This is a genomic window from Pseudomonas sp. BN607 (assembly GCF_029871175.1).
Taxonomy (GTDB): domain Bacteria; phylum Pseudomonadota; class Gammaproteobacteria; order Pseudomonadales; family Pseudomonadaceae; genus Aquipseudomonas.
This window is the reverse complement of sequence record NZ_SSOE01000057.1, coordinates 1-57,671: the sequence shown is the minus strand read 5'-3', so window position 1 is coordinate 57,671 and position 57,671 is coordinate 1. Positions and strand designations below refer to the sequence as shown.

Here is a 57,671-nt window from a genome sequence, read left to right as displayed (position 1 = left end):
TGTTCTCGCCGGCGCCTTCGGCCGCGATCAGCATGCAGGCCAGGCCGTGGTGGGTGGCGGCGACCAGGCGTGCTTCGGCGTGGTCAGCGGCCTTGATGACGGTGAAGCCGTCCTGGGTCAGCTCATCGGCAATTCCGCGCACCCGTTCGCCGGCAACGCTGTCGGCCTTGATGGCGCGGTGGACGATGAGGATCGGGAACTTGAGGTCCTTGTACATCAGGTGGCTACCTCCGAAGGACATGGGGTCCATTTCAGGGTAGTTGACGTGCCTGTCTTGAGGGTTGGGGTGGGGCGTAAATCATGCGCCGCGCGGGCGGCGCTCGACCTCAACACCACCGCACAACCCACGGCAAGCCAAGCGTCTCAACCCGCCGGCGTCTCGGTCAGGGCCTGCCACATCGAAGGCCCACCCGCCGACTTGGCGATGGCCGCCAGCCGCTCGGCATGCGCCTCCAGCTCTTCAGCACTGGCCATGATCACCCGCCCAGGCGCACGCCCGACAATCCGGCGGATCTCGCTACCGCCAGCGCCCTGCCCATCATCATCGGCGTCTGCCCCATGGCCAGCCAGCGACAGGCTGGTCTGGCCACCGGTCATCGCCAGGTAGACGTCTGCCAGCAGCTCCGAGTCGAGCAGCGCGCCGTGCAGCTCACGGCCCGAGTTGTCGATGTCGTAACGTTTGCACAGCGCATCCAGGCTGTTGCGTTGCCCCGGGTGACGCGAGCGTGCCAGCAGCAAGGTATCGAGGATGGTGCAATATTGCGCAGCGTCCGCACGATCCTGCTGGCCGAGCAAGGCGAATTCGTTGTTGATGAAACCAACGTCGAACGCCGCGTTGTGGATGACCAGCGTGGCACCTTGAATGAACGCGAAGAATTCCTCGGCAACATCCGCAAAACGTGGCTTGCCGACCAGGAACGCATCGGTGATACCGTGGACGTTGATGGCGCCCTCGTCACTCTCGCGGTCCGGCTGCAGGTAGACGTGGAAGTGCCGCCCGGTCAGGCGCCGGCCGATGACCTCGACGCAGCCGATCTCGATGATCCGGTGGCCTTCGCCAACCGGCATACCCGTGGTTTCGGTATCGAGAATGACGAACCGTTTATCTTGCTGCTGCTCCACGCGGGGCGCTCCAACTTGCATCAGTTACAAAGGCGGCGATTGTAACCCAGCTCAACGCTGGGCGCGCACCTCATCAACCCCCCGGTTGGCCAGCTGGTCGGCGCGTTCGTTGCCGGGGTGGCCGATATGGCCGCGCACCCACTTCCAGGTCACCTTGTGGCGGTTGACCTGCTCATCCAGCAGCTGCCACAGGTCGGCGTTCTTCACCGGCTCCTTGGCGGCGGTCTTCCAGCCGCGCTTCTTCCAGTTGACCATCCATTCGTTGATGCCCTTCATCACGTACTGCGAGTCGGTGGTCAGGACCACCTCGCATTCACGCTTGAGCGACATCAGGCCCTGGATCGCGGCCATCAGCTCCATGCGATTGTTGGTGGTCTCACGTTCGCCGCCCCACAGTTCCTTCTCGACGCCCTTGTAGATCATCAGCACGCCCCAGCCACCCGGGCCAGGGTTGCCCTTGCAGGCACCATCAGTAAACATCTCGACGCTATCGCTCATGTACCACTCTTGAATTCAGTGCTTGTCAGTTTCGGGGTTGGCTGCGGTGCGGTTGACCTTCGCCAGTGGCAGCGGCAGCAGCTTGCCCATTGGCTCGCGGCGTTCCGGCCGCAGAGGCCGCAGGCCTACCACCATCTTGCGCGCCACCAGCAGGTATACCCCGCCACCAGAGCCCTGCCAGCCGCCGGCCAGTCGTTCCCAGCCCTCCAGGCGTTGCTGCCAGGCAGGTGAGGCAAGCGGCGGACGATAGCACCCGAAGCGGCGTTTCTCCAGCGCGAAACCCAGCAGGTTGAGCCAGTCGCCCACCCGCGAAGGCGAGATGCAACGCGCTTTGCGCAGGGCGCCATGGCTGAAGAAATGGCGCATGCCCCAGCTGCTCCACGGGTTGATGCCGACGATCAGCAGATGCCCGCCCGGGCGCACTGCACTGGCCGCCTCGCGCAGCAGACCATGCGGTGAAAGGCAGAAGTCCAGGCCGTGCTGCAGTACCACCACGTCGGCGGCATGCTCGCTCAGCGGCCACGCCTGCTCTTCGCAGACGATCTCCACCCCCGGCAATGGCGCGCCAAGGCGCACGTTGCGCTGCACCTGCGGGGCGCTGGGCGGTGCCTCGGCGCATGGCCCATAATGCACAAGGTAACCCCCGAAGAAGCGCCCTAGCTCTTCTTCCAGCAGTTTGTCCTCCTCCTTGAGCATCAGTTGCCCGAGTGGGCCGTTGAACCACTCACGGGCCAGGCTGATCAGCTCGACCCAGTCCGGGTCGGCCTGGGCAAACGCTTGGTCGGTCATTGCGCTCTCCTTCGAAGGTTCTCCCACCGCGCCATCGCGGCTAAGATGCCCTCATGTGCCACGCTAGGCGAATCGGATCCGCACCATGATACAGATCGATGCTCTCCCCGCTTTCTCCGACAACTACATCTGGTTGTTACAGGATACTGCCAAACGCCGTTGCGCGGTGGTTGACCCGGGTGATGCCGGCCCGGTGGAACGCTGGCTGGCGGCAAACCCCGGATGGACGCTGAGCGACATCCTGGTCACCCACCACCACAACGATCATGTCGGCGGCGTTGAACGGCTCAAGCAACTGAGCGGCGCGCGGGTCTGCGGCCCGGCCAACGAGCGCATCCCCGGCCGCGACCTGGCATTGAACGACGGCGACCTGCTGGAAGTGCTGGGCGTGGGCTTCCAGGTGCTCGCAGTGCCCGGTCACACGCTGGGGCATATCGCCTTCTTCAGCGACCAGCCAGCAACGCCCATCCTGTTCAGTGGCGACACCCTGTTCGCCGCCGGCTGCGGGCGCATGTTCGAGGGTACACCCGAACAGATGCAGCCTGCCCTCGCCCGCCTGGCGGCGCTGCCAGAGCGAACCGAGGTGTACTGCGCCCACGAATACACCCTCAGCAACCTGCGCTTCGCCAAGGCAGTGGAGCCCAGCAATCCGCATGTTCAGCAACGGTTCGAAGACGTTAGCCGGTTGCGCGCGGAAAATCGCATCAGCTTGCCATCGACGATTGGCCTGGAACGCCTGACCAACCCCTTTTTGCGTACCTCTGAAACATTAGTTAAACAAAAAGCAGACGAATGGAAGGGACATTCGAACACCTCGCATGTCGCTGTTTTTGCTGCCTTGAGGTCTTGGAAGGACACCTTCTGATAACCGCAAGATATATCGCAAGTGATGGTCAAAGGTTGACCAGGCCCGGAGCGGTTTCTAGAATCGCCGAACTTTTTCGCCCGGATACCTGTATCAGCCGATGTCTTCCCGTAGCCGCAGAACCTCTCATTCCGTCGCCCTGACGCGTCTGGCCCAAATCAGTGCGCTGGCTCTGGCCGCCACCTTGGTGGGCTGCCAGAGCACCCGTCAGCTCGACGAATCCGATAGCGTTCGCGCGCACAACTACCAGGCGCGGATCAAGCACAAGCCTTCGCCGCTACTGGTCAAGCCGGCCGAGCAGGCGCCGCAGGATGTATGGGAGCGCATGCGCCAGGGCTTCGCCCTGCAGGACAGCATCGACGTCAACCCGCGCATCGAGCAGCAGCGCCTGTGGTTCGCCAGCAATCCAACCTTCATCGAAAGCGCTGGCGAGCGTGGCAGCCTGTACTTGCACTATATCGTCGAACGTCTTGAAGAACGTGGCATGCCGCTGGAGCTGGCCTTGTTGCCGGCCATCGAAAGCGCCTACAACCCGATGGCGTACTCGCGTGCAAGCGCCGCCGGCATGTGGCAGTTCATGCCCGCCACCGGTCGTCACTTCAACCTGCGCCAGACCAACTTCTATGACGGCCGCCGCGACGTCACCGCATCGACCAACGCGGCGCTGGACTACCTGACCCGCCTGCACGACATGTTCAACGGTGACTGGCTGCTTGCCCTGGCGGCCTACAATGCCGGCGAAGGTACCGTCAGCCGGGCCATCGAGCGCAACGAAAAGCTCGGCCTGCCGACCGACTACTGGAACCTGCCCCTGCCACAGGAAACCCGCGACTACGTACCCAAGTTGCTGGCGCTGTCGCAGGTGGTGTCCACGCCAGAAGCCTATGGCGTCAATCTCACCCCGATCGCCAACGAACCGTACTTCGAGGCGGTGGCGATCAATGAACGCCTGGACCTGACCCGCGTTGCAGCCTTTGCCAACATCGACGAGGACGAGCTGATCCAGCTTAACCCGGCGTTCAAGAAGCGTATGACCGTCGACGGCCCTAAACAACTGCTGGTACCGACCGCCAAGGCACAGCTGCTCAGTGCCAGCCTGTCCAACCTCAACCCAGAGCAGCTGGTCAGCCTGCAGCCGCCCAAGGCCGCGTTCGCCCGCGCCGTGGCCGAAGCCAAGGCACCGGTGGCCACACGCAGCTACCGGGTCAAGCGGGGCGACAACCTGGGCGCCATCGCCAAGGCCAATCGGGTGTCGGTCAAGGACATCAAGCGCTGGAACCGCCTGTCCGGCAACAGCCTGCGCGCCGGCCAGGTCCTGGCCCTGCGCGGCGGCAACGCCTCGAGTGCCGCCGGCAACCGGGTTGCCGCTTCCGGGAAGCGCTCCACGCAGTACAAGGTCCGCAAGGGCGACTCCCTGTATCTGGTAGCCAAGCGCTTCAATGTGGAAATGAAGCACCTCAAGCGCTGGAACCCACGCAGCGGCCATGCCCTCAAGCCAGGCCAGACCCTGACCGTCTACCTCGGGCATTGAGTCGTTACAAGGGCTGCTTTGCAGCCCATTCGCGGGCACGCCCGCTCCCACAGGTGTTTCACAGCCCTCAAAGCCAGTGCCGTACCTGTGAGAGCGGGCGGGCCCGCGAATGGGCCTGAAAACCCAGCCACTGGAAAACCCCAGCCCCTCTCTTTTTCCAACCCCACCAAGCTGTTACTGTACTCGATCAAAGCCCAACGCCTCTGGATCGGATGCCGACTTGATACGTCCCCTCCTGCTGTCACTCAGCCTGGCCTTGAGCTTCCCCGCAGCCGCGATGGTGAGCGAAAGCCACGGATACGCGCAGTTCGGCACGCTCAAGTACCCAGCCACCTTCACCCACTTCGACTGGGTCAACCCGCAAGCGCCCAAGGGCGGTACTTTGCGGGCCATGGCTTTTGGCACCTTCGACACCCTCAACCCCTACACCTTCAAGGGGTCGAGCCCGATCACCACGCCCAATTTCCAGCAGTACGGCATCAGCGAGCTGAACGAGCCGCTGATGGTCGGCACCGGGCAGTACGACCCGTCCGGTGACGAACCCACCTCCAGCTATGGCCTGATTGCCCGTTCGGTGGAGTACAGCGAGGACCGCAGCTGGGTGGTATTCAACCTGCGTCCGGAAGCCCGCTGGCATGATGGGCAGCCGATCACCTCGGCAGACGTGGCCTTTTCCTACCGCACGCTGCTCAAGGACGGCCACCCGATCTACCGCACCAACCTGCAGGAAGTACAACGGGTCGACATCCTCGGCCCGCTGCGAATCCGCTTCGTGTTCAAGCGCGCCGGCAACCCGCTGCTGATCCTGCGCCTGGGCGAAATGCCGGTGCTGCCCAAGCATTACTGGCAAAAGCGTGACTTCAAGGCCACCACCTTCGAGCCACCACTGGGCAGCGGCCCCTACCGCATCACCGAGGTACAGCCCGGGCGCCGGCTGGTGTTCGAGCGGGTGAAGAACTACTGGGGCAAGGACCTGGCGGTAAACCGTGGCAAGTACAACTTCAAACGCGTGGAGTACGAGTTTTACCGTGACGCCACGGTGGCCTTCGAGGCGTTCAAGGCGGGCGAGTTCGACATTTATATCGAGCACCAGGCAAAGAACTGGGCCAACGGCTACAACTTCCCGGCCGTGCGCCGTGGCGAGGTGATCAAGGCACAGATCCCGCATAGCATCCCCACCCAAACCCAGGGCCTGTTCATGAACAGCCGCCGGGCCACCTTCAGTGACCCGCGGGTGCGCCAGGCGCTTGGGCTGATGCTCGACTTCGAATGGACCAACCGCGCACTGTTCAGCAGTGCCTACCGGCGCTCGACCAGCTACTACCCCAACAGCGAGTTCGCCGCCAGCGGGCTGCCCACCGGCAAGGAATGGCTGTTGCTGGCGCCATTCCGTGACCAGTTGCCGGCCAAGCTGTTCAGCGAACCGTACAAGGTCAGCCACACCGACGGCCGTGGCATCAGCCGCCAGACCCTGCGCCAGGCCCTGGGCCTGCTCGCTGACGCCGGCTGGAAGCTGAACGGCCAGCGCCTGGTCGACAGCAAGGGCCAGCAGCTGCGCATGGAGCTGCTACTGGTAAACCCCAACCTTGAACGCATCCTGCAACCTTATGTCGAAAACCTGTCCAGCATCGGCATCGATGCGCGCTTGCGCACCGTAGACCGTGCCCAGTACAAACAACGCCTGGACCAGTTCGATTTCGACATGATTCTGATGACCCTGAACCAGACCCTCAGTCCCGGCCTTGAACAGTGGCTGTACTTCCACTCCAGCCAGGCCGCGACCAAGGGCAGCAAGAACTATGCGGGGGTCAAGGACCCGGTCGTCGACCACCTGCTCGACACCCTGCTGGCCGCACGTACCCGCGATGACCAGGTCGCTGCCGCCCGTGCCCTGGACCGCGTGCTCTCATGGCAGTACTACATGATCCCCAACTGGTACCTCGACAACCACCGCCTGGCTTACCGCAACCGGTTCGCCTTCGTCACCACGCCGCCCTATACCCTGGGGCTGAACAGCTGGTGGATCAAGACTTCGGAGAAAGCCCAATGACGCCAACGCACCGTCTGCGCCGGCTGGCAGGCAGCCTGTTGCTCGCCTGCCTGAGCCTTCCCGCCCTGGCCGCACCGCAACACGCCCTCACCCTGTACGACGAGCCGCCCAAGTACCCCGCTGACTTCAAGCACTTCGACTACGTCAACCCCGACGCCCCCAAGGGCGGCACCTTTCGCCAGTCCAGCTTCGGTGGCTTCGACAGCCTGAACCCGTTCATCAACAAGGGCGTCGCGGCCGAAAACATCAGCATCATCTACGACACGCTGATGCGCCAGAGCCAGGATGAGCCGTTCACCGAGTACGGCCTGGTGGCCGGCAAGATCGAAAAAGCCCCTGATAACAGCTGGGTGCGCTTCTACCTGCGCCCGCAGGCGCGCTTCCATGACGGCCATCCGATGCGTGCCGACGACGTGGTATTTACCTTCAACGCCCTGATCAAGGACGGCGCGCCCCTGTACCGCCAGTACTACGCCGACGTCGCCGAAGTGGTCGCCGAAGACCCGCTCAAGGTGCTGTTCAAGTTCAAGCACAAGAACAACCGCGAGCTGCCACTGATTCTCGGCCAGCTGCCGGTACTGCCCAAGCACTGGTACGAAAACCGCGAGTTCAACCGCGGCAACCTGGAAATCCCGTTGGGCAGCGGCCCGTACAAGGTCGCCGAGGTCAAGGCCGGGCGCTCGGTGCGCTACGAACGGGTCAAGGATTACTGGGCCAAGGACCTGCCGATCAACCGCGGTTTCTACAACTTCGACGCCATGACGTTCGACGCCTACCGCGACACCACCGTCGCCCTGGAGGCGCTCAAGGCCGGGGCATTCGACTATGGCCTGGAAGTCAGTGCAAAGAACTGGGCCACCGCCTACAACGTCCCCGCCGTGCGCGACGGCCGGCTGATCAAGGAGGAGCTGCCTAACGGCAACCCCACCGGCATGCAGGGCTTCATTTTCAACATCCGTCGCCCGGTGTTCCAGGATGTGCGTGTGCGCCAGGCCCTGAGCCTGCTGCTGGACTACGAGTGGACCAACAAGCAGCTGTTCAACGGCGCCTACACCCGCACCGGCAGCTACTTCGAGAACTCGGAAATGGCCGCCCACGGCCTGCCCGGCGCCAACGAGCTGAAAATACTGGAACCACTGCGCGGCAAAGTGCCCGACCAGGTGTTCACCGCAGCCTTCCGCAACCCGGTGAGCGATGGCAGCGGCATGATCCGCGAGCAGCAGCGCCAGGCCTACAAGCTGTTGCAGGAAGCCGGCTGGAAAATCGTCGACGACAAGATGGTCGACGCCCAAGGCAAGCCGGCAAGCATCGAGTTCCTGCTGGCGCAGACCGAGTTCGAACGCATTCTGCTGCCGTTCAAGCGCAACCTTGCCGACCTGGGTATCGAGCTGAACATTCGCCGTGTCGATGTTTCGCAGTACATAAACCGCCTGCGCTCGCGTGACTACGACATGATCGTTGGCGGCTACCCGCAATCCAATTCGCCTGGCAACGAGCAGCGCGAGTTCTGGTCCAGCGCCGCCGCCGACAACCCCGGCAGCCGCAACTTCATCGGCCTGCGCGACCCGGCCATCGACCAACTGGTGGACCAGCTGATCAACGCCGACTCGCGGCAGAGCCTGATCGACCACTGCCGCGCCCTCGACCGCGTACTGCTGTGGGGCTATTACGTGATCCCCAACTGGCACATCAAGACCTGGCGCGTGGCCTACTGGAACCACATCGGCCACCCGAAAGTGTCGCCCAAGTACGACATCGGCATCGACACCTGGTGGATCAAGCCCGGGGTGACCCCGGCGGTCAGCGAAGCCTCTGCGGACGAGGCCAACTGACATGCTTGCCTACATCCTGCGCCGCCTGCTGCTGATCATCCCGACCCTGTTCGGCATCCTGATCATCAACTTCATCATCGTCCAGGCTGCCCCCGGTGGCCCGGTCGAGCAGATGATCGCCAAGCTCGAAGGCTTCGAAGGCGCCACCAGCCGCATTGCCGGTGGCGGTGCCGAAGTGTCCGTGGCCGGCTCCAACTACCGCGGTGCCCAGGGCCTGGACCCGGCGCTGATCGCCGAGATCGAGCGCATGTACGGCTTCGACAAGTCGCCGCCCGAACGCCTGTGGATCATGATCAAGAACTACGCCCAGCTGGACTTCGGCGACAGCTTCTTCCGTGACGCCAAGGTCATCGACCTGATCATCGAGAAGATGCCGGTGTCGATCTCGCTGGGGCTGTGGAGCACGTTGATCATGTACCTGGTGTCGATCCCGCTGGGCATCGCCAAGGCGGTGCGCCACGGCAGCCACTTTGATGTCTGGACCAGTTCGGCGATCATCGTCGGCTACGCCATTCCGGCGTTCCTGTTCGCCATCCTGCTGATCGTGCTGTTCGCCGGCGGCAGCTATTTCGACTGGTTCCCGCTGCGCGGGCTCACGTCCAACAACTTCGACGAGCTGAGCACCACCGGCAAAGTGCTGGACTACTTCTGGCACCTGGTGCTGCCGATCACCGCGCTGGTCATCGGCAACTTCGCCACCATGACCCTCCTGACCAAGAACAGCTTCCTCGACGAGATCAACAAGCAGTATGTGGTCACCGCCAAGGCCAAGGGCCTGAGCCGGCCACGGGTGCTGTATGGCCACGTGTTCCGCAACGCCATGCTGCTGGTGATCGCCGGTTTCCCCTCTGCGTTCATCGGTATCTTCTTCACTGGCTCATTGCTGATCGAGGTGATCTTCAGCCTCGACGGCCTGGGCCTGATGAGTTTCGAGGCGGCCATCAACCGCGACTACCCGGTGGTCTTCGGCACCCTGTTCATCTTCACCCTGCTGGGGCTGGTGGTGAAACTGATCGGCGACCTGACCTACACCCTGGTCGATCCGCGCATCGACTTCGCCAGCCGGGAGCACTGACATGGCCTTGTCCCCCCTCAATCGCCGACGCTTCGAGCGTTTCAAGGCCAACCGCCGTGGCTGGTGGTCGCTGTGGCTGTTCCTGATCCTGTTCGGCCTGAGCCTGGGCGCCGAACTGATCGCCAACGACAAACCCATCGCCGTGCGCTATGACGGCGAGTGGTACTTCCCGGCGTTCAAGCGCTACCCGGAAACCACCTTCGGCGGTGAGTTCCCGCTGGAGGCCAATTACAAGAGCCCGTACATCCGCGAACTGCTGGCCAGCAAAGACAGCTTCGTGCTGTGGGCGCCGATCCCGTTCAGCTACCAGAGCATCAACTACGACTTGCGCGTCCCTGCCCCGGCTCCGCCTTCGGCAGACAACTGGCTGGGCACCGATGATCAGGGCCGCGACGTGCTGGCGCGGGTGATCTACGGTTTCCGCATTTCGGTACTGTTCGCCCTGACCCTGACCGTGGCCAGTTCGATCGTCGGCGTTATCGCCGGCGCATTGCAGGGCTTCTATGGCGGTTGGGTCGACCTGGCCGGGCAACGCTTCCTGGAAATCTGGTCGGGCCTGCCAGTGCTGTACCTGCTGATCATCCTTGCCAGCTTCGTGCAGCCAAACTTCTGGTGGCTGCTGGGCATCATGCTGCTGTTCTCGTGGATGAGCCTGGTGGACGTGGTACGCGCCGAGTTCCTGCGCGGGCGCAACCTGGAATATGTGCGCGCCGCACGCGCCCTGGGCATGCGCAACGGCGCGATCATGTACCGGCACATCCTGCCCAACGCCATGATCTCGACCATGACGTTCATGCCATTCATTCTCACCGGCGCCATCGGTACCCTCACCGCCCTGGACTTCCTCGGCTTCGGCCTGCCCGCCGGTTCGCCCTCGCTGGGCGAACTGGTGGCCCAGGGCAAGTCCAACCTGCAGGCGCCGTGGCTGGGCATCAGCGCGTTTGCCGTGCTGGCATTGATGCTTAGCCTGCTGGTGTTCATCGGCGAGTCCGCCCGCGATGCCTTCGACCCGAGGAAGTGACATGAGTGAACAGAACCTGATCGAAGTGCGCGACCTGGCGGTGGAGTTTGTTACCGGCGACCAGGTCAACCGGGTGGTGGACGGCATCAGCTTCGATATCCGCAAGGGCGAGACACTGGCCCTGGTGGGCGAGAGTGGTTCCGGCAAGTCGGTGACCGCGCATTCGATCCTGCGCCTGCTGCCCTACCCCTTGGCCCGCCACCCCAGCGGCAGCATCCGCCACGAAGGCAAAGACCTGCTGCAACAGAACGAAAAGACCCTGCAACGCATTCGCGGCAACCGCATTGCGATGATCTTCCAGGAGCCGATGACCTCGCTGAACCCGCTGCATTGCATCGAGAAACAGATCAACGAAATCCTCCTGCTGCATAAAGGCCTGACCGGCAAGGAAGCCACTGCGCGCACCCTGGAGCTGCTGGACATGGTCGGCATCCCCGAGCCACGCAAGCGCCTCAAGGCCCTGCCCCACGAACTGTCCGGCGGCCAGCGCCAGCGGGTGATGATCGCCATGGCACTGGCCAACGAGCCGGAGCTGCTGATTGCCGACGAACCCACCACGGCGCTGGACGTGACCGTGCAGTTGAAGATTCTCGACCTGCTCAAGGAACTGCAGGCGCGTCTGGGCATGGCCCTGCTGCTGATCAGCCATGACCTGAACCTGGTACGGCGCATCGCCCATCGCGTGTGCGTGATGCAGCGCGGGCAAATTGTCGAGCAGGCTGATTGCGCGACGTTGTTCAGTGCCCCTCAGCACCACTACACGCAGATGCTGATCAACGCCGAGCCCAGCGGGCTGCCAGCGCACAACCCGGTCGGCGCACCGTTGCTGGAGGTGAACGATCTCAAGGTGTGGTTCCCGATCAAGAAGGGCCTGCTGCGGCGTACGGTCGACCATGTAAAGGCGGTGGACGGGATCAACTTCAGCTTGCCGCAGGGGCAGACACTGGGAATCGTTGGCGAGTCCGGGTCAGGCAAGTCGACATTGGGGCTGGCAATCTTGCGCCTGATCTCCAGCCAGGGAGGCATTCGCTTCCATGGGCATAACCTCGACGGGCTGAACCAGAAGGCCGTGCGACCCTTGCGGCGCGAAATGCAGGTGGTTTTCCAGGACCCGTTTGGCAGCCTGAGCCCACGCATGTGCGTAGCGGATATCGTCGGCGAAGGGCTGCGCATTCACGGTATTGGCAATGCGCAGGAACAGGAAGCGGCGATCATCGCGGCGCTGGAGGAAGTGGGGCTGGACCCGCGCACGCGGCATCGCTACCCGCATGAGTTTTCGGGTGGCCAGCGCCAGCGCATAGCGATTGCCCGGGCGCTGGTGCTGAAGCCGGCGCTGATTCTGCTGGATGAGCCCACCTCGGCGCTGGACCGTACCGTGCAGCGGCAAGTGGTGGAGCTGCTGCGTAATCTGCAACAGAAGTACAACCTGACCTACCTGTTCATCAGCCATGACCTGGCAGTGGTCAAGGCGTTGAGCCACCAATTGATGGTGATCAAGCATGGCCATGTGGTGGAGCAAGGGGACGCGCAGGCGATTTTCCATGCGCCGCAGCATCCCTATACGCGGCAGTTGCTGGAGGCGGCGTTTTTGGAGGTTGAGGGTTTGTAGAGGAAGGGTGTGTGTTCGCCTTGATTCTTGCAGCGTGTTTGAGATCGAGCGCCGCCCGCGCGGCGCATCGCGAGCTGCGCTCGCTCCTACAGTTGTTTCGGGCCAGTATCGCCTGTGCCTGCGCGCGCGACCGCCCTGTTTGTCCCCCACGATAGCGAGGTGGGCGCCAAGGGGACGCGCGCACATGCCCCAGGATTAATTGGCCCGAAACAACTGTAGGAGCGAGCGCAGCTCGCGATGCGCCGCGCGGGCGGCGCTCGATCTACGCAACACCGCAAAACCCAAGGCAGGCGCCCTGCTGCCCTGACGCAATCGGGCGCAGAACACCTGGAGAGTGTGTACGCCCGGGGTTATCAGAAATCGATGGTCCCGGAGAACTTCACCAGCCGCGGGTCACCCTGGGTCAGGTAACCGCCGTTAGCCGAGGCCCAGTAGTTCTTGTCGGTCAAGTTCTCCACATTCACCCGCAAGGTCAGGTCTTTCTCCGCTACCTTCAACTTGTAACGGGCACCGGCATCGAAACGGTTCCAGGTCGGCAGGCTGACATTGTTCGCCGCATCGACGAATTGGCCACCGGTGCGCAGCATCCTCGCATTCAGCGCCAGCCCCGGCACGCCGGGCACGTCCCAGTCGACGCTGGCATTGAGCTGGAATGTCGGCACGCCGATGGCATGGTTGCCATCGTTGCTGCCGTTGGCGGTATTTTTCTGCTCCGAGGTCATGCGCGTGCCGCCGGCCATCAGGCGCAAGCCCTGGACCGGCTCGCCGAACAGACTCAACTCCAGCCCTTTGTTGACCTGCTCGCCGTCGCGAACGAAGACGTTGTTCAAGGTGTAGCCGTCCGAAGGCTTCTCGATACGGAACACGGCCAGGTTCGCACCAAAGGTCTGTCGGTCGAACTTGATACCAGCCTCAAGCTGCTTGGTGCGGCCTGGCGGGAACATCTCGCTGGCGTTCGACACATTGGCTGGCGCCGTCGGCCCCTGCGCCAGGCCTTCGATGCGGTTGGCATACAAGGAAATGCTGTCGGTAGCCTTGAAAACGATGCCATAGACCGGTGTGGTGATCGACTCCTCGTACGGGTCGCCTTTGCGGCTGCCGTCATTCGCCAGGTTGGGCTGCCCTTGGGAGACAGTGCCATCGTAGGTGTAGCTTTCCACCCGCAGTTGCTGCCGTCGCAAGCCGTAAGTCAGCAGCAGGCGGTCATCGAAGACGCCAATGGTGTCGGAAATGGCGATGCTCCGCGCGCGCGTCTTGCCGGTGACACCAGGGTCACCCATTTCGCCACCCGTGCTGGTGACCGTGCCCGGCTTGGCCTGCTGCACGGTGTCGTAAATGTTGGTGCTGATTGGCGAATAGAAGATGTAGGCGTTTTCCGCCTGGGTCCACATGGTATTGGCCCCCACGGCGATCTGGTGGCTGATCGGCCCGGTCTGCAGCCGCCCATTCAGGCCGGTACTGAAGCTGGTGTTGTCTTCGCCGTGCACGATGTCCGATGCAGTCATCGTCGCTGCGCCGCTGTTGCCGACCAGTACCGGCGTGCCGTAGGTACCCTGCTCGCGTGTGTGACGGGCGCCACCGGCGAGGTAGGCGGTCCAGTTGTCGCTCAGGTCCCATTCGCCACGAACCATGCCGAAGGTATCTTCCGACTCACTGTAGCTCCAGCTCTGGCCATAGTTGTGACTGGCATCCGGCGCAGTCGGGGCCTTGGTCACGGTGCTGCCCAGGCGCACCGAATTGCGCAGGTGGTTGATGCGCTGTTTCTGGTAGCCGATATCAGTCGACACGCGGAAGTTGTCGCCGCGGTAGTCCAGGCCAGCGGTGAACAGCTTGGTGCGCTGGTCCTGGTCGTCGACGGCGGTTTCACCTTCGCGCTGGCTGAGGTTCAGGCGCGCGCCAAAGCGGTTGTCCTCACCGAAGCGCTGGCCGATATCCAGGTGCTCGCCAATGCGGCCATCAGAGCTGATGTCCTGGGTGTAGCGGCGGGTCGGCTCATCGCCGGCGCGCTTGGGCTGCAGGTTGACGTTGCCGCCCAGGCCGGTGCCGGTCGGGCTTACGCCATTGAGGAAGGCATTGGGCCCCTTGAACACTTCGACCCGCTCGACGCCGTCGGTGGACATGATCTGCCGCGGCAAGATGCCGTACAGGCCATTGAAGGAAATATCGTCGCCAGCCAACGGCAAACCACGGATCACGAACACCTTGGATTGGTTGCCGAAGCCGAATGATTCACGTACCGAAGGATCGTTGGCCAAGACGTCACCGATATCCTCCGCCTGCTGGTCCTCGATCACCTTGGCGGTATAACTGGTCATGGTAAACGGCACATCCATGTAGTCCTGGTTACCCAGCACGCCCATCCGCCCGCCGCGGGCGACCTGGCCTCCGGCAAACTCGTCCGGTAACGCGTCGGGCCGCGCTTTCAAGGCATCGGCGCTGACATCGGTCGCCTCCAGCTGGATCGGCTCGGCAGCCTGCGCCATCAGGGTTACGGAACAGCAGATCGCCAGTAATGCGGGGCGTGAGGGAATACGGGAAGGCATTGGTAAATTCCTGACAGCGCTGAGGAAGTGAAACAGAATGCAAATGGTAATGCTTACCAAACACAAACATCAACCCAGGCACGTGGCAAATGGCCGCCATTTATCAGGATTTCTGATCACGATCGTCTTTCATCATCAGCCAGATCGGGCATACAGTCGCTGCTGTCACTCCTGCTCCAACGGTAGAGCCCATGCCCAGTCAACAACAAAAAAACGTCTCCCCTGCCCTCGAGCAGCTGATCCAGCGCGCCAGCCTGCCAGGCCCCACGCTCAGCGAAGCCCAGGCGCATGCCTTGCTGCAGATGCACTACGGCGTTGCCGGTGGGTTGTCGGCATTGGGCAGTCAGCAGGACCTGAACTTCCGGGTCGACACGGCTGAAGGGCAGTACGTGCTCAAGGCCTGCCATGGCAGCTACGCCAAGCTGGAGCTGGAGGCGCAGCATGCCGCCCTCGCCTTCCTGCGTGAGCACGGCCTGTCGGTGCCCGCAGTACGTGCGGCACACAGCGGCGAAAACTTGCTGGCCGTGGAGGTTGATGGCCAACCGCTGCGGGTACGCCTGCTCGACTACATCGAAGGTCAACCGTTGACGCGTCTCAAGCACATGCCGGCGCAGTTGATGGCCGAAATGGGCAGGCTGTGCGCGCGGCTCGACAGCGCCCTGGCCGATTTCGACCACCCCGGCCTTGCGCGCACCCTGCAGTGGGACCCGCAACACGCCCAGGCGTTGATCCAGCATCTGCTGCCCGTACTGCACAACACCGAGCAACGCGCCCGCATCGAACACGCCACCCGCCTCGCCAACGAACACCTCGCACCGCTGGTTGATCGGCTGCCAAGCCAGGCCGTGCACCTGGACATTACCGACGACAACACCGTCTGGGCCCGTGATGGCGAGCGCCAGTGGCAGTTGCAAGGGGTGATCGACTTCGGCGACCTGCTGCGCACCTGGCGCATCGCCGACCTGTCGGTGACCTGCGCGGCGCTGCTGCACCACGCCGAAGGCGACCCGCTGCGGATCCTGCCGGCGATCAGCGCCTACCAGGCGCTCAACCCGCTGACCGAGGCCGAGCTGCGTGCCTTGTGGCCTCTGGTACTGAACCGCGCGGCAGTGCTGGTGCTAAGCAGCGCGCAGCAACTGGCCGTGGACCCAGGAAACCAGTACACCCGCGACAACGTCGCCCATGAGTGGGAAATCTTCGACACCGCCACCGCCGTGCCTTTCGCGCTGATGCAAACGGCCATCCTGCAAGCTGCCGGCCTGCAGCCCGCCACCCCAGACCTGACCGGCTGCGCGCCGCTGCTGCCCGAACTTGCAGGGCAACCAGTGACGCGCGTGGACCTCGGCGTGCTCAGCGAGCATTGTGAAGCGGGCAACTGGGAACAACCCGGCTTCGACCAACGCCTGTTAACCCGGCACCCTGCCCCGGCCTGCAGCCTGCACGGGCAGTATCGCCTGTCGCGAACCCATATCGACCGCCCCGACGAGCCCGCCACCTGCGCCCTCGGCGTCGAGCTGCATGTGCCCAACGGTAGCCCGGTGCAAGCCCCGGCAGCCGGCACCTGGCAGCGCCACGGTGACGGCCGGGGCTGGCTGCGCACCGCGCACTGGGCCTTGTGGTTGCAGGGGCTGGAAGACGCACCGGCACACGGCCAGGCCGTGGAAAAAGGCCAGGCCCTGGGCAACAGCTGCGGTTTCCTCAGCGTGCAGCTGTGCCTGGACACCACCCTCCAGCCGCCATCCTTCGCCACCCCGTCTCAGGCTGCCGCCTGGCTGGCCCTGTGCCCCTCACCGGCCGCCCTGCTGGGCTTCGATTGCGATGCCGATCCCCTGCCGGATCCGCAGGCCCTGCTGGCACGCCGCGATGCCAGCTTCGCCCGCTCGCAGAAGCACTACTACGCGCAGCCACCCCACATCGAACGCGGCTGGCGAAACTACCTCATCGACATGCAGGGCCGCTCCTACCTCGACATGCTGAACAACGTCGCGGTGCTGGGCCATGGCCACCCGCGCATGGTCGCCGAGTCGGCGCGCCAGTGGTCGCTGTTGAACACCAACTCGCGCTTCCACTACGCAGCCATCACCGAGTTCTCCGAACGCCTGCTGGACTTGGCCCCCGAAGGTTTTGACCGGGTATTCATGGTCAACAGCGGCACCGAAGCCAACGACCTGGCGATTCGCCTGGCCTGGGCCTACAGCGGCGGGCGCGATCTGCTGAGTGTGCTGGAGGCCTACCACGGCTGGTCGGTGGCGACCGACGCCATCTCCACGTCGATCGCCGACAACCCGCAAGCGTTGGAAACCCGCCCGGACTGGGTACACCCGGTCGAGGCGCCGAACACCTTCCGCGGCCGCTATCGCGGGGCCGACAGCGCTGCAGGCTACCTGCGCGATGTCGACGCCAAGCTGGCCGACCTCGATACCCGTGGCCGCCAGTTGGCGGGCATCATCTGCGAGCCGGTGTACGGCAATGCCGGCGGCATCTCCTTGCCAGCGGGCTACCTGCGGGAAGCCTATGCCAAGGTTCGCGCGCGGGGTGGCGTGTGCATCGCCGACGAAGTACAGGTCGGTTATGGTCGCCTGGGCGAATACTTCTGGGGGTTCGAAGAGCAAGGCGTGGTGCCCGACATCATCACCATGGCCAAGGGCATGGGCAACGGCCAGCCGCTGGGCGTGGTCATCACCCGCCGCGAAATCGCCGAGGCGCTGGAGGCCGAGGGCTACTTCTTCTCCTCGGCCGGTGGCAGCCCGGTCAGCTGCCGCATTGGCATGGCGGTGCTGGATGTGATGCAGGAAGAAGGGCTGTGGGACAACGCCCGCGACACCGGCCGCTACTTCAAGGCGCGCCTGCAGGCCCTGGTCGACAAGCACCCGCTGGCCGGTGCGGCGCATGGTTCGGGCTTCTACCTGGGGCTGGAGTTGGTGCGTGACCGCTCCACCCTGGAGCCGGCTACCGAAGAAACCATGCTGCTGTGCGACCGGCTGCGTGACCTGAGTATCTTCATGCAGCCAACTGGCGATTACCTGAACATCCTCAAGATCAAACCGCCGATGTGCACCAGCCGGGCCAGCGTGGACTACTTTGTCGATTGTATTGACCGGGTGCTGGGTGAGGGGTTGTAGGGGATTGGGTGGGGCTGGGGGTGTTGGGCTTTAGGGGTTCAGCGCCTGTTAGATCGAGCGCCGCGCGGGCGCCGCTCGATCTCACGAACACCGAATATTTCAAGCCCTACCCTTCGCAATCCCATCCATTACTATTCGCTGACTCCCCCCAAAAAAACATCAGGTTCACCGAACATGGCCTTCTCCAGCGACTCCCTGGCAATCTTCCTCGCGGTGCTGGATGCCGGTTCGTTCTCCGCCGCCGCCCGCAAGCTGGGCCGTGTACCTTCAGCCGTGAGCATGGCGATCGCCCAGCTGGAGGCCGAGTTGGACCTGCCGCTGTTCGACCGGGCTACGCGCAAGGCCCTGCCCACCAGCGCGGCCCTGGCCCTCGAACCCCAGGCCAGGCAGGTGATCTGCCAACTCAACCTGCTCGGCGCCCAGGCCCTGCAACTTCACCAGGGTCTGGAAAAACGCCTGACCATCGCCATGGCGCCCGAGTTGCAGACCGGCCCCTGGAACCAACCGCTGGAAATCCTCGCCCAGGAATTTCCCAGCCTGGAAATCGAGGTGCGCTCGGCCACCCAGACCGAAGCCATTCGCCTGTTGCACGACGGTAGCGTGCAGCTGGCGCTGGTGTTCGAACGCCCCGGTATCGATGAGCGCGAGTCATTCCTCGAGGCCGGCAGCCAGTTGTTGGTGGCCGTCGCCTCACCGCGCCATCCGGCCGGGCAGAACAGCGGCACGCCACTGCCCGAAGAGGCCTTCGCCGAGCAACGGCAAATCATCGTGGCTTCAGGCAAGGCCACGGGCTCGGACCCGCGCATGGTGCTGTCGCGGCGCATCTGGCTGACCGACAGCTACCTGGCCACGCTCGACCTGGTGCAGTCCGGGCTGGGGTGGGCGTACCTGCCGCAGCCGCTGGTTGAACCGCTGATTGCATCCGGCGCACTGGCCGAGGTGCGCTTCGACAACATGGCCAGCCGTTTACGGCTGTGGGTGGACATCATCTGGCTCAAGCCACGCCCGCTAGGCTTGGGGGCGCGGCGCTATCTGGACGTCATGCGCCAGCTGTTCGAGAAGGAGCCACCCAGGGCCTGATGGCCCTTGTGACGGCGCCCTGCACCGCCCAACGCGCCTCGGTTTGCACAAGGATCATGCTGTCGGCGCCACCAACCTGTACCCCACCCCGGCCTCGGTGATGATGAACCGTGGCGCCGTGGGGTCATCGCCCAGTTTCTGGCGCAGATGCCCGACCACGATCCGCAGGTAATGGGTGTCCTCCACATGGCTGGGGCCCCAGATATCCTTGAGCAACTGCTGCTGGGTAATCACCCGCCCGGGATGCCCGGCCAACAGCGCCAGCAGCGCATACTCCTTGCGCGTCAGCGCCACCTCCGCGCCCGCCAGCGTCACCCGGCGGAAGGCAAAATCCACGGTCAACGGCCCAAAGCTGGCTGCTACCTCCGAGCCCCCGGCCTGCGGCACCTGGCGCAGCAAAGCCCGTACCCGGGCAAGAAACTCCTGGATACCAAACGGCTTGGTCACATAGTCGTTGGCCCCGCCATCCAGCGCATCGACCTTCTGCATTTCACTGGCGCGCACCGACAACACCATCACTGGCACTGCACTCCATTCACGCAGTTCCCGCAGTACCTGCTGGCCGTCCATGTCCGGCAAACCCAGGTCGAGCACCACCAGGTCCGGCTTGCCCAGCGCTGCCTGGGCAAGGCCTTCGGCGCCAGTAGCCGCCTCGAGTACCTTGTAGCCTTGCGAGGCCAGGCTGATACGCAGGAACTTGCGGATCTGCGGTTCATCGTCGATGACCAACAGGGTGGCGGACTGATTCATGGGCTTTCGCTTTCGGCTTCAGGTTGAGGGGGCAGCGGCAAGCATAGAGTGATGCCAGTGCCCTGGCCATCGATGCCTTCACCCACCAGAATCTGCCCACCATGGGCGCCCACCATGCCCTGGCAGATGGCCAGGCCCAGGCCGGTCCCCTGCCCGCCGCGATCACCACGGGCTGCGGTGTAGAACATGTCGAAGATCTTCTCGCGGTCGGCCACGGGAATGCCGGGGCCTTGGTCGCTGACGGTCACGCGCAACTGCTCGTCCTGCACCGCGACTTGCAGCTCCAGCCGACCGTTGGCCGGGGAGAAGCGTGCGGCGTTTTCCAGCACATTGACCAGGGCCTGCTCGATCAGCGCCGCATGCACGAACAGCAGCGGCAGCTCGGCGGGCACGTCAGTGTGCACGCGCAACGGCGCCAGCACCACGCGCAGGCGGTTCAGCGCACTGCCGACAATATCCGCCGGGGCGACCCAGTCGCGCGCCAGCTTGAGGCCGCCATGGCCCAGACGGGTCATGTCCAACAGGTTCTGGATGTAGCGGTCGAGGCGCTCGGCCTCGTTGCGGGTACCTTCCAACAGCTCGCGGCGGTCGTCAGCCGGGATCGCTTCGCCCAGCGCCAGCAGGCTGTCGATACTGCCGCGCATGGCAGTCAGAGGCGTGCGCAAGTCATGGGACACCGAAGCCAGCAAAGCGCTGCGCAGCTGCTCGGTTTCACCGTGCAAGCGCGCGGCCTCCAGTTGCTCGGCCAGGCGCGCGCGGGCCAAGGCCTGGGCCAGGGGCTGGCCGAGGGCGACGAGCAGGCGCCGACGCGGGTCGCTCAGCGGCTGACCGGAGCGTGGGCGCACGCCCAGCAGCGCCAGCGGTTGCTCGTCCACCGCCAACGGCCACCACCACCAGCGGCCGTTGGGCAAGGTGTCGCTGCCGTGGCCGGCCGCCTGGCCATGCAGCCAGGCCCAGTCGGCGGCAGCCCGTTCGGTATCGCTGAAGGCGTGGGCTTCGCCGCTGGCCACCTGCAGCTGGCCCTCGGCGTTGCGTTGCAGCAGGCACACCTGCATGTCGTGCCAGCCACCCAGGTGCTGGCTGGCGGCGTTGAGCACGGCCTGGCGGTCGGTGGCTACCGTCAGCCGGCGCGACAGGTCGAGCAACTGGCTGGTCTGCGCCTGGGTTTCGCGCAGCGCCTGGAGCTGGTGGCGCTGGCGGGCGGCCAGGTTACCGGTGAGCGCAGCCATCAACAAAAAGAACACCAGGGTCAGCACGTCTTCTTCGCGCTGGATGGTGAACGAGAAGTTGGGCGGTATGAACAGGAAGTCATAGACCAGGAACGACAGCGCGGCGCAAGCCAGGGCAGGTCCCAGGCTACTGCGCACCGCTACCAACAACACCGCAGCCAGGAACACCAGCGAGATATTGGGCAACGCCAGCACCCTGGACACCGCCCAGGCCAACCCCGCAGCCATCACGGTGGCCAGCAGCGCCAGCAGGTAATGACGCCACACCCACACCCGCCGCACGGCTGAGCGCGGCGCTGGCGGCTGCACGTCACGGTCCAGCACGTTGATTTCCAGGCCATGGCTCTCGCGCAGCAGCCGCGCCGCCACACCCGCGCCGAACAGACGCCGACGCAGACGGTTGCGGGACTGACCGACCAGTACCAGGCTGGCCCGCCGTTCCACAGCATGTTGGATCAGCGTGCGGGCCACTTCGCCAGCACGCAGCAGCACTACCTCCCCGCCCAGTCGCTCGGCCAGTTGCTGCGCGGCTTGCAAACGGTGCCGTGCGGCTTCATCACGCAGGCGGCCGTTATCCACATGCACCAAGCTCCAGGGCAGGTGGCGGCGCTGGGCGACGCGGCTGGCATGGCGCACCAGGCGTTCGGCCTGGTCGTCACCCTCTATGCCCACCAGCAACCGGCCGCGCAAGGCCGGAGCCTCCTGGCCGCGCTGCCGATAGCCGTGGGCCAGGTCGGCATCGACCTGAGCAGCGGCGGTCTGCATGGCCAGCTCGCGCAGGGCGGTCAGGTTGGTTTGCGAAAAGTACGCATCGATGGCCGCCCGAGCCTGCTCGGGCACGTACACCTTGCCTTCACGCAGGCGTTCAAGCAGCTCTCGCGGTGGCAGGTCGATCAGCACCAGCTCGAAAGCCTCCTGCAGCACCCAGTCCGGCAGGGTCTCGCGCACTTGCACGCCGGTAATGTCGCGGACCTTGTCGTTGAGGCTTTCCAGGTGCTGGACGTTGACCGTGGTGTATACGTCAATGCCCGCGGCCAGGAGTTCTTGTACGTCCTGCCAGCGTTTGGCGTGGCGGCTGCCGGGGGCGTTGGTGTGGGCCAGTTCGTCCACCAGGGCCAAGGCCGGCGCGGCACGCAGCAGGCCGTCGAGGTCCATTTCCTCGAGGGTGACGCCACGGTACTGGCTGCGCAGCAAGGGCTGCTGCTGCAGCCCTCCGAGCAACGCTTCGGTTTCGGCGCGGCCATGGGTCTCGACCACCCCGGCCAACACTTGCACGCCCTGGCGTTGCTGGGCGTGTGCGGCCTGGAGCATGGCGAAGGTCTTGCCGACACCGGGGGCGGCGCCCAGGAACACCTTAAGCCGGCCCCGGCCGGTTCGCGGCAGATTAGCCAACAGCGCATCGGCGCGGGCGGAATCACTCATGTTTCATCCTTCAGCATGTGCGGCGGTCGACCGAGCGCCCGCGAAGGGCCGCAAAGCGGCCCCACTATCAGTGGTTCAGTTGCTCAAGCGCCTGGTTCAACGCCAGCACATTAACCACCGGCGGACCAATCAATGGCTGGAGGGTGGCCTGTTCCAGCAAGGCTTGCAAGCGCTCGACCGGCAGTTGCCGTGCCGCTGCCACCCGCGGGATCTGATAGGCCACCGCCGCGGGTGGCAGATGCGGGTCAAGGCCACTGCCCGAGGTAGTCAGCAGCGCCTGAGGCACTGGCCCCTGCTGTGCCTGATACAACGCAGCCGCATCGCCCCTTACCCGCTCAGCCAGTGCCGGGTTGCTCGGCGACAGGTTGCTGGCGCTGCTGGCCACGGTCGCGTAGGCACCTGCCGAGGGCCGCGAGTGGAACCAGCCATCGCCCTGAAAATCCTGGGCGATCAATGCCGAACCCCGCACCTGGCCTTGCGCATCGCGTACCAGGCTACCGTTGGCCTGGCTCGGAAAAGCGACCTGGGCAATACCGGTCACCGCCAGCGGATACAGGGCGCCCGTCACCAGGGTCATCAACAAAGCCAGGCTCAATGCCGGGCGTAGATAAGCAGTCATGGTGGCCTCCTCAGACCAGGTTCAGCGCATTGAGCAGCAGGTCGATCAGCTTGATCCCGGCAAACGGCACCACAATGCCACCCAGCCCGTAGATCAGCAGGTTGCGCCGCAGCAAATGCGCCGCGCTCGCCGCCTGCACCCGCACGCCCCGTAGCGCCAGCGGGATCAGCACGATGATGATCAGCGCGTTGAACACGATGGCCGAAAGGATCGCACTCTGCGGGCTGGCCAGTTGCATCAGGTTGAGCACACCCAGTTGCGGGTAGATGGCGGCGAACAGCGCTGGCAGGATGGCAAAATACTTGGCTACATCGTTGGCGATGGAGAAAGTGGTCAGCGCCCCGCGGGTCACCAGCAGTTCCTTGCCCACCTGCACCACATCCAGCAGCTTGGTCGGGTCGCTGTCCAGGTCGACCATGTTGGCGGCCTCCCGCGCGGCCTGAGTGCCGTCGTTCATGGCCATGCCCACGTCAGCCTGGGCCAGTGCCGGGGCGTCGTTGGCACCGTCACCGCACATAGCCACCAGGCGGCCGTCATTTTGCTCCTGGCGAATACGCGCCAGCTTTTTCTCCGGCGTGGCCTCGGCCAGGACGTCATCCACCCCGGCCTCGGCGGCGATAGCCGCAGCGGTCAGCGGGTTGTCGCCGGTCACCATGACCGTGCGGATACCCAGTTTGCGCAATTCGGCGAAGCGCTCGCGGATGCCGGGCTTGACCACGTCCTTCAGGTGGATCACCCCAAGCAGACGCTTGTCGAGGCACACCAACAGCGGCGTGCCCCCGCTCTGGGCGATACGCTCCACTTCACGGGCCAACGCTGGCGGCATCTCCAGGCGTTGCATGCCGACGAATGCCAGTACCGCATCGACCGCACCCTTGCGAAAGCGCCGTTGCTGGAAGTCGATACCCGACAAGCGTGTCTCGGCACTGAAGGCCACGGCTTCGAACTGCCCGTCAGCCGGCTCGACGAAGTCATGCAACTGGCGCAGGTATTCGACAATCGACTTGCCTTCGGCTGTGTCGTCGGCCAGCGAGGCCAGCAAAGCGCCCTCCCCCAGTTCGCGGGCAGTGACGCCCGGCGCGGCATGCAGCGCACTGCAGCGGCGGTTGCCGAAGGTGATGGTGCCAGTCTTGTCGAGCATCAGCGTATGCACATCACCAGCCGCCTCTACCGCACGCCCCGAGCGGGCAATCACGTTCAGCCGCACCAGGCGGTCCATGCCGGCAATGCCGATGGCCGACAGCAGGCCGCCGATGGTGGTGGGGATCAGCGTCACCAGCAAGGCGGCGAGGAAGATCAGCGGCAGGCTGCCACCGGCAAAGTGGGCGAACGGCTGCAAGGTCACCACCACGATCAGGAAGATCAGGGTCAAGCCGATCAGCAGGATATCGAGGGCGATTTCGTTCGGGGTCTTCTGCCGCTTCGCGCCTTCGACCAGGGCAATCATGCGGTCCAGCGTCGACTCGCCAGGGTTGCTGGTGACGCGGATCAGCAGCCAGTCGGAAACCAGCCGCGTGTTGCCAGTCACCGCCGAGCGATCGCCGCCAGACTCGCGGATTACCGGTGCGGACTCACCGGTAATCGCAGCCTCGTTGACCGCCGCAATACCTTCAAGTACCTCGCCATCTGCGGGGATCATTTCACCGGCCACCACGCGGACCACGTCGTCCTTGCGCAGCGCACCCGCTGCGACAGTCTCGTAGCTGCCATCACGCTGGCGACGTTGAGCCAGCAGGCCCTGGCTGCCGGCCTTGAGGCTGTCGGCGCGGGCCTTGCCACGGCCCTCGGCGAGGGCTTCGGCGAAGTTGGCGAACAGCACGGTAAACCACAGCCACAGGGCGATCTGTACCGCCACGCCGGTACTCACGCCATTGCCGGGGGCAAAGCACAGCACGGTGGTCAGCACCGCAGTCAGGGCCACCACCAGCATTACCGGCGAGCGCCTGAGCTGGCGGGGGTCGAGCTTTACGAATGCCTGCACCAACGCCGGGCGCCACAGGGCGGCAAAGCGGGTCTGGTCCTTGGCGCTGTGCCGGGCGTTCACTTCAGGAATGGGCATGTTCATGATCGGTCCTCAGAAACCCAGGCTCAAATGTTCGGCGATTGGCCCAAGGGCCAGGGTCGGCAGAAAGGTCAGGCCACCGACCAGCAAGATGGTCACCAGCAGCAGGCCGGTGAACAGCGGGCCATGGGTGGGGAAGCTGTTCACCCCCTGGGGCGCGGTCTTCTTCGCTGCCAGGCTGCCGGCCAGCGCCAGAATCGGCAGGATGTAGCCGAAACGGCCGATGAGCATGGCCAGGCCGATCATCAGGTTGTGATACACCGTGTTGGCGCCAAAACCGGCGAAGGCCGAACCGTTGTTGGCCGTACCCGAGGTGTAGGCATACAGCAGCTGGCTGAACCCATGCGCGCCGGGGTTGCTGACCGCCCCCGCCGGGCCGGGCAGGCTGGCGGCGATCGCGCCAAGTACCAGCACGCCAACCGGCATCACCAGCAGGGTCGCCACCAGCAGCTGCACCTCTCGGGCCTGCAACTTCTTGCCCAGGTACTCCGGGGTGCGGCCAATCATCAGCCCGGCCAGGAACACCGCGATCAGCACGAACAGCAACATGCCGTACAGCCCGGCACCAACGCCGCCAAAGATCACCTCGCCGACCATCATGTTGACCATCGCCACCATGCCGGTCAGGGGGTTGAGGCTGTCATGCATGGCGTTGACCGAGCCATTGGAGGCCGCGGTGGTGGTCACTGTCCACAACACCGACCCCGTCGTGCCGAAGCGGCTCTCCTTGCCTTCCATGGGCGCGCTTTGCTGAACCTGTGCGCTCTCAAGGGCCGGGTTGGGCTGGTGCTCCGACCACAGCGCCGTACTGCCGCCAATCAGGAACAGGGCAAGCATGCAGGCAAGGATGGCGCGGCTCTGGCGCAGGTCCTTCACGTAGTGGCCAAAGGTAAACACCAAGGCCGCCGGGATAAGGATGATCGACGCCACCTCGAACAGGTTGCTCCAGGCCGTAGGGTTTTCGAACGGGTGCGCCGAGTTGACGCCGAAGAAGCCGCCGCCATTGGTGCCCAGTTGCTTGATGGCAATCTGGCTGGCAGCCGGGCCCAGCGGGATGGTTTGGTCAGTGCCTTGCAAGGTCAGCGCGTGGGCATAGTCGGCAAAGGTCTGCGGTACGCCCTGCCATACCAGCAGCAGCGCCAGCAGCAGGCACAGCGGCAACAAGCCGTAGAGGGTGGCGCGGGTCATGTCGACCCAGAAATTGCCCAGCGTCGTCGCGCTGCGCCGGGCAATACCTCGGCACAGTGCAATCAGCACGGCCAGGCCGGTGGCAGCGCTGACGAAGTTCTGCACGGTCAGGCCCAGCATCTGGCTCAGGTAGCTGACCGACGCCTCGCCACTGTAGGCCTGCCAGTTGGTGTTGGTGACAAAGCTGACGGCCGTATTGAATGCCAGTGACCACTCCTGGCCAGGCAAATGCTGAGGGTTGAGCGGCAGGTGGCCCTGCAGCAGCAGTACGGCGAACAACAGCAGGAAGCCGGCGAGGTTGAACGCCAGCAGCGCCAAGGTGTACTGCCGCCAGTTCTGTTCCTGGCTGGCGTTCACCCCCGCCAGCCGGTAGCAGGTCTGCTCGACCGGGCCCAGCAGTGGCGAAAGCCAGGTACGCTGGCCTTCCATGACCCTGAAGTAGAACCGCCCGAGCCGGGGTGCTGGTAGCAGCACGATGGCAAAAAATGCCAGGAGCAAGGCGTAGTCGTAACTGTGCATGGCCGCTCCTTAGCTGCGATCGGCGCGCAGCAGCGCCACCAGCAGATAAAACGCCAAGGCCACTGCCAGCAGCAGTGACAGCCCGTCGAGCATGTTCATGAGTGGTTCTCCCCGTAGTGCGGCGTGGGCCGCTTTGGGGGAATTGTCCGAGAGAGGGGCGTAAAGGGGCGAGATCGGGGGGCGGGGGTGGGGATAAAGAATGCGTAAAGATCAGCGTTGCAGTTTGCCTGTAACGGCCTCTTCGCGGGCACGCACGCTTGTGTCTTGGTGGGGATTTAGAATCTAGTTGTTTCCCCAGGGTACTGCATCAGCCTCAAGCCTGCGGGGCACCTGTGGGAGCGGGCTTGTCCCGCGAAGCATCCAACACGGTGCATGGCACCGGCTCCGCCGGTGTTCGCGGCTAAAGCCGCTCCCACAGGGTGGACTGCACAGTCTTCAAGGCCTCGGCGGGTTTCCCCGCGAACAGGCCGGCGCAGGCTACTGCGGTGGCGGCTGCTGCGTCGCGTTCCGGCTCCAGTCCAGCAGCAGGCTGTAGCCTACCGCCAGCAAGGTCGGCCCGATGAACAGGCCAATGAAGCCAAAAGCAAGCAAGCCACCGAACACCCCCAACAGCACGATCACCAGCGGCAGGTTGCCCCCCCGGCTGATCAGGTAGGGCTTGAGCACGTTATCCACGCCGCTGATGACGAAGGTGCCCCAGATCCCCAGGAACACCGCCATGCCATATTCGCCCTTCCACACCAGCCAAGCGGTGGCCGGGATCCAGGCCAATGGCGGGCCCATGGGGATCAGGCTGAGCATGAAGGTCACCAGGCCCAGCACGATGGCGCCCGGCACCCCGGCGATCAGGAAACCGATCAACGCCAGCAGCGCTTGCGCCGCCGCAGTGCCGATGACCCCATTGACCACCCGCTGCACGGTGCCAGCCACCAGGTCCAGGTAGTACTCGGCACGGTCGCCCACCAACCGATGCAGCAAGCGCAGCACAAACGCTGACAAGCGCGGGCCGTCACGGTAGAAGAAGAATACGAACACCAGGCTCAGGGTCAGCTCCAGCACACCGCTGCCGATCTGCGCGCTGCGCGCCAGCAGCCAGTTGCCAACCTGCCCCAGGTAAGGCTTGAGCGAGGCCAGCAGAGCCGCGCCCTGCTGGTCCAGTGATTGCCACCAGCCGACCAGGCGCTCGCCCACGAACGGGATGCCGCCCAGCCAGGCCGGTGCATCGGGCAGGCCGTCGACCTGGACGTCACGCACGAACGCCGTAGCATCACGAATGTGATCGGCCAGGTTGAAACCCAGCCACACCAGTGGCAGCGCCACGATCAGGATCCAGGCCGTGGTCAGCACGCCTGCCGCCAGTGTTTCGCGCCCGCCCAGCACACGCGTCAGCAATCGCATCAGTGGCCAACTGGCAAAGGCCAGGATGGCGCCCCACAGCAGCGCCGAGATGAACGGCGCCATCACCCACAGGCCGGCACCCAGCAACGCCAGCAGCAGAATCTGGACCAGCAGGCGATCATTGTTGACCATGGTGGGCTCGTTCAACGAATCAGTTCGAGGTGCAAGCCATCGGTTGGCTCATTGCCAACTTCCAGCCGACCGTTACGCACACCCGCCTTGACCAGTGCTTCGCGCCAGGCTTCGGCCTGGGTGCCACTGAGGCTGGCACGCAAGGTGCTGTCGAGGTTCAGGCTGCGCGCCAGCAGGTTGACCCAGGTGTCCTGCGGTGCGGCCAGGTCAGGGTAGTCGAGCTTGCCGGTGTCGCGCATTTCGCGCAGCACCGTGGCCGCAGTCGGCAGCAGTTCGCCCAGCGGGCTGCCGGAAACGAACTCTTCCACATGCAGGTAGGCGCGCCGATTGCCACGTGTGACGCTGTACAACGCGACCAGGGTGTCGGCCTCTTCTGCCGAACGACGCAGCAGGATGAACGCCTGCTGTTCGTCGCCACCGTTGAGGCGGGCGTTGGCGAATACATCGTTGGCCCACAAGCTGGCCTCGCCGCAATCGCGACCCTGGCACCAGAACAGCGGGTAGCCACCGTCGCGCTGCAGTGCTTCGCGGGCGCTGGTGAAGGCTTCGCGGGCAGTGCGTTCGACCGGCAGCTCATAGGTGACAGAACTGACCTGACCGCGGCTTTCGACCTTGTCGTCCACCCGCAGGCGGCCACTGATCTTGCGCAGCGGGCCCATCGGGTAGACCCGCTCTTGCTCAACGGCCGGGCGCTGATCGACCACCTTGGCGTCTGCGGGGACCGGCAGGCTGCCGGCCCACAGCATGGGGCTGGCGAGCGCCAGGCAGGCAGCGACAGCGGTACGGATGGCTAACGGCGCGCTCATTGGCGAACCGGACGGCGCCTTGCGCCGGATTGAAGCTCCAGGATGTCTGGCAGTTGCATGGTTGTCTCCCTTTCAACCCGCCAAGCCTCGACACTTGTCCGATGCAAGTCAAGCAAACCCAAAGAAGCGATTGAAACAGTCTGCGACAAGGGCCGCGCCCTGCTCATCGTTCAGGTGCAGGTGATGGCCACCGGGCAGGGTCACCTGCTCAAAGGGTAGCTGCTCCAACAACGCAGTGTGACGCACCAGCATGCCATCGGCGGCTACTACCAGTTGCACCGGGCAGCTCACCCGGCGCACATAGGCCATCGCCTGCGCTTCACTCAGACGCACCGGCGACGGCAGGGTCAGGCGGCTGTCGCTGCGCCAGCTATAGCCACCGGGCACCGGCATCAGGCCGCGTAGGGCCAACAGTTCGGCCGCCTCGCGGCTGACCGCGACCATGCCTTTCATGCGCGCCTGCACGCCCTGCTCCAGCGTCGTGTAGACGGATTTGCGTTTGCCATCCAGGCGCAGCTGGGCCTGCAGCGCCATGCCCAGGCGTTCGCCGGCATCCTGTTCGGCGCCGGTTGGCGGGATGACGCCGTCAATCAACGCCAAGTGGCTGACCCGCTCCGGCAACGCACCGGCCAGTTGCACCGAAATGATTGCCCCCAGCGAATGGCCCAACAGGGCGAAGCGCTGCCAGCCCAGTTGCTCGGCCACGCGCAGCACGTCATGGGCATAGTCGGCCAGGGCATAGCCGGCACCCGGCGGGCGGTGCTCCGAATAGCCATGCCCGGCCAAATCCAGGGCGACGATACGCAGGCCCTGCAGCCGTGGCGCCAGGCGGGCGAAGCTGTTGGCGTTGTCCAGCCAACCGTGCAGGGCAATCACCGGCAGCCCGTCTTCGGGGCCGAACAGGTGCGCCGCCAGTTCGATATGGCCCAGGCTCAGGCGGATTTCCTCGACCTGCGCGCTCATGCCTGGCCCCAGCGGTCGAACAGGCCTTTGATCAGGCTGGCGGTGTCGGCCGGCCGTTCCAATGGGAACATGTGCCCGCCCGGCACGCTGTGGTACTCACCGTTAGGCATGCCACGTACCGCAAGGGTGTGGTGGCGACGAATGACATTGCTACGGTCGCCACGCACCATGGCCAGCGGCACCTGCAACTGTCGCGCGGGGGCGGGGCTGGTGTGGGGGATGCTGCGATAGATGCTGATTTCGGTCGCCGGGTCGAAGCGCAGCTGCAGGCCCTGCTCCATCACCTGCAGGCCGTGCTCGACATAAGCGTCAAGGCAGTCGGGGTCAAAATGACGGAACAGTGACTTGCCGGCGAAATAGTCCCGGGCACTGTCGCGGTCGTCGAAGGTTTCACGGCGCCCCAAAGTGCGCCCGGCCGGGGTGATGCGGTCGATGAAGCCAAAGCGCTTGGCAGTGCGCAGCAGCCACTGGTCAGCACGGGTGAGCACCGGCGAGTCGAGCATGACCACTCCCCGGTAGTACTCGGGGCAACGCAACGCCGCATGCAGGTGCAATACCCCGCCCAGCGAATGGCCAACGCCCCAGACTGGCTGGTCCTGCTGCGCCAGATGATGCAGCAGTTCGTCCACCAGGCCCTGCCAGTTTTCGCCCACCGGAAACCGCGGGTCGTGACCGTGCTGGGCCAGGTGCTGCACCTGGTAGTCCGGCGCCAGCGCGGCGAACAGCTTGCCGTAGGTGGCCGAAGGGAAACCGTTGGCATGGGCGAAGAAGATCTGCTGCGACATGGCGCCTGGTCCGGACGGGAATGATGGCTCATTGTCGGTATCGCGGTGCCGTTCGGCAACGTTTGTAAAGGTCATCGGCGAGGGCTATCAGGTCATGCCGAGCGGTCGAAACTGCCCAGCGACCGGCGCAGGCAGGCTTGCATGTAGGCCAGCTGGCTCTCCAGCGCTTCACGGGCAAGGCGCTGGTCCTGACAGGACAGTTGCAGGCGGCGCAAAGCCAGGCAACTGGTTTGTAGCAGGTGGGATACACGCAGGCAGGCGTGTTGCAGCGTGCGCAGGTCATGCTCGCTTTGTTGCCTGGCGGCGGTCTCCAGCCCGGTGTTACCTTCGACCTTGCGCAGCAACTGGTAGAATTTGGCCTCGGCCGATTCACGCAGCAGGCTGTACTGGGCAAAGTCCAGCGAAGCGCCTTGTTCAACCTGCTCGAGGGTAGGTTGCAGGTCCAGTGAGGACAACAGCTCCCCCATCATATCGCTCATGCGCCGCTCCCTGACTGTGTTTGGACCAACGCTAGCAAGGGGTGATGAAAGGTCACAACTGGCAGAAATGCCAGTTGTCTCGTCGATCTGCGGGGCTGCTGTGTGGCCTTGCCTGGGGTCAGTCAGGGGCGTTGAGCGCCCGCAGGGTCATCAAACCGGCCAGCGGCCACTCCCCTTCCAGCTCGGCAAGGCTGGCAGTGCTCATGGCTGCCGGGTGTTGCTTGTGGCCATGTTCCAGCGTACCGACCAACGTCCCTACCAGTGGCTGATGGCTGACCAGCAACACATGCTCCAGCCCCAGGCGCTCGAGCTCGGCAATGGCCTGCTGCACATCAGTTTCCGGGGTGAGCCACGGCACGGTACGCACCGGCTCGGCAAAACCCAGGGTGTCATGCACCAGCGCTGCCGTCTGCTGGGCGCGCACATAAGGGCTGGCGATGATCGCCTGCAACGGTTGCCCAAGCAGGCGCGCGGCACTGTGCAGCACCTGTTCGCGACCCTGCGCGGTCAGGCGGCGCTCGGCATCGGTATTGGCCCGTGGCTCCGCTTCACCATGGCGCAGTACCCACAGCTTCACAGCTTGGGCTCCTCGTCGCGCACCGGGTGTGGTGCCGGCGCCACGGCGTGCGCTGCTTCACCTTCCGGGGCGCGCGGTGTCGGCCAGTCAGCGAACGGCCAAGGCTTCTGGTCGCTGTGGAAGCTGCCGAAACGGCCGATCTGCGCCAGGTACTGGCTCAGGCTGTCGCCAAAGTTCATCAGGCTGGCGCTGGGCGCGCCGTACACCAGGCGGTAGATCAGCTGTACCAGCACCAGCCCGCCCAGGAGCAACTCGGCCAGTTGCCAGACCACCAGGAACACCAGCATCCACAGCACCCGCAGGATGATCGACTCGCGCTGGGCGCGCTCCGGGGTATCGTTCATGTATCGCTCCTTGCTCTGCTTGGCTCAGTTGAAGCCGCTGATGGAAATGAAATCGACATCGGTCTTGGGTTCGGCGCGCATCAGGTGCTCGATCACCTGGTTCAACGTGCGCCCTTCGAACAGGATGGCATGCAGGCCCGCCACCAGCGGCATGTACACCTGGACCTCTTGGGCCTTGGCCTTGAGTACCTTGAGCGTGTTGACGCCCTCGGCCACTTCGCCCAGGCGGTTCACCGCCTCCTCCAGGCTCTGGCCCTGGCCCAGTGCGTAGCCAACCTGGTAATTGCGGCTCTTGGGGGATGAGCATGTGACGATCAGGTCACCGACACCGGCCAGACCGAGGAAAGTCATGGGGTTGGCGCCCTGGCTGACGGCAAATCGGGTCATTTCGGCCAAAGCACGGGTAATCAGCATGCTCTTGGTGTTCTCGCCCATCCCCAAGGCCACGGCCATGCCGGCGATGATCGCGTAGACGTTCTTCAGCGCCCCGCCCAGCTCGACGCCAAAGCGATCGGCACTGGCATAGACCCGGAAGGTGCGGCCGTGCAGCACCGCCTGCACCTGCTGGCACAGCTTTTCGTCTTCGCTGGCGACCACCGTGGCGGTCAGCGCATGCTCGGCGATCTCGCGCGCCAGGTTGGGCCCCGACAGCACACCGATACGCGCCTGCGGGGCGATCTCTTCAAGGATCTGGCTCATCAGCTTGAAGCTTTGCGCTTCGATGCCCTTGGTCAGGCTGACCAGGCCCTTGCCGCGCAGCAGCTCGGCATGCGGCGCCAGCACGCTGCGCAGGGCACTGGATGGCAGGGCGACGAATACCAGCTCGCTGGCCTGCAGTGTGGCCAGCAGGTCGTTGACCGGTTCAACGCCATCGTGCAGGCGGATACCTTTAAGGTAGCGCGGGTTCTCACGATTGACGCGCATGGCCTCGGCTTGCGCCGGGTCGCGCATCCACTGGCGCACCGGCACACCGTTTTCCGCCAGCAGGTTCGCCACGGCGGTGCCGAAGCTGCCGCCCCCCAGAACTGCAACAGGTTGCTGTTCAGTCATATCCAATCCGTTAAAGCCAAAAGTTAAGTGGCGACCCGGCCATTATACGGCTCGCCTGCAATGCGCCAAGGCCGGCAACGCGAATGACACTGCCATGACTACGTTGCAACAAATGCAGGCGCGAGTTTGCTCGCGGCGCGTTGCGCGGGCCGTGCTCGATTCCCGCCCCCATAAAAGCGTCAAGGCAGACACGCTGCAAAACCCAGATCACTGGAAAATGCGCCAAGGTCAGTTACCATGCCTGTTTCAATCCTGATACAAGGCCGCCCTGTGTTCCCTGGCACGCCCCCGTACCCGCGCCTGCTGCTGTTGACCGCCCTGCTCGGTGGCCCGGCCGTGGCCGACGACCTGTTCATCGACAACAGCGACCTGCCGCAGGTTCTGACCGCCACGAGGCTGAAACAATCCCCGGCGGCGGTCCCGGGCAGCATGACCGTGCTCGACAGCGAGCTGATCCGCGCCAGCGGCGCCCGCGACATCCCCGAACTGCTGCGCCTGGTGCCGGGCATGATGATCGGCTACGGGGCCGGCAACCAGCCCACGGTCAACTACCACGGCAGCAACGTCAATGACGCCCGGCGTATGCAGGTGCTGATCGATGGCCGCTCGGTGTACCGTGCCGGCCTGGCCACCGTGGACTGGAGCGACATCCCCCTGGCCATGGAGGATATCGAGCGCATCGAAGTGTTCCGTGGCCCGAACACGGTCAGCTACGGCGCCAACGCGCTGATGGCGGTGGTCAACATCCTTACCCGCAACCCGGCCGACAGCCATGGCACGCGCATGAAGCTGACCCGTGGCCAGGACGGCATCAACGATTACTACCTCAGCCACGGGTTCGGCTGGGAGGGCGGCGACATGCGCCTGTCGGTGTCCGGCCAGCAGGACGACGGTTTCGATGAAAACCAGTTCGGCCAGGACTACCGCGACAGCCGCCGCCTCAACCGCTTCAACCTCAGCGCCAGCCACAACCTGGCGGTCGACCAGACCCTGGAGTGGCAACTGGCGGCCAAGGAAGGCAGCAATCAGCGGCCTTATACCTACCAGCCGGTGTTCCCCTATGTCACCCAGCGGGGTGACAACGCTGACGTCAACGCCAAAGACTACGCGGGTTCCGTGCGCTGGAGCATCGATTTCAACCCCGAGCACAGCCTCTACGTCCAGGGCTCTGCACAACACTTCGATCGCCAGCAGGTCTGGCGCGCCTGCGATGCGGCGCTGTCGTTCAGCCCCGAGCTGACCCGATTGTGGCAGTTGAACCCGAATTTCGCCGAGCTGGTGGCGCGCGGAGCCAACAACCCGCCCTCCAGCAGCAACCCTGAAGAACAGGCCCTGGTCGATGCGATCAAGGACCAATGGAACAACCAGGGCGGCAGTAAGGTTGTGTGCGGCGACGTCGACCAGAGCACCCGCGAAACCCGCTATGACCTGGAAATCCAGGACACGCTGAACCTGACCGACAGCCTGCGCCTGCTCAGCGGCATGAACTACCGCTATGATCGTGCCGACTCTCAAACCTATTTCAATGGCAGCATCGACGACCAGACCTGGCGCCTGTTCGGCCAGCTGGAATGGCGCGCCGACGAGCACTGGATCGTACAGGGCGGCGCCATGTTCGAGGACTCGCGGCTGTCCGGCAGTTCGCTGACCCCACGTGTCGCGGTCAACTACCTGATCACACCGCGCCATGGCCTGCGCGCAGTGTATTCCGAGGCAGTGCGCTCGCCCGACATGTTCGAGAACAACATCAACTGGAGCTACACGGTCAAGAACCTCAGCCCCAACGCGTTTGGCCAGCAAAACGGAGAGTACTTCGTCAAGACCCGTGGCCCGGGCGACCTCGACCAGGAGCGCATGCGTTCGCGCGAACTCGGCTACAACGGCTACTTCAGCGACATCGACCTGAGCATGGATGTGAAGCTGTTCTACGACGAGATCACCGGAATGATCAGCGAGCCCTTGAAAAACAACCAGTACATTGCCAGCAACGCCAACAAGGCCCGCTTCAGCGGCAGCGAGGCGCAACTGGACTGGCGCCCCACGCTGCGCGACCGCCTGCGCCTGACCTACGCCTACGTCGACGCCTGGGCCAGCAACCCTGACGACCGCCGCCTCAGCGCCCGCAACAGCGGCTCCGCCGGATGGATGCGCGAATGGGGGGCCGGCTGGTCGAGCGCGCTGTTCTACTATGGCGACGATGCACTCAACCAATACCGCTATGAGCGCCTGGACCTGCGCCTGGCCAAGCGCTTTCGGGTACAGGGCAGCAACCTGGAGCTGGCGGCGCTGTGGCAGCAGCGCCTGGACGACCAGCCGACCACAGCAATCCAGAACCGCTACGAAAGCCGTCACCGCCTGAGCGTCAGCGCGGAGCTGGAGTTCTGATGGCCCTGCTGCTGCGCCTGATGCTGCTGTGCCTGTGGCCACTGGGGCCATTGTCAGCCAGCGAAATTTTGCTGGTGGGCGCGGAAGACCAGCCCGGCATCCGCAGCTTCGTTGCCGCGCTGGAAAGCCGTCGGCCGCATGACCATGTGCAGTTCCAGACCACCACCGACCTGCCACGCCCCGGGAAGCTCAAGGCCGACCAGCGCCTGATCCTGCTGGACAACGCCGCGCTGGAATGGCGCCTGGGCGAAACCGCCGGGCCGCCGGCACTGGTCATGCGGGTCAGCCGGGTACAGGCTGAACAACGCCTGGGAAAGTCGCGACCCGCGTTCCTCACCTTGTTGTGGAGCGACGCACCACCGGGCCGGCAATTGCGCCTGGCGCGCTACCTGTTGCCGCAAGCCCAGCGCATCGGCGTGCTGTACGGCGAGCACAGCAGTTTCCTGCTTGACGAGTTGCGCCATGCCGCCCGCCCGCTGGGCCTGGAGATCGTCGCCCAGAACTGGTCCGACCCACGGGACAGCCGGCCGCTGCAGCAACTGCTGGGTAGCAGTGATGTGCTATTGGGCGTTGACGACCCCAACCTGTACAACTCCAAAACCGCAAAAAACCTGTTGCTCAGCAGCTATGGCCGGCAGATGGCGCTGATCGGCCCGAACGCCGGCTTCGTGCGCGCCGGCGCCCTGGCCAGCACGTTCAGCGACCAGGATGACTGGCTGGCAGAGCTTGACCAGTTGCTCGACCAGCCCCCCTCGCGCTGGCCACGCAGCCTGTATCCGGCTCGCTACGGCGTCAGTGGCAACCAGCAGGTCGCACGCGCCCTGGGCCTTGAACCGATCGATCCGAACGCCGCCGCCAAGGCCCTGGCCGAAGGAGAACCCACCCCATGAGCAAGCGCCTGAGCTGGGATATCCATACCCGCACCCAGATCATCAGCCTAGGCCCCGCCCTGCTGCTGACTTTGCTGCTGATCAGCTTCTTTACCTTCGTGCGTATCCAGGACTTGCGCCAGGAGCTCAACCACACCGGGCAACTGATCGCCAACCAGTTGGCACCCGCTTCGGAATACGGGGTGATCTCGGGCAACAACGAAGTGCTCGAAGGGTTGATGCGGGCTACCCTCAGCATCCCCCATGTGCGTTTCCTCGAGGTGCAGGACAGCCGCAACCACATCCTGGTGTACGTCGAGCAGTCCGACGAAAGCACCAACCGCGCTCAGCAGGTCGAAGTGTTCCAGGCGCCGATCCGCCTGCAACAGATCCGCCTGGACAGCGACTTCCTGCAGCAGGGCAAGGCCAGCACCCCGGCCATCGGCGACGACTACCTGGGCCGAGTGATCGTCGGCATGTCCGATGACGCCTTCAGCGAGCGCCAGCAGGAAATCGTGATCAAGGCCGGGATCCTGGCGCTGTTCGCCCTGCTGTTCACATTCCTGCTCGCGCGCCGCCTGGCACTGAGCCTGGCCAAGCCGATCAGCGACATGGGCCACGCGGTCAAGGCCATCCAGCAGGGCGAATACAACACCCCCTTGCCGGTGGTCGACGACAGCGAACTGGGCCACCTGGCGCGCCATATCAACAACCTGGCCAGTGCCCTGGAACAGGCCAGCGACGAACAGAAGCAGGCCATTGCCGAGCTGATCCAGGCACGTGAAGAAGCCGAACAGGCCAACCGCGCCAAATCGGACTTCCTGGCGATGATGAGCCATGAACTGCGCACCCCGATGAACGGCGTACTGGGCATGCTGCAATTGCTCGAAACCACCCCGCTAAGCCACGAACAGGCCGATTACACCGCAGTGGCCAGCGAGTCCACCGGGCATTTGCTCAAAGTCATCAACGACATCCTCGACTTCTCGCGCATCGAACGCGCCGCACTGCAGCTGGAGCATATCGACTTCAACCTCGGCGAGCTGATCACCAGCAGCGTCCAGTCGTTCCAGCACAGCGCCCAGCAGCGTGGCCTGGGCCTGCACCTGCACTTGCCAGCCGGGGTCGAGCAATTGCAAGTGAACGGCGATCCCACGCGCATCCGCCAGATCCTGCTGAACCTGGTAGGCAACGCGCTGAAGTTCACCGAGCATGGCCAGGTACAGGTCGAAGCGCACTGGCAGGTACTCGACCGGCAACTGATCTGGCTGACCTGCAGCGTGCGCGACACCGGCATCGGCATCGACAGCGAGCGCCTGGAGATGATGTTCGTCGCGTTCCAGCAGGCCGACAGCTCGATTTCCCGACGCTACGGCGGCACCGGGCTGGGCCTGTCGATCGCCCGCACCCTGGCCGAACGCATGGGTGGCAAGCTGCGCGGTGAAAGCCGCGAGGGGTTGGGTTCGACCTTTACCCTGGAAATGCCACTGGCCCTGGCCAGCCCTGCTCCCGTGCCTCTGCCGCACCCCAGTGATAGCCAGGCGACGCCGCCAGGCAACGAGCAAGTGCTGCTGGTGGAGGACAACCCGGTCAACCAGAGTGTCATCGAGGCCATGCTGCGCAGCCTGGGGCTGACAGTGTGCACGGCTGAGGATGGCCTCGAGGCGGTTGAACTGGTCGGCCGGCAGCGTTTTGCCGCCGTGCTGATGGACTGCCGTTTACCGCACCTGGACGGCTATGAAGCAACCCGGCGCATCCGCCAGCTGGCCAATGGTGTCGGGCTACCGATCATCGCCCTGACCGCCAACGCCCTCGACGGCGACCGCGAGCGCTGCATGGCCGCCGGCATGGACGACTACCTGAGCAAACCCTTGCGCCGCATCGAACTGCAGCGGGTAATGCAACGCTGGTTGCCCGGTCAGACAACCGCGACTGGCGATAAATGCTAAAGTGCGGCAGTCTTAAACACTGGACAGGATCTTCATCGGACCTGAAAATAGACGTTTCAGTGCACACCTGTACTTCTTTCGCCAGGTGCGCTGTGACTTTCACCACAACGCAATAGTCTACCTGTAGGCTGCCGCCCCGAAGCCGATGGTTTTTCGGGCCGGCCGGGAAGATTCATCCCCTGCCACAGGGGGTTATTGAGGAGCTCGCATGACCAAACAACACGCCTTTACTCGGGAAGACCTGCTGCGCTGCAGTCGCGGTGAGCTGTTCGGCCCAGGTAATGCGCAACTGCCCGCGCCGAACATGCTGATGGTCGATCGCATCACCCATATCAGCGAAGAAGGCGGCAAGTACGGCAAAGGTGAATTGGTCGCCGAGCTGGATATCACCCCGGACCTGTGGTTCTTCGCCTGCCACTTCGAAGGCGACCCTGTCATGCCAGGCTGCCTGGGCCTCGACGCCATGTGGCAGCTGGTCGGTTTCTTCCTCGGCTGGCAGGGTCTGCCGGGCCGCGGTCGCGCCCTGGGTTCGGGCGAAGTGAAGTTCTTCGGTCAGGTTCTGCCTACCGCCAAGAAAGTCACCTACAACATTCACATCAAGCGCGTCCTGAAGGGCAAGCTGAACATGGCCATCGCCGATGGCTCGGTCAGCGTCGACGGCCGCGAGATCTACACTGCCGAAGGCCTGCGGGTCGGCGTGTTCACCTCCACTGACAATTTCTAAGGGTTATTCGCATGCGCCGCGTCGTTATCACTGGTCTGGGCATCGTATCGTGCCTGGGCAATGACAAAGCTACCGTCACCGAAAACCTGCGCAACAGCCGTCCGGGTATCCGTTACAACCCGGAATACAAGGAAATGGGGCTGCGTAGCCAGGTTTCCGGGTCCATCGACCTCAACCTCGAAGAACTGATCGACCGCAAGGTCTACCGTTTCGTCGGCCACGCTGCTGCCTACGCCTACCTGGCGATGCAGGACGCGATCAAGGATTCCGGCCTGACCGAAGAGCAGGTGTCCAACCCGCGTACCGGCCTGGTGGCTGGTTCCGGCGGCGCCTCGACCCTGAACCAGATGGAAGCGCTGGACACCCTGCGTGAGAAAGGCGTCAAGCGCGTCGGCCCATACCGCGTTACCCGCACCATGGGCAGCACCGTTTCGGCGTGCCTGGCCACCCCGTTCAAGATCAAGGGCATCAACTACTCGATCTCGTCGGCCTGCGCCACTTCGGCACACTGCATCGGTACTGCGCTGGAGCAGATCCAGTGGGGCAAGCAGGACATCGTCTTCGCCGGTGGCGGTGAAGAAGAACACTGGAGCCAGTCGTTCCTGTTCGATGCCATGGGCGCCCTGTCGACCAAGCGCAACGACACCCCGGAACTGGCCTCGCGCGCCTACGACGCCGACCGTGATGGCTTCGTCATCGCTGGCGGTGGTGGCATGGTGGTGGTCGAGGAACTGGAACACGCCCTGGCCCGCGGCGCCAAGATCTACGCCGAAATCGTCGGCTACGGTGCTACTTCCGACGGCTACGACATGGTTGCACCGAGCGGTGAAGGTGCCATCCGCTGCATGCAGCAGGCCCTGTCCACCGTCGACACCCCGATCGACTACCTGAACACCCACGGCACTTCGACCCCGGTCGGTGACGTTGCCGAGATGAAAGGTGTTCGCGAGGTATTCAAGGACAAGGCGCCGAAGATCAGCTCGACCAAGAGCTTGTCGGGCCACTCCCTGGGCGCCGCGGGTGTGCACGAGGCAATCTACTGCCTGCTGATGATGGAGAACAACTTCATCGCCGGCTCCGCCAACATCGACGAGCTGGACCCAGAGGTCGCTGACCTGCCGATCCTGCGTAAAACCGAAGAAAACGCCAAGATCGACACGGTCATGAGCAACAGCTTCGGCTTCGGCGGCACCAACGCCACCCTGGTGCTCAAGCGCTGGGAAGGCAAGTAAGACCCTGCTGCTGTAAGCCAAAACGCCCCGACTGGTTCGGGGCGTTTTCATTTGCATGCCTGGTCACTGCTTGATCTTGGGCAGCACCGCCAGAAAATTCTCCCGGGCCACCTTGTTGGCCACCTGCTCCGGCAAGGCATCCAGAAACGGCTTGAACCCGTGCATCTGCTCCCCCAGGCTGCCGAACCGCCCCACCACATCCGAACCCAACATGAAGCGCTCCGGGTGCTGCCCGACCAGCGCCAGCCATGCCTTGCGCGGCACGCCTTTCTCATCCAGCAAATACGGCTGCAGCACACTCCACGACAAATCGACGTACAGGTTCGGGTAGTCCTCCAGCAGCCGCGTCAGCACCGGCAGCAGAAAGTCCATCTGCGTCTGGTGCCGGTGGATTTCCATGCTACTGCCGGCATGCGCCCAAATGAACCGTGTGTGCGGGTGATTGCGCAGCGGCTCTTCGATTTCAGCCAGGTACAACGGGTTGCGCTCGCGCTTGGAGGTGATGTTGGAATGCAGCAGCACGGGCAGGTCGCGCTCGGCCGCCAGGTGGTAGATACGCGTCATGGCTTCATTGTTGGCACGTGGCGTGTCGCCGCTGGTCAGCGCTGTCAGGTCATCATGCCGGGTGAACACCTCGCCGATGCCCTGCCACAACCCCGGGTACATATCGAGCATGCGCTCGATATGGCTGACAGCATTCTTGTCCACCGGGTTGAAGCCGCTGAGAAACGGGTGGAAGCGCTTGCGCTGCTCACTGGGCAGTTGCTGCAGAGCCGCTGCCACGTATGTATCGGTGGCGCTGTACCAATAGGCGTCGGCGTCATCGCCGGCGTAATAGCGCGGGCGCTTGGGCTCGTCCTCGTGCCATTTTTTGGCTACCGGTATTCCGGAAATCATCGACTGCTCGATGTCCGCAGCATCCATGGCTTCAAGCAGGGCCGGCATGCCTTCGCTTTCCTGGAAAAAGTCCACGTAATGCAGGTGGGCATCGCTGTAGCGGTAGTCGCGTGCCTGGGCCGCCTGGCTCAGACAGGCAGACAACATCACGCAGGCCAGCGCTCTGGCAATCATGGGCAAGTTCCTTCTACGAGTATGAAAACAGTAGACCGGCCGGCCAACGAGACGGTTCAGCCACAGCAGGCAAACCGTTATGCTTGGAGCACTGTCACCTCCCTTGGAGCCGTCCCATGAGCAGCCCCCTGGTCATTCACCCCCGCGCCGAATCGGTCGAGGGTCAGCCGATCCTGCGCCCGCTGCCATCGGCCCAGTGCCGCAGCGTTGGCCCGTTCGTGTTTTTCGACCACATGCTCGAAACCGACTACGCCCCGGGGCATGGCATGGACATCCGCCAGCACCCGCATATCGGTCTGTCCACCCTGACCTACCTGTTCGAAGGGGCAATCCAGCACAAGGACAGCCTGGGTTCGGACCAGCACGTGCTGCCCGGCGATGTCAGCTGGATGACGGCGGGCAGCGGCGTGGCCCACGTCGAGCGCACGCCAGCGGACGCCCTGGCCCATGGCTCACGCCTGCACGGCCTGCAGGTATGGCTGGCGTCGCCGCGTGAGCATGAACAAGGCCCGGCAAGTTACAGCCATCACCCTGCGGCGAGCCTGCCGGTCAGCGACAACCTGGGGGTGCGTATCTGCATGATTGCCGGCAGCGGGTTTTGCCTGACGTCCCCGGTACCGGTACTGTCCCCCACCCTGTATGCCCATGTTCGGATGCAGCCGGCGACCACCCTGCTGGTGCCAGAAGAACCTGCGCAGCGTGCGCTGTACCTGCTCGACGGAGAGCTGGTTATGAATGATGAGGATGTGGCGCCGTGCAGCCTGGTGGTGCTTCCGGAGGGCGAAGCGGTGACGTTGTATGCGGAGGGTGAGTGTGAGCTGGTGCTGATAGGTGGCGCGCCGCTGGATGGGCCGCGGCGGATGAACTGGAATTTCGTGGCCAGCGACCCAGCGCTGATCGAGCAGGCAAGGGCCAGGTGGGCTGCCGGAGATTGGCCTGTGGTGCCGGGGGAAAATTCGAGGATCGAGTTACCGCGGTGATGGGGGGCCGCTTGGCGGCCCCATGCATGCTCAGCGCTGGAACACTTCAGTCAGCAGGTTATGCATCGAGCGGAACGCCCGCTCCGAGGTACGCCGGTCATATTGCATCTTGCCCGGCACATTGGCACTTGGGTCGGTGAACGAATGCACCGCCCCACCGTAGCTGAGCAACTGCCAGTCCACCTTTGCCGCGTTCATTTCCGCTTCGAACGCCGGCAACTGCTCTTTCGGCACCAGCGGGTCGGAGGCACCATGCAGCACCAGCACCGAACCCTTGATGTGCTTGGCATCTTCAAGGTCCGGTGTGTCCAGGGTGCCGTGGAACGACACCGTCGCGCGCAGGTCGGCGCCGGTACGTGCCAGCTCCAGCGCACAGCAACCCCCGAAGCAGAACCCGAAGGTAGCGACCTTGCCGGGCTCCAGCAGCGCCTTCGACTGGCCAAGCAGTTGCGCCAAGGCTTCCTTCATGCGCTTGCGCAATTCATTACGGTCGTTCTTCAGCGGCATCATCGCCGCGCCAGCCTCGTCGGCGTTGGACGGGCGCACCGATTGCCCGTACAGGTCGGCGATCAGCACCACATAGCCCTTCTCGGCCACTTCCTTGGCGATGCGTTCGGCACCTTCACCAATGCCCATCCAGTTCGGCGCCATCACCAGCCCTGGGCGGCCCAGCGCACCCGGCTCATAGACCAGGCGGCTTTCGTAGGTCTTGCCGGACAGGTGATAAACCAGCGATTCGACGATTACTTTGCTCATCAAGCACTCCTTTGGCACTCGTCATAAAAAAGCCCGCCGAAGCGGGCTTTGCTGTGCATCAACTCAAGCAGACAGCTCGACCAGTAGCTTGTTCAGGCGACGAACGTACGCTGCCGGGTCTTTCAGGCTGTCACCGGCCGCCAGCGCTGCCTGATCGAACAGGATATGCGACAGCTCGGCGAAGCGGTCTTCGCTCTGCTCGTTGTCCAGCTTCTCGATCAGCGGGTGGCTCGGGTTGAATTCGAAGATCGGCTTCGACTCCGGCACTTTCTGCCCGCTGGCTTCGAGGATCTGGCGCATCTGCAGGCCCAGGTCCTGCTCGCCAATGGCGAGGATTGCCGGCGAGTCGGTCAGACGGTGCGAGACCCGCACTTCGGCGACGCTGTCACCCAGCGCACCTTTAAGGCGCTCGACCAGGCCTTCCTTGTCTTTTGCCACTTCTTCCTGGGCTTTCTTGTCTTCTTCCGAATCCAGCTTGCCCAGGTCCAGATCGCCACGGGCGACGTCTACGAAGGCCTTGCCGTCGAACTCGTTGAGGTAGCTCATCAGCCACTCGTCGATGCGGTCGGTCAGCAGCAGCACTTCGATGCCTTTCTTGCGGAAGACCTCCAGGTGCGGGCTGTTCTTGACCTGTGCGTACGACTCGCCGGTGAGGTAGTAGATCTTGTCCTGGCCTTCCTTGGCGCGGGCCAGGTAGTCAGCCAGGGCAACACTCTGCTCGCCGCTGTCATCGTGGGTGGAAGCGAAGCGCAGCAGGCCGGCGATCTTTTCCTTGTTGGCGAAGTCTTCGGCCGGGCCTTCCTTCAGCACCTGGCCGAAGTTTTTCCAGAAGCCCTTGTACTGCTCAGGCTCGTTCTTCGCCAGCTTTTCCAGCATGTCCAGCACGCGCTTGGTCAGCGCGGTCTTCATCGAGTCGATGATCGGGTCTTTCTGCAGGATTTCACGCGACACGTTCAGCGACAGGTCATTGGAGTCGACCACGCCCTTGATGAAGCGCAGGTACAGCGGCAGGAACGACTCGGCCTGGTCCATGATGAACACGCGCTGCACATACAGCTTCAGGCCGCGTGGCGCTTCACGCTGGTACAGGTCGAACGGCGCACGGGCCGGCACATACAGCAGCGAGTTGTATTCGAGCTTGCCTTCTACCTTGTTGTGGCTCCAGGCCAGCGGGTTCTCGAAGTCATGGCCGATGTGCTTGTAGAACTCCTGGTACTCCTCGTCCTTCACCTCGGTGCGCGAACGGGTCCACAGGGCGCTGGCGCGGTTGACGGTTTCCCACTCTTCGGCCGGCTGCTCTTCACCTTCGGCGGCAGCTTGCTCTTTCGGCAGCTGGATCGGCAGGGCGATGTGGTCGGAGTATTTCTTGACCACGTTGCGCAGGCGCCAGCCGTCGGCGAATTCCTGCTCGTCCTTCTTCAGGTGCAGGACGATACGGGTACCGCGCTGTGGCTTGTCGATGGTGGCGACTTCGAATTCGCCCTCGCCTTGCGACGACCAGTGCACACCTTCGGCCGCTGGCTGGCCGGCACGGCGGCTGTACACGTCGACCTTGTCGGCAACGATGAACGCGGAGTAGAAGCCCACGCCGAACTGGCCGATCAGGTGCGAGTCCTTCTTCTGGTCGCCGGTGAGGTTCTTCATGAAGTCGGCAGTGCCGGACTTGGCAATGGTGCCCAAGTGGGCAATGACGTCTTCGCGGCTCATGCCGATGCCGTTGTCCTCGAGGGTGATGGTACCGGCGTCCTTGTCGAAGCTCAGGCGAATCTTGAGGTCGGCATCGCCTTCGAATAGTTCAGGCTTGGACAGGGCTTCGAAACGCAGCTTGTCGGCAGCGTCGGAGGCGTTGGAGATCAGTTCCCGCAGGAAGATCTCCTTGTTCGAGTACAGGGAATGGATCATGAGGTGCAGCAGTTGCTTTACCTCGGTCTGGAAGCCAAGCGTTTCTTTTTGAGTCTCCACACTCATGGTCTTCAAAACTCCGATCTGATGGCAGTGGCGCCTGGCGGCCGGTCTGGCCTGCGTCAAGGCGGATGTCATGCAGATGGGGGCTGCCCGGATGATTTCAAGGGCTTTTCCGGCTCGATCTTGAAATGCGCACGGGCCGTGGCGATTGGTGATTGCCTGTCACCCTGCCAGGCGGTGATGGCCACGTTGGTCACGCGTCGGCCCTGGCGCCACAACTGGCACTGGGCGTAGGTATCGCGAAAATGCCCGGCGCGCAGGTAGTCGATGGAAAAATCGATGATCTTCGGAATGCTGGCGCTCTCGCTGTAGATCAGCAGGTACAACGCTGCCGACAGCTCCATGAAGCCGGCGATCACCCCGCCATGAATAGCCGGCAGCAGCGGGTTGCCAATGTTGTCCTGGCTGGCCGGCAGGCGGAACAGCAGGTCTTCGCCCTGGCGCTCGCATTCGATGCCGATCAAGCCGGCGTAGGGAATCAGCGCCAGCAGTGGTCGATAGTCGCCTACCGCGTGGGCTGCGTTGAGCTGCTGGCGAACCGCGTGCGGAATCATGCCCCGCCCTCCTTCAGGCTGTTGCCGAAACGGATGCCGCCCTTGATCTCCTGGCCCAGGCGCATGAACGTGCCCACCACCTGGCAGATGGGTTGGTCGGGGTCGTCCTGGTAGGCGCTGCCACGGGTAAAGATCACGTCGCGGGTAACCCGGTAGCACTGCGCGTGGCCATAGATGTCCTTGCCGGCCTCGGCTGGGTGCATGTAGTCGATGCGCAGGTCCAGCGTGGGGCACACTTCGAAACGCGGCAACACGCACAAGGTGGCCATGCCGCAGGTAGTGTCCAGCAGGGTGGTCAGCGCGCCGCCGTGCACGGCGCCAGTTTGCGGGTTGCCGACAATGGCCGGCGACCACGGCAGGACCAGGGTCATGCCATCGCCATCCGCCTGCGCCACACGCATTTGCAATAACTGGCAATGTTTCAACGCCGAGAGAAAACGCTCGGCCATGGCCATCAAGGTTGAATCGCTCATTGGCAGCTTCCACCCGCTTTGTCGCAGCGGCATAAATTTATTGAAAAGTCTATGTAGAACGGTACGTTATATATCTGTAATCTTCGCGGAACTTATTCCGCGTAGTTGCATCGAAGGAACAAGTCACTTATTCCACCAAGGAGAAACACCCCCATGCGTAAACCTTTTGCTTTTGCTCTGATGCTGGCCGCTGCCATGGGCCTGGCCGCTTGCGATAAAGCGAGCGAAGACAAAGCCCAGGACGCACAGCAACACGCCGAGCAAGCCCAGGAAAAAATGGGCGAAGCTCAGGATAAAATGAACGAAGCAGCCAAGGAAAACGCCGAAGCTGCCAAAGATCAGGCCGAAGCCGAGCAGAAGGCTGCCGAAGAAGCCGCACCGGCTACTCCGGCTCCGGAAGCCGCGCCAGCTACTCCGGCAGAACCTGCCAAGCAGTAATGTAAGCTCACAAAAAAACCCGACACCTGTCGGGTTTTTTTGTTTCTGCTAGTTGTAGCTTAATCGATTAATCAGACAGTTAACGCGGCACCGGCAACTTTCAACACCTGCGGCATGCCGCGCAGTAAATTTTGCAGGCTACTTCTCGTTCAAAGGACAACCCCGCGACGCGTCTCGGAGGAATTCACTTTGGCCGGAACCCTGCATGAATCGTCCCCCCTTGGCCCGCCGGGCCCTGATCATCGTATTTGGCCTGGCAACGCTGCTGGCCGTGAGTGCCTGGCAGATCATGCCGCCCAGCCACGACGGCCTGAACACCGTCACTGTCAGCCGGGGTGATATCGAGAGCAGCGTGACCGCCATCGGCACGTTGCAGCCGCGCCGCTATGTGGATGTCGGCGCCCAGGCATCCGGGCAGATCCGCGCCATCAAGGTCGAGGTCGGCGACGCCGTGCAAGAAGGCCAGCTGCTGGTCGAAATCGACCCATCCACGCAACAGGCCAAGCTGGACGCGGGACGCTACTCGGTCGAGAACCTGCAGGCACAGTTGCAAGAGCAACGTGCCCAGCATGAGCTGGCCCGGCAAAAGGCCGAGCGCCAGCAGAGCCTGGCGGCAGGCGGGGCCACGCGCGAAGAGGACGTGCAAACGGCGCGTGCCGAACTCAAGGCCACCCAGGCGCGCATCGACATGATCAAGGCGCAGATTCGCCAGGCCCAGGCCAGCCTGCGCAGCGACCAGGCCGAACTGGGTTACACACGCATCTATGCGCCCATGAGTGGCACTGTGGTCGCACTGGATGCCCGCGAGGGGCAGACACTCAACGCCCAGCAGCAAACACCGCTGATCCTGCGCATTGCCAAGCTGTCACCGATGACCGTCTGGGCAGAGGTCTCGGAAGCGGACATCGGCCATGTCAAACCCGGCATGCACGCCTATTTCACCACCCTTAGCGGCGGCACCCGGCGCTGGAGCAGCAGGGTGCGGCAGATCTTGCCGGTGCCGCCCAAGCCGCTGGAGCATGCCAACCAGGGCAGCGGCAGCCCGGCCAGCAAAAGCAATGGCCGCGTGGTGCTGTATACGGTCTTGCTGGACGTCGACAACGCCGACGGCGCCCTGATGGCGGAAATGACCACCCAGGTGTTCTTCGTCGCTGACCGCGCGCACAACGTGCTGACCGCCCCGATTTCCGCGCTCAACCCGGGCAAGCAGCCCGATCTTAGGCTGGCACAGGTACTGACGAAACAAGGCGCCATTGAAAATCGCGAAGTGCGCACCGGCATCAGCGACCGCCTGCGCGTGCAGATTCTCGAAGGACTGGAAGAAGGTGACCACCTGCTGATCAGCCCCTTGCTCAGTGCAGGAGGGTGAATGCCGGTTCCCCTGATTGAGCTGCGCGATATCCGCAAAGGCTATGGCGGCGTCGATACACCGCGAATCGAGGTCTTGCGTGGCATCGACCTGAGCATCCATGCCGGTGAATTCGTCGCCATTGTCGGTACCTCTGGCTCAGGCAAATCTACGCTGATGAACATCCTCGGCTGCCTGGACCGCCCCTCCAGTGGCGACTACCTGTTCGCGGGTGAACAGGTGGCCAGCCTGGACAGTGACGCACTCGCCTGGCTGCGGCGTGAAGCCTTCGGTTTCGTGTTCCAGGGCTATCACCTGATTGCCTCCGGCACCGCCCAGGAAAACGTCGAAATGCCGGCGATCTATGCCGGCACGCCTGCCGCCGAGCGCCACGCACGCGCCCATGCCCTGCTGACCCGCCTGGGCCTGGCCGAACGTACCGGTAATCGCCCGCACCAGTTGTCTGGCGGCCAGCAACAACGCGTATCGATAGCCCGCGCGCTGATGAACGGTGGCCATATCATTCTGGCAGACGAACCCACCGGCGCCCTCGACAGCCGCAGCGGTACCGAAGTCATGGCCCTGCTCGACGAACTGGCCAGCCAGGGCCATGTGGTGATCCTCATCACCCACGACCGGGAAGTCGCCGCACGGGCCAAGCGCATCATCGAAATCCGCGATGGCCAAATCATCAGCGACCAGGCCCAGCCTGAGCCACGGCCCGTTTCCACACCCAAGACCAGCGCGCTGCAGGCCGTTGACCTGCGCCAACGCCTGAACGACGGCAGCGAGCACAACGGTGCCTGGAAAGGCGAACTGCTGGACGCCGTCAAGGCGGCATGGAGGGTGATGTGGATCAACCGCTTTCGCACCGCACTGACGTTGCTTGGCATCATCATCGGCGTGGCGTCGGTGGTCGTCATGCTGGCAGTGGGTGAAGGCAGCAAGCGCCAGGTCATGGCCCAGATGGGCGCCTTCGGCTCCAACATCATCTACCTCAACGGCAAGCCACCCGCCCCCAGGGCGCCGGAAGGCATCATCACCCTGGACGACACCCGCGCCATCGCCACCCTGCCCCAGGTACGCATGATCATGCCCGTCAATGGCGGCAAGGCCGGCGTACGCTATGGCAACCAGGACCTGAAGCTGTATGTAGGCGGCTCCAACACCTACTTCCCGCAGATATTCAACTGGCCGGTCGTGCAAGGCAGCTTCTTCACCGAGGCCGACGAAGCCGCCGGCGCGGCAGTGGCGGTAATTGGCGAAAAGACCCGGGAAAAACTGTTTGCCGACCGCAACCCGGTGGGCCAGTACATTCTCATCGAGAACGCACCGTTCCAGGTCATCGGGGTGCTGGCCGGCAAGGGCGCCAGCTCTGGCGACCAGGATGCCGATGCCCGGGTGATGGTGCCCTACACCACCGCCAGCGTGCGCCTGTTCGGCAACCAGGCCCCGGAATACGTGGTGATCGCCGCTGCAGATGCGCGCCAGGTGAAGCAGACCGAGCAGGTCATCGACCAGTTGCTGCTGAAACTGCACAACGGTGTAACCGACTTCGAACTCACCAACAATGCGGCGATGATCCAGGCCGAAGCCAAAACGCAGAACGCACTGTCGCTGATGCTGGGCGCCATTGCCGCCATTTCGCTGCTGGTGGGCGGCATCGGGGTGATGAACATCATGCTGATGACCGTGCGCGAGCGCACACGGGAAATTGGTATCCGCATGGCCACCGGCGCGCGCCAGCGCGACATCCTGCGCCAGTTCCTTACCGAAGCCGTGATGCTGACCATGGTCGGCGGCGTCAGCGGCATCGCCCTGGCATTGCTGATTGGCGGCGCCCTGAGCCTCGGCCAGGTCGCCGTCGCCTTCTCGCTGCCCGCCGCCATGGGTGCCTTCGGCTGCGCCGTGGTCACCGGTATCGCGTTCGGCTTCATGCCCGCCCGCAAGGCTGCCCGGCTCGACCCGGTGGCCGCCCTTACCAGCGTATGAGTACCCCAACGTTGATCAAACCCTTGCCCCTGCTGGGCGCCTGCCTGCTGCTGAGCGCCTGCGCCACCCCTGCACTGCCGCCGCAACACGGCGTGCCTGCCCCGGCCCGCTGGCAGGCAGCCACGCCCGAGGCGCCACCCCGCAACTTGACCGGCTGGTGGCAGTCGTTCGGCAGCCCGACACTGAACCAACTGGTGGAGCAAGCCCGCACCGACAGCTTCGAAGTCGGTGCGGCCATGGCCCGGGTTCGCCAGGCGCAGGCCGATGCGGTCATTGCCGGCGGCCCCTTGCTGCCTGAGGTGACCGGGGCAGCCAACGCCAACCGCGAGCGCCTGCAGCACGGCGAGGGCTACAGCCAGCTGAATTCCAGCCCGACCCAGCGCACCACTCACTACCTGGATGTGGCCCTGAAGGCCAGCTACGAGGTGGACTTCTGGGGCGGCAACGCGGCAGCGCGCGAAAGTGCCCTGCACAACCTGCAAGCCAGTGAGTTCGACCGCGCGACCGTTGAACTGACCTTGCTCGGCAAGGTTGCCGACAGCTACATGCAGGCGCTGGCCTTCCAGCAGCAGGGGCGGATTGCCGACCTTAACCTGGCCAATGCCGAGCGTGTCCTGCAACTGGTGCAAACCCGCTTCGATGCAGGCTCGGCCACGGCACTGGAATTGGCCCAGCAACAAAGCCTGGTCGCCGCCCAGCAACGGCAACGCCCACTGTACCAACAACAGGCCCGGGAAGCCCTGATCACCCTGGCGACCCTGGTCGGGCAGCCGGTGCAGGACCTGCAACTGGGCAACACGCGCTTTGAACAGCTCAACTGGCCCTCGATCGATGCGGGCCTGCCCAGCGAACTGATCAGCCGACGGCCGGATATCGCCAATGCCGAGGCCAAGCTGGCGGCGGCTCAGGCCAATGTGCGTGTAGCCCGCGCGGCGATGCTGCCCAAACTCAACCTGACGCTGATCGTCGGCAGCGGCGCCGATCATTTCCCGGACGTCTTGCGCAACCCCTTCACCAGCCTCGCCACAGGCTTGGTTACCCCGGTGTTCGACAACGGCCGACTGGGCGCCGAGCGCGACAAAGCGGTGGCAGCCCAGGACGAACTGCTGCAGGACTACCGCGGTGCCATCCTGGCCGGTTTCAGCGATGTGGAAAAGGCCCTCAATACCCTGGACGGCATCGACCGGCAACTGCATTGGCAGGCGATCGAACTGCAACAGGCGCGCAAAGCCTTCGACATTGCCGAAAGCCGCTACCAGGCGGGCGCCGAGGACCTGCTGACCGTCCTGCAGACCCAACGCACCCTGTACCAGGCTCAGGACGAGGATGTGCAACTGCGCCTCAAGCGGGTCATGGGCAGCATCGCCCTGTACAAGGCCCTGGGCGGCGGCTGGCAGGTCGCTGGCGCTGAACCAGGTGCCGCACCCGGCGCTTAAACATCGGCAGGTGCGGTTCGTCTTTATCCATGGACAGCACCCGATAAGTCGCACCCGCCCCCTCACAGGAAGCCCTATGAACGCACCCTCTTTCAGTCTGATCCTGGCCGATGGCCGCAAAGCCAGCGCCCAGGATGAAACGCCAGAGAGCGGCAGCCTGCGCCTCGACAGCAGCGCCGCCATCCCCTACCGGGAGGTCGACCACAGTATCGTCTTCGAGCCACTTCCGCCTGCGTTCCCGGCCAGCGCGATGCTGGCGGTACTGGCGACCCGTTTCTGCCACCGCAAACAATGCGACCAGGTGACTGTGCGGGTTCCTGGCGACCGGGAATTTGCCGTGCGTGCGGTACGTGAAGGCATTTTCGATCACTGGCAGGTCGACGACCAAGGCCAGCTTGCCCTGCGCTGCACCCGCCAGACCTTCTGGCAGCAACCCCTGCCATGGCTTCGTGAGCCGGCCAGCGTGCACACGGCCCCGCGTTACTGCTTCAGCGGCGAAAAACGCCACCCGCAACGCCCGCCAAAACCGGCGGGCGAAGTCTATCGACGCCACCTGCCGAAGCTGAACACCACCTTTTCACTGCGCACCATCGACCCGGTGAAAGACCTTGCAGCCTTCAACCGCTGGATGAACCTGGAGCAAGTCGCGTTCTTCTGGGAGCAGACCGGCACCCCGGAAGAACATGCGCAATACATTCGCGAAATGCTCGACGACCCGCGCGTGCACCCGCTGATCGGCTGCTTCGATGACGAACCCTTCGCCTACTTTGAAGTGTACTGGTGCAAGGAAGACCGCATCGCACCCTACTACGACGTCGCCGACTACGACCGTGGCTGGCATGTGGTGATCGGCGAGCCCAAGCACCAGGGCATTGGCAAACTGCGCGGCTGGTTCCGTTCGCTGATGCATTACATGTTCCTCGATGACCCCCGCACCCAGCGCATCCTCGGCGAGCCGCGCATCGACCATACCCGCCAGATCGACTTCCTCAAGTCCCAGGGGTTCGGCCACCTGAAGGACATTCAACTGGCTCACAAGAAAGCCGCCCTGCTGCGCCTTGAGCGTGAAGCCTTCTTTGATGACCACGTCCTTTGATCCGCCTGGAGAAGACTTCCCCATGATTCGCAAACCGCTCAGCGCGACCCGCGAGCTTGCCCAGTTGCTCAAGCCGTTCTGGCCCATCGTGCTGGTGTCCACCCTGCTGGGCATCCTCGGCGGCTTCAGCGTCACCACGCTGCTGGCCACCATCAACCGCGCCCTCAACAGCGAAGCAGGGCTGACCCATGCCGTGCTGTGGTTATTCGCCAGCCTTTGCGTGCTCACCCTGCTCAGCAGCATCTTCTCCGACATGGGCACCAACTTCGTTGGCCAGAAGATCATCGCCAAACTGCGCAAAGAGCTGGGCGAAAAAGTGCTCTCGGCGCCCATCGAGCAGATCGAGCGCTATCGCAGCCACCGCCTGATCCCGGTGCTGACCCACGATATCGATACCATCAGCGATTTCTCGTTCGCCTTCGCCCCCCTGACCATTTCGCTGGCGGTGACGCTGGGCTGCATGGGCTACCTGGCAACATTGTCCGGCCCGCTGTTCCTGCTGATGCTGCTGGCATTGGGCGCCGGCATCACCGCCCAGGTCATCGCCCGCACGCGCGGCATCAAGGGGTTCAACACCGCCCGCGAGGCCGAGGACGACCTGCAGAAGCATTACAACGCCATTGCCCAGGGCGCCAAGGAGCTGCGCATACACCGGCCACGCCGGTATCGCATGTTCACCCGGCATATCCAGGGGATCAGCGAGCGGATCAGCGCCATCCAGATCAAGGCAGTCAATACCTACATCCTGGCCAAGACGTTCGGTTCGACGCTGTTCTTCATCGTCATCGGCCTGGCCCTGGCGCTGCAAAGCACCTGGACAAGCGTCGATCAGGCCGCAATGACCGGTTTCGTGCTGGTGCTGCTGTACATGAAAGGCCCACTGGACCATCTGGTCAGCGTACTGCCGCTGGTCAGCAAGGCACAGGTGGCATTCCAGCGCATTGCCGAGCTGTCAGAGCAGTTTTCCTCGCCCGAACCGAACCTGCTGCTCGACGGCCAAGGCGCACCGCGCCAGACCATCACCAGCCTGGAGCTGCGCAATGTGCAGTACGCATTTCCGGCCGTCGAGGGCAGCACGCCGTTTCGCCTGGGCCCGGTGAACCTCACGATCAACCAGGGCGACATCGTGTTCATCGTCGGCGAGAACGGTTGTGGCAAGACCACGTTGATCAAGCTGCTGCTTGGCCTGTATGCGCCGCACAGTGGGGACATCCTGCTGGATGGCCAGCCGGTGTCGGTGCTTGACCGGGATGACTACCGGCAGCTGTTCACCACCATTTTCGCCGACTACTACCTGTTCGACGACGTGGTCCAGGGTGACCAGCAAATCCCCGACGATGCGACCCAATACCTGCAACGCCTGGAGATCGCGCACAAGGTCAGCGTACGCGACGGCGCCTTCACCACCACCGACCTGTCCACTGGGCAACGCAAGCGCCTGGCACTGATCAGCGCCTGGCTGGAGCAGCGCCCGGTACTGGTGTTCGACGAGTGGGCAGCCGATCAGGACCCAACCTTCCGCCGCATCTTCTACACAGAGCTGCTGCCGGACCTCAAGCGCCTGGGCAAGACCATCATCGTCATTTCCCACGACGACCGCTACTTCGATATTGCCGACCAGTTGGTACACATGGACAGCGGCAAGGTTCGCACCGCAGCCCAGCCGGCCTGACCGGCTGCATCCCTCGCCCCGACCAGGTCGGCTACAACCCTGGCCGGGGCCTGCCCACCCGCCCCGTCACCCACGCGCCCGCCGGTAAATTTGCCGTGCGGCGGCTCGTTTACTGGCCATACACCTCTCCAGAGGGCAGCGGCCATTCGCCGGCAAGGCCGGCCCCCATGCTGCTGTCCTTCGCCTCGACTGCCACAGGGACCGCCATGCACGAATCACTGGATGCCGACTCGCTCGCTGAAGACTTGCTGGACGACGCCTTGCTCGCCCTCCTCCAGGATGAGCTGCCTGAACCCGACCGGATAACACCACGCGAGAGCGCCGGGCCAGCCCCCCTCTCCTTCGCCCAGCAGCGCCTGTGGTACCTGCAGCAGTTCAACCCGCAGAGCGCGGCGTACAACCTGCCACGGGCACTGTCACTGAAGGGTGAACTGCATGACCAGCACCTGGCCATGGCCTTGCAGGCGGTGGTCGACCGCCATGACATCCTGCGCAGCAGGTTCGCCGAGGTCGAGGGGATACCGCAGCAGTTCGTCGAAGCCGACGCACGCCTCGAAATGCCCTGCGACGACCTGACCGCCATGCCCGCCACGCAACGCCCTCATGCATTGCAGCGGCTCATCGAAGCGGATGCGCTGGCACCGTTCGACCTCGGCAAGGCGCCCCTGATCCGGGCCCGGCTGGTGAAAGTACAAGGTGACGAGCATGTGCTGCTGCTGAACATGCACCACATCGTTTCAGACGCCTGGTCCAATCCGATCCTGCTGCAGGACCTGCTGGGCGCCTATTCGCAGGCAGCCGCCCAGGGAGCCTGCAAGCTGCAACGGCCCGCCATCCAATATGCCGATTACGCCATCTGGCAGCGCCAGGCCTACCTGCAAAGCGATGAGTGCAAAGCGTCTGCCCGCTACTGGCATACCCGGCTGGGTGACGAACTGCAGCCGTTGATGTTGCCGGGTGACGTCGACCCGCGCTGCGCTGACGCACCACCCGAGGGCACCAGTGCCCGCTACCATGGCCTGCAACTGGACGCCGAGGTGTTCCGGGCCCTGCAGCAGCTCAGCCGGCAGCAAGGCGTGCAACCCTTCGTCATCGCCCTGGCCGCCTGGCAGGTGCTGCTGGGCCGCTACAGCGGCCAGCGGCAATTCACCCTCGGCGTGCCCAGCGCCGGGCGCAACCGCAGCGAAACCCAGCAGTTGGTAGGGTTCTTCGTCAGCACCCAGATCTACCGCGCCGAACTCGACCCGCAGCAATCCGTGCAGACCCTGCTGCAAAACCTGCGCGAGCAGTCTATTGCGGCCCTGAGCAACAGCGACTACCCGATGGAGCTGTACCTGGAGACGCTGCAGCACAACGGCCAGGTGCTACCCACCCAGTTGTTCCAGGCCCTGTTCAACTGGCGCGTGGCGGGGACTGCCAGCGGCCCGCTGGCCCTGGGCCCACTGCAGCTGGACTTCCTCGATACCGCCAGCGCCCAGGCCAAATGCCTGATCGGCATCGACCTTGAATACGCAGCCGATGGCCTTGGCTTCAGCCTCGAATACGACTGCAGCCAGTTCAGCCACGCCACCGTGCAACGCATGGCCCGGCACTGGCAGAACCTGCTGCTGGCCATGGCCCGGGGGCCCGAACAACGGCTGGGCGAGCTCGACATGCTGGGCACGCCGGAACAGCAGGCCACCTTCGCCCAGTGGAACCCGGCCCCCGCCGAGCACCCGGCCGATCAGGCCCTGCACAGCCGCATCGAGGCCCAGGTGCAGCGCACCCCCGATGCCATCGCCGTCACCTGCGAGGGCCAGGCCCTGAGCTATGTCCAGCTCAACCAGCGTGCCAACGCCCTGGCCCGGCGCCTGGTCGACGACGGGGTCGGGCCTGACGTGCTGGTCGGCCTGGCCGCCGAGCGCTCGCTGGACATGGTCGTTGGCATCTTCGCCATTCTCAAGGCTGGCGGTGCCTATGTGCCGCTGGACCCGGCCTACCCGGCCGACCGTTTGGCTTACATGATCGAAGACAGCGGCCTGCAGCGCGTGCTGGCCCAGCCCCAGGTGCTGGCCAGCCTGCCGGTGCCGGCAGGCGTGCGCGTGCTCAGCCTGGAAAGCAACGATGACAGCAGCCAGGCCGACCCGCTGGCCTGCTCGCCGGTCACCGTCAGCCCGGACAACCTCGCCTACGTGATCTACACCTCCGGTTCCACCGGCAAGCCCAAGGGCGTGCTGCTGCCGCAGCGCAACGTGCTGCGCCTGTTCACGGCCACCGACGCCGACTTCCGCTTCGGCAGCGACGACGTGTGGAGCCTGTTCCACTCCTATGCCTTCGACTTCTCGGTGTGGGAAATCTTCGGCGCCCTGCTGTACGGCGGGCGCCTGGTGATCGTGCCGCAGCACACCAGCCGCTCGCCCGAGGCCTTCTACCAGCTGCTGGCCGACGAGCAGGTCACGGTGCTGAACCAGACCCCGTCGGCGTTCAAGCAACTGATGGCAGTGGCCACCACGGCCGAGCCGCAGCGGCCATTGGCATTGCGCAGCGTGGTGTTCGGGGGCGAGGCGCTGGACGTCAACAGCCTGGCACCGTGGTTCGAGCGCTTCGGCGACCGCCAGCCGCAGCTGGTGAACATGTACGGCATCACCGAAACCACCGTGCATGTCAGCTACCGGCCGCTGTCGCTGGCTGACCTGGGCAAGGCGGCCAGCAGCCCGATGGGCGTGCCGATCCCCGACCTGTCCTGGTATGTGCTCGACGGCGACCTGAACCCGGTAGCCAAAGGCTGCATCGGCGAGCTGTACGTCGGCCGCGCCGGCCTGGCGCGCGGCTACCTCAAGCGCAGCGACCTGAGCGCCACGCGCTTCGTGCCGGACCCGTTCGGTGCCCCTGGCGGGCGCCTGTACCGCACCGGTGACCTGGCGCGCTACCACGCCGACGGGGTGATCGAATACGCCGGGCGCATCGACCACCAGGTGAAGATCCGCGGCTTCCGCATCGAGCTGGGTGAGATCGAAGCCCGCCTGCAGGCGCAACCACAAGTGCGCGAGGCCCTGGTGCTGGCCCAGGAAGGCGCGACCGGCCAGCAGCTGGTGGCCTACCTGATCCCCGCTGCCGAGGTAGCGCTGGAGCAGCAGGCCGGGCTGCGTGCGCAGCTGCGCGAACAGTTGAAGGAAGCGCTGCCGGACTACATGGTCCCGGCGCACCTGCTGCTGCTCGACCGGTGGCCGCTGACAGCCAACGGCAAGCTCGACCGCAAGGCCCTGCCCAAGGCCGATGCCAGCCTGTTGCA

Annotated in this window: 46 protein-coding genes (1 of these 46 running past the window's edge); 22 read left to right on the top strand and 24 right to left on the bottom strand. The window is 64.2% G+C overall.

Going from position 1 to position 57,671, the window contains the following annotated elements; genetic code table 11:
• The 4 genes from E8E68_RS16170 to E8E68_RS16155 form a co-directional block, all read right to left on the bottom strand.
• Positions 1-217 carry the 5' end (the start) of an Orn/Lys/Arg decarboxylase N-terminal domain-containing protein gene (locus E8E68_RS16170; RefSeq protein WP_280342905.1) on the bottom strand. 2,033 nt of this gene lie to the left of the window's left edge, so 217 of the gene's 2,250 nt are visible here — the first part of the coding sequence; the start codon lies at positions 215-217; the stop codon falls past the left edge of the window.
• 146 nt (positions 218-363) lie between these two features.
• Positions 364-1,122 carry a DNA polymerase III subunit epsilon gene (gene dnaQ, locus E8E68_RS16165; protein WP_266032189.1) on the bottom strand — a complete coding sequence of 253 codons (759 nt, stop codon included), beginning with the start codon at positions 1,120-1,122 and terminating at the stop codon, positions 364-366.
• A 51-nt stretch (positions 1,123-1,173) separates the two neighbouring features.
• On the bottom strand, positions 1,174-1,620 hold the full coding sequence (gene rnhA / locus E8E68_RS16160; protein WP_029886642.1) for a ribonuclease HI: 447 nt from the start codon (positions 1,618-1,620) through the stop codon (positions 1,174-1,176).
• A 15-nt stretch (positions 1,621-1,635) separates the two neighbouring features.
• A complete protein-coding gene (locus E8E68_RS16155) occupies positions 1,636-2,409 on the bottom strand; it encodes a methyltransferase domain-containing protein (RefSeq protein WP_110744723.1) in 774 nt (257 codons plus the stop codon).
• A gap of 85 nt (positions 2,410-2,494) precedes the next feature.
• Here E8E68_RS16155 and gloB point away from each other — a divergent pair, with 85 nt between their 5' ends.
• The 7 genes from gloB (at position 2,495) to E8E68_RS16120 (ending at position 12,392) form a co-directional block, all read left to right on the top strand.
• On the top strand, positions 2,495-3,274 hold the full coding sequence (gene gloB, locus E8E68_RS16150) for a hydroxyacylglutathione hydrolase (RefSeq protein WP_280342859.1): 780 nt from the start codon (positions 2,495-2,497) through the stop codon (positions 3,272-3,274).
• A gap of 100 nt (positions 3,275-3,374) precedes the next feature.
• On the top strand, positions 3,375-4,805 hold the full coding sequence (locus tag E8E68_RS16145) for a lytic transglycosylase domain-containing protein (RefSeq protein ID WP_266032187.1): 1,431 nt from the start codon (positions 3,375-3,377) through the stop codon (positions 4,803-4,805).
• 220 nt (positions 4,806-5,025) lie between these two features.
• Positions 5,026-6,855, top strand: coding sequence for an extracellular solute-binding protein (locus E8E68_RS16140; RefSeq protein WP_266032186.1), 1,830 nt, complete (start codon positions 5,026-5,028; stop codon positions 6,853-6,855).
• A complete protein-coding gene (locus tag E8E68_RS16135) occupies positions 6,852-8,687 on the top strand; it encodes an extracellular solute-binding protein (RefSeq protein ID WP_266032185.1) in 1,836 nt (611 codons plus the stop codon). Before E8E68_RS16140 ends, E8E68_RS16135 begins: the two co-directional genes overlap by 4 nt.
• A gap of 1 nt (position 8,688) precedes the next feature.
• Positions 8,689-9,762 carry a microcin C ABC transporter permease YejB gene (locus tag E8E68_RS16130; RefSeq protein WP_056803365.1) on the top strand — a complete coding sequence of 358 codons (1,074 nt, stop codon included), beginning with the start codon at positions 8,689-8,691 and terminating at the stop codon, positions 9,760-9,762.
• 1 nt (position 9,763) lies between these two features.
• The gene (locus E8E68_RS16125; protein ID WP_110744728.1) at positions 9,764-10,783 is read left to right on the top strand and encodes an ABC transporter permease; all 1,020 of its coding nucleotides are present in this window, start codon (positions 9,764-9,766) and stop codon (positions 10,781-10,783) included.
• A 1-nt stretch (position 10,784) separates the two neighbouring features.
• Positions 10,785-12,392, top strand: coding sequence for an ABC transporter ATP-binding protein (locus tag E8E68_RS16120; protein WP_266032184.1), 1,608 nt, complete (start codon positions 10,785-10,787; stop codon positions 12,390-12,392).
• A 353-nt stretch (positions 12,393-12,745) separates the two neighbouring features.
• Here the strand turns inward: E8E68_RS16120 and E8E68_RS16115 are convergent, their stop codons facing one another.
• Positions 12,746-14,935 (bottom strand): TonB-dependent siderophore receptor, encoded by a 2,190-nt coding sequence (locus E8E68_RS16115; protein ID WP_266032183.1) that lies wholly within the window; start codon positions 14,933-14,935, stop codon positions 12,746-12,748.
• 191 nt (positions 14,936-15,126) lie between these two features.
• Here E8E68_RS16115 and E8E68_RS16110 point away from each other — a divergent pair, with 191 nt between their 5' ends.
• Both E8E68_RS16110 and E8E68_RS16105 read left to right on the top strand, forming a co-directional pair.
• A complete protein-coding gene (locus E8E68_RS16110; protein WP_280342849.1) occupies positions 15,127-18,057 on the top strand; it encodes an aminotransferase in 2,931 nt (976 codons plus the stop codon).
• A gap of 174 nt (positions 18,058-18,231) precedes the next feature.
• Positions 18,232-19,137, top strand: a complete 906-nt coding sequence (locus E8E68_RS16105) for a LysR family transcriptional regulator (protein ID WP_266032181.1) — start codon at positions 18,232-18,234, stop codon at positions 19,135-19,137.
• Between the two features lie 54 nt (positions 19,138-19,191).
• On the opposite strand, the gene E8E68_RS16100 is transcribed toward E8E68_RS16105, so the two are convergent.
• The 14 genes from E8E68_RS16100 to E8E68_RS16035 form a co-directional block, all read right to left on the bottom strand.
• A complete protein-coding gene (locus E8E68_RS16100; protein WP_110748486.1) occupies positions 19,192-19,887 on the bottom strand; it encodes a response regulator in 696 nt (231 codons plus the stop codon).
• Positions 19,884-22,538, bottom strand: a complete 2,655-nt coding sequence (locus tag E8E68_RS16095; RefSeq protein WP_266032180.1) for a sensor histidine kinase KdpD — start codon at positions 22,536-22,538, stop codon at positions 19,884-19,886. The genes E8E68_RS16100 and E8E68_RS16095 overlap by 4 nt, the downstream gene beginning before the upstream one ends.
• A 67-nt stretch (positions 22,539-22,605) precedes the next feature.
• The gene (kdpC, locus tag E8E68_RS16090) at positions 22,606-23,157 is read right to left on the bottom strand and encodes a potassium-transporting ATPase subunit KdpC (protein WP_280342846.1); all 552 of its coding nucleotides are present in this window, start codon (positions 23,155-23,157) and stop codon (positions 22,606-22,608) included.
• 10 nt (positions 23,158-23,167) lie between these two features.
• The gene (gene kdpB / locus E8E68_RS16085) at positions 23,168-25,222 is read right to left on the bottom strand and encodes a potassium-transporting ATPase subunit KdpB (RefSeq protein WP_280342843.1); all 2,055 of its coding nucleotides are present in this window, start codon (positions 25,220-25,222) and stop codon (positions 23,168-23,170) included.
• 9 nt (positions 25,223-25,231) lie between these two features.
• Positions 25,232-26,926, bottom strand: coding sequence for a potassium-transporting ATPase subunit KdpA (gene kdpA / locus E8E68_RS16080; RefSeq protein ID WP_280342840.1), 1,695 nt, complete (start codon positions 26,924-26,926; stop codon positions 25,232-25,234).
• A gap of 9 nt (positions 26,927-26,935) precedes the next feature.
• Positions 26,936-27,025 carry a K(+)-transporting ATPase subunit F gene (kdpF, locus tag E8E68_RS16075; RefSeq protein ID WP_003251485.1) on the bottom strand — a complete coding sequence of 30 codons (90 nt, stop codon included), beginning with the start codon at positions 27,023-27,025 and terminating at the stop codon, positions 26,936-26,938.
• A gap of 378 nt (positions 27,026-27,403) precedes the next feature.
• Positions 27,404-28,456 carry an AI-2E family transporter gene (locus tag E8E68_RS16070; RefSeq protein ID WP_280342837.1) on the bottom strand — a complete coding sequence of 351 codons (1,053 nt, stop codon included), beginning with the start codon at positions 28,454-28,456 and terminating at the stop codon, positions 27,404-27,406.
• A gap of 11 nt (positions 28,457-28,467) precedes the next feature.
• A complete protein-coding gene (locus tag E8E68_RS16065; RefSeq protein WP_266032176.1) occupies positions 28,468-29,262 on the bottom strand; it encodes a DUF4892 domain-containing protein in 795 nt (264 codons plus the stop codon).
• Positions 29,263-29,370: 108 nt separating this feature from the next.
• Entirely contained in the window at positions 29,371-30,225 is an 855-nt protein-coding gene (locus E8E68_RS16060; protein ID WP_266032175.1) for an alpha/beta hydrolase, read from the bottom strand.
• A complete protein-coding gene (locus E8E68_RS16055) occupies positions 30,222-31,010 on the bottom strand; it encodes an alpha/beta hydrolase (RefSeq protein ID WP_266032174.1) in 789 nt (262 codons plus the stop codon). Before E8E68_RS16055 ends, E8E68_RS16060 begins: the two co-directional genes overlap by 4 nt.
• Before the next feature lie 92 nt (positions 31,011-31,102).
• Positions 31,103-31,477, bottom strand: a complete 375-nt coding sequence (locus E8E68_RS16050) for a hypothetical protein (protein WP_266032234.1) — start codon at positions 31,475-31,477, stop codon at positions 31,103-31,105.
• Between the two features lie 130 nt (positions 31,478-31,607).
• Positions 31,608-32,066: a phosphohistidine phosphatase SixA gene (sixA, locus tag E8E68_RS16045; RefSeq protein ID WP_280342832.1), complete on the bottom strand. Its 459-nt coding sequence runs from the start codon at positions 32,064-32,066 to the stop codon at positions 31,608-31,610.
• Entirely contained in the window at positions 32,063-32,410 is a 348-nt protein-coding gene (locus E8E68_RS16040) for a DUF4389 domain-containing protein (RefSeq protein ID WP_110745681.1), read from the bottom strand. Before E8E68_RS16040 ends, sixA begins: the two co-directional genes overlap by 4 nt.
• Before the next feature lie 24 nt (positions 32,411-32,434).
• A complete protein-coding gene (locus E8E68_RS16035) occupies positions 32,435-33,460 on the bottom strand; it encodes an NAD(P)H-dependent glycerol-3-phosphate dehydrogenase (RefSeq protein ID WP_266032172.1) in 1,026 nt (341 codons plus the stop codon).
• Between the two features lie 237 nt (positions 33,461-33,697).
• On the opposite strand from E8E68_RS16035, the gene E8E68_RS16030 reads away from it, so the two are divergent.
• The 5 genes from E8E68_RS16030 (at position 33,698) to fabB (ending at position 40,619) form a co-directional block, all read left to right on the top strand.
• Positions 33,698-35,845: a TonB-dependent receptor gene (locus tag E8E68_RS16030; protein ID WP_266032171.1), complete on the top strand. Its 2,148-nt coding sequence runs from the start codon at positions 33,698-33,700 to the stop codon at positions 35,843-35,845.
• Positions 35,845-36,735 (top strand): ABC transporter substrate-binding protein, encoded by an 891-nt coding sequence (locus E8E68_RS16025; RefSeq protein WP_280342827.1) that lies wholly within the window; start codon positions 35,845-35,847, stop codon positions 36,733-36,735. Before E8E68_RS16030 ends, E8E68_RS16025 begins: the two co-directional genes overlap by 1 nt.
• Positions 36,732-38,663: an ATP-binding protein gene (locus tag E8E68_RS16020; protein WP_266032169.1), complete on the top strand. Its 1,932-nt coding sequence runs from the start codon at positions 36,732-36,734 to the stop codon at positions 38,661-38,663. Before E8E68_RS16025 ends, E8E68_RS16020 begins: the two co-directional genes overlap by 4 nt.
• 208 nt (positions 38,664-38,871) lie before the next feature.
• On the top strand, positions 38,872-39,387 hold the full coding sequence (gene fabA / locus E8E68_RS16015; RefSeq protein ID WP_008089108.1) for a 3-hydroxyacyl-[acyl-carrier-protein] dehydratase FabA: 516 nt from the start codon (positions 38,872-38,874) through the stop codon (positions 39,385-39,387).
• A gap of 11 nt (positions 39,388-39,398) precedes the next feature.
• The gene (gene fabB, locus E8E68_RS16010) at positions 39,399-40,619 is read left to right on the top strand and encodes a beta-ketoacyl-ACP synthase I (RefSeq protein WP_110745677.1); all 1,221 of its coding nucleotides are present in this window, start codon (positions 39,399-39,401) and stop codon (positions 40,617-40,619) included.
• Between the two features lie 63 nt (positions 40,620-40,682).
• Here fabB and E8E68_RS16005 read toward each other — a convergent pair whose 3' ends face one another.
• Complete coding sequence (locus E8E68_RS16005) at positions 40,683-41,690, bottom strand: amidohydrolase family protein (RefSeq protein WP_280342823.1); 1,008 nt, start codon at positions 41,688-41,690, stop codon at positions 40,683-40,685.
• Between the two features lie 116 nt (positions 41,691-41,806).
• On the opposite strand from E8E68_RS16005, the gene E8E68_RS16000 reads away from it, so the two are divergent.
• The gene (locus tag E8E68_RS16000; RefSeq protein WP_266032168.1) at positions 41,807-42,670 is read left to right on the top strand and encodes a pirin family protein; all 864 of its coding nucleotides are present in this window, start codon (positions 41,807-41,809) and stop codon (positions 42,668-42,670) included.
• 30 nt (positions 42,671-42,700) lie between these two features.
• On the opposite strand, the gene E8E68_RS15995 is transcribed toward E8E68_RS16000, so the two are convergent.
• From E8E68_RS15995 to E8E68_RS15980, 4 genes are all read right to left on the bottom strand, one after another.
• Positions 42,701-43,426, bottom strand: a complete 726-nt coding sequence (locus E8E68_RS15995) for a dienelactone hydrolase family protein (RefSeq protein WP_266032167.1) — start codon at positions 43,424-43,426, stop codon at positions 42,701-42,703.
• Between the two features lie 63 nt (positions 43,427-43,489).
• A complete protein-coding gene (htpG, locus tag E8E68_RS15990) occupies positions 43,490-45,394 on the bottom strand; it encodes a molecular chaperone HtpG (RefSeq protein ID WP_280342820.1) in 1,905 nt (634 codons plus the stop codon).
• 68 nt (positions 45,395-45,462) lie between these two features.
• Complete coding sequence (locus tag E8E68_RS15985; RefSeq protein ID WP_110745672.1) at positions 45,463-45,945, bottom strand: PaaI family thioesterase; 483 nt, start codon at positions 45,943-45,945, stop codon at positions 45,463-45,465.
• Positions 45,942-46,418: a PaaI family thioesterase gene (locus E8E68_RS15980; RefSeq protein WP_266032166.1), complete on the bottom strand. Its 477-nt coding sequence runs from the start codon at positions 46,416-46,418 to the stop codon at positions 45,942-45,944. The genes E8E68_RS15985 and E8E68_RS15980 overlap by 4 nt, the downstream gene beginning before the upstream one ends.
• Before the next feature lie 153 nt (positions 46,419-46,571).
• Between E8E68_RS15980 and E8E68_RS15975 the strand changes: the two genes are divergently transcribed.
• From E8E68_RS15975 to E8E68_RS15945, 7 genes are all read left to right on the top strand, one after another.
• Complete coding sequence (locus E8E68_RS15975; protein ID WP_023381347.1) at positions 46,572-46,856, top strand: hypothetical protein; 285 nt, start codon at positions 46,572-46,574, stop codon at positions 46,854-46,856.
• Between the two features lie 205 nt (positions 46,857-47,061).
• On the top strand, positions 47,062-48,225 hold the full coding sequence (locus E8E68_RS15970) for an efflux RND transporter periplasmic adaptor subunit (protein WP_266032165.1): 1,164 nt from the start codon (positions 47,062-47,064) through the stop codon (positions 48,223-48,225).
• A complete protein-coding gene (locus E8E68_RS15965) occupies positions 48,226-50,196 on the top strand; it encodes a MacB family efflux pump subunit (RefSeq protein WP_266032164.1) in 1,971 nt (656 codons plus the stop codon).
• Positions 50,193-51,632 (top strand): efflux transporter outer membrane subunit, encoded by a 1,440-nt coding sequence (locus E8E68_RS15960; RefSeq protein WP_280342809.1) that lies wholly within the window; start codon positions 50,193-50,195, stop codon positions 51,630-51,632. Before E8E68_RS15965 ends, E8E68_RS15960 begins: the two co-directional genes overlap by 4 nt.
• A gap of 76 nt (positions 51,633-51,708) precedes the next feature.
• Positions 51,709-52,728 (top strand): GNAT family N-acetyltransferase, encoded by a 1,020-nt coding sequence (locus E8E68_RS15955; RefSeq protein WP_266032163.1) that lies wholly within the window; start codon positions 51,709-51,711, stop codon positions 52,726-52,728.
• A 22-nt stretch (positions 52,729-52,750) separates the two neighbouring features.
• Positions 52,751-54,400 (top strand): cyclic peptide export ABC transporter, encoded by a 1,650-nt coding sequence (locus tag E8E68_RS15950; RefSeq protein ID WP_280342806.1) that lies wholly within the window; start codon positions 52,751-52,753, stop codon positions 54,398-54,400.
• Positions 54,401-54,567: 167 nt separating this feature from the next.
• On the top strand, positions 54,568-57,671 hold a 3,104-nt coding region (locus tag E8E68_RS15945; protein WP_280342804.1), incomplete at its 3' end, for an amino acid adenylation domain-containing protein.

Coding starts and splice junctions, on each gene's coding strand:
- gloB (WP_280342859.1), top strand. CDS start 2,495: ATGATACAGATCGATGCTCTCCCCGCTTTCTCCGACAACTACATCTGG.
- E8E68_RS16130 (WP_056803365.1), top strand. CDS start 8,689: ATGCTTGCCTACATCCTGCGCCGCCTGCTGCTGATCATCCCGACCCTG.
- E8E68_RS16025 (WP_280342827.1), top strand. CDS start 35,845: ATGGCCCTGCTGCTGCGCCTGATGCTGCTGTGCCTGTGGCCACTGGGG.
- E8E68_RS16055 (WP_266032174.1), bottom strand. CDS start 31,010: ATGTCGCAGCAGATCTTCTTCGCCCATGCCAACGGTTTCCCTTCGGCC.
- rnhA (WP_029886642.1), bottom strand. CDS start 1,620: ATGAGCGATAGCGTCGAGATGTTTACTGATGGTGCCTGCAAGGGCAAC.
- E8E68_RS16005 (WP_280342823.1), bottom strand. CDS start 41,690: ATGATTGCCAGAGCGCTGGCCTGCGTGATGTTGTCTGCCTGTCTGAGC.
- E8E68_RS16110 (WP_280342849.1), top strand. CDS start 15,127: ATGCCCAGTCAACAACAAAAAAACGTCTCCCCTGCCCTCGAGCAGCTG.
- E8E68_RS15955 (WP_266032163.1), top strand. CDS start 51,709: ATGAACGCACCCTCTTTCAGTCTGATCCTGGCCGATGGCCGCAAAGCC.
- E8E68_RS16020 (WP_266032169.1), top strand. CDS start 36,732: ATGAGCAAGCGCCTGAGCTGGGATATCCATACCCGCACCCAGATCATC.
- E8E68_RS16040 (WP_110745681.1), bottom strand. CDS start 32,410: ATGAACGATACCCCGGAGCGCGCCCAGCGCGAGTCGATCATCCTGCGG.
- E8E68_RS15970 (WP_266032165.1), top strand. CDS start 47,062: ATGAATCGTCCCCCCTTGGCCCGCCGGGCCCTGATCATCGTATTTGGC.
- E8E68_RS16095 (WP_266032180.1), bottom strand. CDS start 22,538: ATGAGTGATTCCGCCCGCGCCGATGCGCTGTTGGCTAATCTGCCGCGA.
- kdpF (WP_003251485.1), bottom strand. CDS start 27,025: ATGAACATGCTCGACGGGCTGTCACTGCTGCTGGCAGTGGCCTTGGCG.
- E8E68_RS16035 (WP_266032172.1), bottom strand. CDS start 33,460: ATGACTGAACAGCAACCTGTTGCAGTTCTGGGGGGCGGCAGCTTCGGC.
- E8E68_RS16030 (WP_266032171.1), top strand. CDS start 33,698: ATGCCTGTTTCAATCCTGATACAAGGCCGCCCTGTGTTCCCTGGCACG.
- kdpC (WP_280342846.1), bottom strand. CDS start 23,157: ATGACTGCTTATCTACGCCCGGCATTGAGCCTGGCTTTGTTGATGACC.
- E8E68_RS16155 (WP_110744723.1), bottom strand. CDS start 2,409: ATGACCGACCAAGCGTTTGCCCAGGCCGACCCGGACTGGGTCGAGCTG.
- kdpA (WP_280342840.1), bottom strand. CDS start 26,926: ATGCACAGTTACGACTACGCCTTGCTCCTGGCATTTTTTGCCATCGTG.
- E8E68_RS15980 (WP_266032166.1), bottom strand. CDS start 46,418: ATGAGCGATTCAACCTTGATGGCCATGGCCGAGCGTTTTCTCTCGGCG.
- E8E68_RS16125 (WP_110744728.1), top strand. CDS start 9,764: ATGGCCTTGTCCCCCCTCAATCGCCGACGCTTCGAGCGTTTCAAGGCC.
- E8E68_RS15975 (WP_023381347.1), top strand. CDS start 46,572: ATGCGTAAACCTTTTGCTTTTGCTCTGATGCTGGCCGCTGCCATGGGC.
- kdpB (WP_280342843.1), bottom strand. CDS start 25,222: ATGAACATGCCCATTCCTGAAGTGAACGCCCGGCACAGCGCCAAGGAC.
- E8E68_RS16065 (WP_266032176.1), bottom strand. CDS start 29,262: ATGAGCGCGCCGTTAGCCATCCGTACCGCTGTCGCTGCCTGCCTGGCG.
- E8E68_RS16050 (WP_266032234.1), bottom strand. CDS start 31,477: ATGGGGGAGCTGTTGTCCTCACTGGACCTGCAACCTACCCTCGAGCAG.
- E8E68_RS15985 (WP_110745672.1), bottom strand. CDS start 45,945: ATGATTCCGCACGCGGTTCGCCAGCAGCTCAACGCAGCCCACGCGGTA.
- E8E68_RS15950 (WP_280342806.1), top strand. CDS start 52,751: ATGATTCGCAAACCGCTCAGCGCGACCCGCGAGCTTGCCCAGTTGCTC.
- fabA (WP_008089108.1), top strand. CDS start 38,872: ATGACCAAACAACACGCCTTTACTCGGGAAGACCTGCTGCGCTGCAGT.
- E8E68_RS15965 (WP_266032164.1), top strand. CDS start 48,226: ATGCCGGTTCCCCTGATTGAGCTGCGCGATATCCGCAAAGGCTATGGC.
- E8E68_RS15960 (WP_280342809.1), top strand. CDS start 50,193: ATGAGTACCCCAACGTTGATCAAACCCTTGCCCCTGCTGGGCGCCTGC.
- E8E68_RS16115 (WP_266032183.1), bottom strand. CDS start 14,935: ATGCCTTCCCGTATTCCCTCACGCCCCGCATTACTGGCGATCTGCTGT.
- E8E68_RS16135 (WP_266032185.1), top strand. CDS start 6,852: ATGACGCCAACGCACCGTCTGCGCCGGCTGGCAGGCAGCCTGTTGCTC.
- E8E68_RS16120 (WP_266032184.1), top strand. CDS start 10,785: ATGAGTGAACAGAACCTGATCGAAGTGCGCGACCTGGCGGTGGAGTTT.
- E8E68_RS16100 (WP_110748486.1), bottom strand. CDS start 19,887: ATGAATCAGTCCGCCACCCTGTTGGTCATCGACGATGAACCGCAGATC.
- E8E68_RS16000 (WP_266032168.1), top strand. CDS start 41,807: ATGAGCAGCCCCCTGGTCATTCACCCCCGCGCCGAATCGGTCGAGGGT.
- E8E68_RS16060 (WP_266032175.1), bottom strand. CDS start 30,225: ATGAGCGCGCAGGTCGAGGAAATCCGCCTGAGCCTGGGCCATATCGAA.
- E8E68_RS15995 (WP_266032167.1), bottom strand. CDS start 43,426: ATGAGCAAAGTAATCGTCGAATCGCTGGTTTATCACCTGTCCGGCAAG.
- htpG (WP_280342820.1), bottom strand. CDS start 45,394: ATGAGTGTGGAGACTCAAAAAGAAACGCTTGGCTTCCAGACCGAGGTA.
- E8E68_RS16070 (WP_280342837.1), bottom strand. CDS start 28,456: ATGGTCAACAATGATCGCCTGCTGGTCCAGATTCTGCTGCTGGCGTTG.
- E8E68_RS16145 (WP_266032187.1), top strand. CDS start 3,375: ATGTCTTCCCGTAGCCGCAGAACCTCTCATTCCGTCGCCCTGACGCGT.
- E8E68_RS16105 (WP_266032181.1), top strand. CDS start 18,232: ATGGCCTTCTCCAGCGACTCCCTGGCAATCTTCCTCGCGGTGCTGGAT.
- fabB (WP_110745677.1), top strand. CDS start 39,399: ATGCGCCGCGTCGTTATCACTGGTCTGGGCATCGTATCGTGCCTGGGC.